This is a genomic window from Microbacterium sp. ZOR0019 (assembly GCF_000800925.1).
GTDB classification, from domain to species: Bacteria; Actinomycetota; Actinomycetes; order Actinomycetales; family Microbacteriaceae; genus Microbacterium; species Microbacterium aurugineum.
Genome location: NZ_JRKC01000011.1, coordinates 1 through 56,473, shown reverse-complemented (window position 1 = coordinate 56,473; position 56,473 = coordinate 1). Strand labels below are relative to the sequence as shown.

Genomic DNA, 56,473 nt, shown 5'->3' with positions numbered 1-56,473 from the left:
CCCGCGAGCTTCTGGCGAAGGTCGGCGAGTCGTGCGGAGATGCTGCCGTCGATGACGTCATCGGCGATCTGCACACGCAGACCTCCGACGACGGCAGGGACGATGACGACGTTGAGCGAGACCTGACCGTCATAGCGACGCGAGAGCGAGTCGCTGAGACGGGTGCGCTGCGCGTCGCTGAGAGGTGCCGCGGTGTGCACCGTGGCGACCACGCGACCGCGCTGACTCGAGACGATGCTCATCGCCCGGTTCAGCAGTCGCCGGATCCGGCGTCCGCGCGGCTCGCGCACGAACGAGGTGATGATCAGCGTCGAGGCGGCGCTCGTGGAGCCCTCGGCCAGGAGGCGCTCGATGAGCGCGCTCTTGGCATCTTCTCCGCCGACGCGGCTGCCCAGAGCGAGCTCGAGCTCAGGGTTGGCGGCGATCACCCGGGAGAAGCCGAACAGCTCCCCCTCGATGTCGACGCCCGGCTCCGCGATCGCTGCCGCGCGGATCGCGAGCTCCTCGATACCGTCGACGAGCTCACCCGCGTTCGACCAGCGCTCAGCGACGACGGTCTTCAGAACGTCCTGAGCACCTGCGGAGAACCCGCCGAACACCGCGGTGACGACGTTCTGTCGTGCCACGGCGGGAGCGGAAGGGTCAGCAAGCGCGCCGCTCAGCTGGGACGACTCGCTCACGGCACGCGCGGCAGCCAGCAGCTCCCGTGCGGTGTCGAGAGAGAGGTCCTTCGCTGCGGCAAGCGTCTTGATGGATGCCGCGAGTGCCTGAGTGGTCGCGCTGCCCATTACTGAGCCGCCTTCTCGGATGACTCGAGCTCGGCGAGGAAGCGGTCGACGACGGCCGTCGCACGTGCATCGTCGGAGAGCGTCTCACCGACCACGCCACCGGCGAGGTCGATGGCGAGCGTTCCGACCTCGCTGCGGAGCGAGACGAGAGCGGTCTGCCGCTCGGCCTCGATCTGCGTGTGCGCGGTGGCGGTGATGCGAGCGGCCTCGGAAGCCGCAGCTTCCTTCGCCTCGGCGACGATCTTCTTGCCGTCCTCACGGGCGGCCTCACGGATCTCGCCGGCCTCGGTGCGCGCCTCAGCGAGCTGACGCGTGTACTCCTCGAGCGCAGCTTCAGCCTGCTTCTGAGCCTCGTCGGCCTTCGCGATGTTTCCCTCGATCGCGGCGGACCGCTTGTCGAGCATCGCCGTCAGACGCGGAAGCGCGAACTTCCAGACGACGAAGAGGATGACGATGAACCAGAGGCCCGACCAGATGATGTCGTACCACGCAGGGATGAGAGGGTTGTTCGGCTCACCCTCTGCTGCGAGGTTCGTGACAAGAGCGTTCAGCATCCTGTCTCCTTCAGAAGTCGGTGAGGATTACGGGAAGGGGATGAATGCGACGGCGATGCCGACGAACGCAAGCGCCTCGGTGAAGGCGATACCGATCCACATGAGGACCTGGAGACGACCGGCCAGCTCGGGCTGACGGGCGACACCCTCGATGGTCTTGCCGACGACGATGCCGACGCCGATGGCCGGGCCGATGGCTGCGAGGCCGTAGCCGACCGCTCCGAGGTGACCGTTGATTTCAGCGAGAACCGTAGTAGCGTCCACGGGTTTTTCCTTTCGTTGGGTGGGAAGGCTGATGCCTGCCCGCTCAGTGCTCTTCTGCGACCGCGAGCTGGATGTAGACCGCGGTGAGGACGGTGAAGACGTATGCCTGGAGGACGGCGACCAGAATCTCGAAGAGAGTGAAGGCGCCGCCGAAGGCGAGGGTTCCGACACCGAGCGCGGCCCAGCCGCCGCCTGCGGTGAAGAAGAAGAACTGGGTCGCGGAGAACGCGAGGACCAGGATCATGTGCCCCACGACGAGGTTCATGAGAAGACGCAGGGTCAGCGTGACGGGGCGGAGGATGAACGTCGAGATGAGTTCGATGACCGCGACGATCGGCATGGCGGCGACCGGCACACCCTGCGGGAACAGGGAGTTCTTGAAGAACTTGAAGCCGTGGCGCTTGATGCCGGCGTAGATGAAGGTCACATAGCTGACCACCGCGAGCGTGAGCGGAACCGCGATGATCGCGGTGCCCGGCATGTTCAGGAACGGGATGATTCCCGTGATGTTCATGAACAGCACCATGAAGAAGATCGTGGTGAGGATCGGCAGGAACCGATCGCCGTCCTTGCGCCCGAGCATGTCGTGGGCGACGTTGGTGCGGACGAAGCCGAGCCCCATCTCCACCAGGCTCTGGAAGCGTCCGGGGACGACCTTCATGCGGCGGGTTCCGAGCCAGAGGATCAGCACCACGGCGATCACCGCGAGCAACTGGACCAGGTGGATCCGGTTCACGGGGACGGGGCCGACGTGGAAGAGGATCTCCGGGAAGAAATCGTCGATCGAAGGGCCGTGGAACTCACCGTCGGAGGCAAGTCGGGGGGTCAGGGTCGCAGCAAGATTAAACAGCGCGGGCTCCAGCTTCGGGGCACCGGTCTAAACCGGGGCGACGATGGTCGGTGTGCTACACAGCGCAAGCGCTCGCGGGCGAGCGGCGGGCACGGTTCAACAGTATCAGAATCTGAGGGGACCCTAAGACCGTGGGGCCTCGTCGACGGGCCCTTCTCCGATGTCGTTGGCCCTTCCGGGGGCACGGTCCTCCGGCACCTCCGTCGGAAGCGATATGTCGCTTACGTTCGGCAACCGCATGCGGGTGAGGACGATGACGTCGATCGCGAGCGACATCAGCACGCCGGCGACGATCGAGAGGAAGAACACCATCGGGTGCAGCCACGGCTGCCCCGCGAGAAGGATCATCGCCACCACGAACAGACCCAGCTTCAGCAGCCACCCCCCGAGGACGATGGCGAAGAAGAGCTGCACGTAGATCGGATCGCCGTACCAGCGGTTGGCGATGAGGATGCTGATCCCGGTGATGGCCAGGAAGAGTGCGGCGAGCAACACGCCCAACAGTCCGCTGACCAGCCCCTCCCCCTGGGCCACGAGGTAGCCGACGCCACCGGCGATGATCGCGAGCACGGCCGTGGCCACGCCCGATGCGATGAGTGTGCGCCGGAGGATCGGCGTGCTGGAAACGGGGCTCGGGCTCATCAGGACTCCACGGGTGTCGGGTCGGTTTCGGCGGCCGCGGGGTTCTTCCTGCGGCGGGTGGGGCTCAGGGTGACGACGAGGCAGGCGGCGATGCCCACGATGCCGAAGCCGACGCCCGGGAGGTACTGTCCCGGCCAGTCCTCCCGCGCACCGACGTACATCAGGAGGACGGCGATCGAGATGACGGCCGTCCACGCGTAGAAGATGAGGACCGCGTCGCGGTCACGGTGCCCGAGGTCGAGCATCCGGTGATGCAGATGCTTGCGATCGGGCGAGAACGGCGAACGCCCCGCACTCATGCGACGGAGCACCGCGAGCCCGAAATCGAGCAGCGGCAGCAGGACGACGAGCAGGGGCAGCAGGATCGGCAGGAAGGCACCGACGAGCTGCGAACGTCCGAGACGCTCGGGGTCCAAGGCGGACGGGTCCATCTGCCCGGTGATGGCGATCGCCGAGGTCGCCATCAGCAGCCCGATCACCAGAGCACCGGAGTCGCCCATGAAGAGCTTCGCCGGGCTCCAGTTCAGCGGGAGGAAGCCCAGGCAGGCACCGATCAGCACGGCGGCGAGGAAGGTCGACAGGTTGAAGTAGCTGGAGGCGCCGGAGTCACGCGTGAAGATGTACGAGTAGGCGAAGAAGACACCGTTGGAGATGAGGCACACGCCCGCGACGAGGCCGTCGAGCCCATCGATGAAGTTCACCGCGTTCATGACGATGACGATCGCGAACATCGTGATCGTGATGCTCAGCCAGCTCGAGACCACGATGAGATCGCCGAAGGGCAGGGACAGGATCTGCAGCCCCCCGCCGACCGTGATGAGGCCGGCGGCCAGGAACTGCGCACCGAGCTTGATCATCCAGTCGATGTCCCAGAGGTCGTCCACGACCCCGATGATCGCGATCAGCAGCGAAGCGCCGAGGATCGACCACATCGTCTGCGGCGGGATCCAGATGCTCTGGAAGAACGGGTTGATGGCGGAGAACCCGAAAGCGGCCGCGATGCCGAGGAAGATCGCCACACCGCCGAGTCGCGGCGTGGGCGTGGTGTGCACATCACGCTCACGGATGCCGGGATACAGCTTGAAGCGAAGGCTCAGTCGCCAGACCGCCCAGGTCAGCGCGAAGGTGATCGCTGCCGTGAGGATGACCGTGGCGAGATACTGCTTCACGAATCCGCGTCCTGCTGCTCCTCCGCGTGCTCGTGCCCCTCGTGCTGCTCCTCCGGCTCGAGGAGGTCGCCCAGCACGTCGTGCAGCTGTTCACGCGTCACCGCACCGTCGCGGAGGATGCGCACCGTTCCGGCATCTGCATCCCCACCCCGGCGCACAAGGGAGGTGGCATCGACGATCGTGGAGGCGATGCCGTCCTTGCTCAGTCCATCGGCGAGGTACACGGCGACACTGTCACCCAGCATCTTCTCCGCATCGAGCGCCGAGATCGCCGCCGCCCGTCCGGTGAGGTTCGCGCTGGACACCGCGAGCGGTCCGGTCTCGGCCAGGAGCTCCAACGCCACGCGGCCTTCCGGCATGCGGACGGCGACGGTCCCCTGGGTCTCGCCGAGGTCCCACACCAGCGAGGGCTGTGCGGGGAGCACGATCGTGAGCCCACCGGGCCAGAACGCCTCCACCAGCCGCTCGACCGGTTCCGGCACGGACTCGGCGAGGGCGGCGAGCGTCTCCTTCGTGCCGATGAGAACGGGCGGCGGCTGATCGCGACCCCTCCCCTTCGCATCGAGGAGCCGCTGCACGGCGGCCGGCGAGAAGGCGTCGGCAGCGACGCCGTAGACGGTATCGGTGGGCATCACGATGAGGTCGCCACGGCCGATCGCCTGGCGCGCATGGCGCATGCCGGCGAGCAGCTGCGATTCGTCGCGGCAGTCGAAGATGGTGGACATGACGGTTCGATTCTATGCGTCGCGGCTATGTCGGATGCTCGGAGGCTGCTGATCAGGGCCTGAGCGCCGTGGTGGTGCGGTCGCGCAGGGTGAGATCGCGATGCGTCGCCGTCGCTCGCCATCCGTCCGCAGCCAGGATGTCGCGGATCGACTCCCCCTGCAGCTCTCCGTGCTCGATGACCAGAAGTCCCCCGGGATGCAGCAGACGCAGCGCGCGGGAGCTGAGCGCCCGCACCACATCGAGGCCGTCCTGTCCCCCGTAGAGCGCCAGCGCGGGATCGAAGAGCCGCACCTCGGGGTCGCGCGGGATCGCCTCATCGGGGACGTACGGCGGATTCGAGATCACGACCGTCGCCGTGCCGTCCAACTCGAGGAAGGCCTCGCTCAGATCGGAGAGCACGAGCGTCAGATTCTCGACCCCCGCGACGTTGCGCCGCGCCCACTCCTGCGCATCCTCGGAGAGCTCCGCAGCGAAGATCCGCGCATGCGGCACCTCGGTCGCCATCGCCAGCGCGATCGCGCCGCTCCCGGTCCCGAGGTCGACGCCGATCGGTGCCGACTCCGGGGAGTTCAGCAGCGCATCGATCGCGTACTGCACGACGGTCTCCGTCTCCGGACGCGGCACGAAGACACCGGGGCCGACGGCCAGTTCGAGGTGGCGGAAGGGTGCCGAGCCCGTGATGTGCTGCAACGGCTCGCGTGCGGCACGGCGGGTCACCAGAGCATCCAGCGCCGCCGCCCGCTCGTCGTCGAGGCCGTCTCCGCGGACGATGCCGGCCTGCACCTCGCCACGTCGACGGCCGAGGACATGACCTGCGAGCAGTTCGGCGTCGACCAGAGGATCCGGGACGCCGGCGTCGGTCAGGCGCTGGGCTGCGGCACGGACGTGCGCCGCCAGAGAGGTGTCGGACATGCCTTCCAGCGTAGAGTGCACGCGCCTGTCACATAGGCGCCGTCGACTCCCCTCTCCCTTAGGCTGGTCCGGCAGCGATCCCGCACAGGAAGGCTCCTCATGCCCGGCATCCACTCCGACATCACGACCGCGTTCGGCAACACGCCGCTCGTTCGTCTGAACCGCGTGACCGAAGGCCTGGGAGCCACCGTGCTCGCCAAGCTCGAGTACTACAACCCCGCGTCCAGCGTGAAGGACCGCATCGGCATCGCGATGATCAACGCCGCCGAAGCCTCGGGCGAGCTGAAGCCGGGTGGCACGATCGTCGAGTCGACCAGTGGCAACACGGGCATCGCCCTCGCGATGGTCGGAGCAGCACGCGGATACCGCGTCATCCTCACGATGCCGGCCTCCATGTCGAAGGAGCGCCGGGTCCTGCTCAAGGCGTTCGGCGCCGAGATCGTGCTCACGGACCCCACCAAGGGCATGAGCGGTGCGATCGAAGAGACGAAGCGCATCGTGGCCGAGACGCCGGGCGCTATCTGGATCCGTCAGTTCGAGAACCCGGCCAACCCGCAGATCCACCGCGAGACCACGGCGCAGGAGATCCTCCGCGACACCGACGGCGCGATCGACATCTTCGTCGCCGGGGTCGGAACCGGCGGAACCGTCACCGGCACCGGCCAGGCCCTCAAGGCCGCGAAGCCCGGTGTGCAGGTCATCGCCGTCGAGCCCAAGGACTCCCCCGTCCTCAGCGAAGGACACCCCGGCCCGCACAAGATCCAGGGCATCGGTCCGAACTTCGTCCCGGACGTGCTCGACCGCGACGTGATCGACGAGATCATCACCGCCGAATTCGACGAGTCCCTCCGCGTCGCCCGTGATCTCGCCGCCACGGAGGGTCTGCTCGTGGGTATGTCCTCCGGGGCCGCCGTGTCCGCGGCGCTGAAGGTGGCGGCCCGCGCCGAGAACGCGGGCAAGACGATCGTCGTGGTGATCCCGGACACCGGTGAGCGCTACCTCTCCACCGCGCTGTTCGAGGACCTGCGCGAAGACTGAGATCTCCGATGGGCATCATCGGGCGAATGCGCGAAGACATCGCGGCAGCCCGTCTCCGTGATCCGGCCGCACGCAGCGCCGTCGAGGTGGCACTCCTGTACCCGGGACTCCACGCGATCTGGGCGCACCGCGTCTCGCACGCGCTCTGGCGACGGCGACTCCGACTGCTCGCGCGCGCCGGATCGCAGCTGTCACGCTGGATGACCGGGATAGAGATCCATCCGGGCGCGAAGATCGGGCGTCGCTTCTTCATCGACCACGGCATGGGCGTGGTCATCGGCGAGACCAGCGAGATCGGTGACGACGTGATGCTGTATCACGGCGTCACCCTCGGCGGACGGACGCGCACCGCAGGGAAACGCCATCCGACCCTCGAGGTCGGCGTGGCCGTGGGTGCCGGCGCGAAGATCCTCGGCCCCGTGACGATCGGGGCCGGCTCCGTGGTCGGCGCGAACGCCGTGGTCACGCGCGATGCGCCCGCCGACAGCGTGTTGGTCGGCGTTCCCGCGAAACCACGACAGCGCAGCGCCGGTGAGGACACCCGCGCGCTGCTCACCGCTCCGGACTACGCGATCTGAGCGTCGGGCGTCGCTGCACGACTCAGCGTCGTGCGTCCTTGACGGACTCGACCTTCTTGCGCAGGAAGATCAGCGGCAGCAGGACGCTGCCCAGCGCGGTGATCAACCACACGATCACCGATCCGAGAAGCCAGCCGGTGAGATCGGTGATGCGGAGTCCGCCGATGGGAAGCAGCACCACGATGATCAGCGAGATCAGGGTCGAGAAGATGCCGATGCCGCCCATGAGCACGGGCGCGTAGCGATTCGCCATCTTGCCGACCCACGGTGCCAGGACGCTCTGCAGGATCGCGAAGATCAGGATGCAGATGACGAAGCCCCACCACTTGTCCCATTCGATCTGGAACCCTTCGAGAGCGAGGTCGGCGACGATCAGGCCGAGGCCGGCCGATATCACGTACATCAGACCGCGGAACAGGAGTGTGATCACGGCCTGAGCCTAGCGCTCAGCGTGGCTTCGCGCCTCAGGATTCGGCGCCGAGTGCGGCGAGCCGCGCTTCCTCATCCGCGGTGATCGCGCTCTCGATCAGCGGGTCCAGCGCGCCGTCCATCACCTGATCGAGGTTGTAGGCCTTGAAGCCGGTGCGGTGGTCCGCGATCCGATTCTCCGGGAAGTTGTACGTGCGGATGCGCTCGGAGCGGTCCATCCCGCGGATCTGCGAACGGCGCGCGTCGGACGCCGCCGCGTCGAGCTCCTCCTGCTGCCTCGCGAGCAATCGGGCGCGAAGCACGCGCATTCCGGCCTCGCGGTTCTGCAACTGCGACTTCTCGTTCTGCATCGACACGACGATGCCCGTGGGGACGTGGGTGATGCGCACGGCAGAATCCGTCGTGTTCACCGACTGCCCGCCGGGGCCGGACGAGCGGAAGACATCGATCTTGAGATCGTTCTGATCGATGTGGATCTCCTCCGGCTCGTCCACCTCGGGGAAGACCAGCACACCCGTCGTGGAGGTGTGGATGCGTCCCTGCGACTCGGTGGCCGGCACACGCTGCACGCGATGCACGCCCCCCTCGTACTTGAGATGCGCCCAGACGCCCTGCGCGGGGTCGGACGAGGAGCCCTTGATCGCGACCTGCACGTCCTTGTAGCCGCCCAGGTCGGACTCGTTGCGCTCCAGGAGCTCCGTCTTCCAGCCCTTGGAGGCGGCGTACTGGATGTACATGCGCAGCAGGTCGGCTGCGAACAGTGCGGACTCCGCACCGCCCTCACCGGCCTTGATCTCCATGATCACGTCACGCGCATCGTCCGGGTCACGCGGGATGAGCAGACGACGCAGACGTTCCTGGGACTCCTGCAGCTCCTCCTCCATCGCGGGGATCTCCGCCGCGATGGACTCGTCTTCCCGGGCGAACTCGCGAGCCGTCTCCAGATCATCGGTCGCAGCGACCCATGCCTCGTAAGCGGCGACGATGCGCGACAACTCGGCATAGCGACGGTTGACGCGCTTCGCGCGGGCGGCGTCGGCGTGCACCGCCGGGTCGGAGAGTTCCTCCTGCACCCGGCGATGCTCGTCGATCAGAGTCTGGACGGACTCGAACACGGCTCAGCCGCTCAGCGGATGTTGTTGTCGTGCCCGTGCGCGCCCGAAGGGAGCGTGGGGATCGACTTCTGCATCTGCACGAGGAACTCGACGTTCGAGTTGGTCTCCTTGAGCTTGCCGAGGACGACCTCGAGGGCCTGCTGCTGGTCGAGGCCGGCGAGGGCGCGACGCAGCTTCCACGTGATCTTGACCTCGTCGGCCGACAGCAGCATCTCCTCGCGGCGGGTGCTCGACGCGTTCACGTCGACCGCCGGGAAGATGCGCTTGTCCGCGAGCGCACGCGACAGGCGCAGCTCGCTGTTGCCGGTGCCCTTGAACTCCTCGAAGATGACCTCGTCCATCTTCGACCCGGTCTCGACCAGGGCGGTGGCGAGGATCGTGAGGGATCCACCGTTCTCGATGTTGCGCGCGGCTCCGAAGAAGCGCTTGGGCGGGTAGAGCGCGGAGGCGTCGACACCACCGGTGAGCACACGACCCGAGGCCGGAGCCGCCAGGTTGTAGGCACGGCCGAGGCGCGTGATGGAGTCGAGCAGCACGACGACGTCGCGGCCGAGCTCGACCAGACGCTTCGCACGCTCGATCGCGAGCTCCGCCACGGTGGTGTGGTCTTCGGCGGGCCGGTCGAACGTGGAGGCGATGACCTCGCCCTTGACCGAGCGCTCCATGTCGGTGACCTCTTCGGGGCGCTCGTCGACGAGCACGACCATGAGGTGGACCTCAGGGTTGTTCTGCGCGATCGCGTTCGCGATCTGCTGCAGCACGATCGTCTTGCCGGCCTTGGGCGGAGCGACGATGAGGCCGCGCTGTCCCTTGCCGACCGGGGCGACCAGGTCGATGATGCGCTGGGTCAGCTTCTCGGGAGCCGTCTCCAGACGCAGGCGCTCCTGCGGGTAGAGCGGAGTGAGCTTGCCGAACTCCACACGCGTGGCTGCGTCGTCGATCGACAGACCGTTGATGGAGTCGACCTTGACCAGCGCGTTGTACTTCTGACGGCCCTGCTGCTCGCCTTCGCGCGGCTGCTTGATCGAGCCGACGACGGCGTCACCCTTGCGCAGGTTGTACTTCTTGACCTGTCCGAGCGAAACGTAGACGTCGCTCGGACCGGCGAGGTAACCGGTCGTGCGGACGAACGCGTAGTTGTCGAGGACGTCGAGGATGCCGGCGATCGGGATCAGGACATCGTCCTCGCCGATCTCCGTGTCGAACTCATCGGTCGGAGCACCGTTGCGGCGCTTGTTGCGCTGGCGATTGCGGTTGTTGCCGCCGGACGGCTCGTCATCCCCGGCCGGCTGAGCCTGCTGGTCCTGCCCGGAGCTGTTCTGCCCGCGTCCTCGGTTGCGGCTGCGGTTGCGGTTGCGACCACGCCCGCCCTGCTCCTCACCACCGTCGGAGTCGGAGCCGGAGTCGCCGTTCTGAGGCGCGTCGGCGGGAGCGGCGTCTGCTGCCGTGTCCTTCACCGGCGCGGGGGCGTCGGCGTCGGGCGTCGACTTCTGCGCACCGCGGCGACCGCGTCCCGTCGACTTCGGTGCGGATTCCGCAGCGGCTTCGGCCGGGGCGGCGTCTGCAGCCGGAGCGTCCGAGGAAGCGGCATCCGCGGCGGGAGCCTCGGCATCCGCCTTCTTCGCGCGGCTCCGACGCGGTGTCTTCGCCTTCGGCGCCGCCTCGGGCGACTCGGCGGACGCCTCCGCAGATGCGGGCTCGCTCGTCGTGGCGGCAGCCGCCTTCGTCGTCTTCGCCTTCGTCGTCTTCGGCTTCGCGGGCTTCTCGGCGCTCTCGACCTTTTCCGCGTTCTCGGCCTTCTCGGCCTTCTCCGCGGTCGTGGCGGTGCTCGCACGACGCGGTGCGCGCTTGCGCGCCGGCGCCGTCTCGGTGGTCGCTGCAGCAGCTTCCGCGGCCGGTGCCGAAGAATCGTTCTGGGTCTCGGAGAGGTTCTCCACGAGTACTCCCTTATATGTCATGGGGAATGAGCGTTGAACGCGCACAACGGGTGCTGCGCACGATCGCACGGGCCGGCGCTCAGCGCCAGCCAGCCTCGGCACTTGTGCCTCAAGGGTTTGCGTGCGGGTCTTGCAAGAGTTGCAATGGGGCCAGATTCACGTCGTTACGTGGAGCCCTCCGCTCGAGTCCCCACTGTACCACCACGAACGTCGACTGCGAGCAGGAGCGCCTCCCACGGGGTGTCGGTGACCTGGTCGGCCAGCTCCACCGCGTCTTGACGACTCCCCGGTCCGTCCGCGAGGACGAGAACGCTCGGCCCGGCACCGGAGACGACCGCCGCGAAGCCCGCCTTGCGCAGCGCCTGCACGAGTCGCTGGGTCTCCGGCATGGCCCCGGCCCGGTAGTCCTGATGGAGCCGATCGGCAGTCGCATCGAGGAGCAGTTCCGGGCTCTGCATGAGGGCGGCGATCAACAGCGCCGAGCGGGAGACGTTGAACACCGCATCCGCTGTGGACACATGGGGCGGCTGCAGCGATCGCGCCTGCGAGGTGGACATCGTGTAGGCCGGGACGAGGACGAGCGGCGAGACACCGCGGTGCACGAGCAGCTTCTTGTGCTGCGGGCCGTGCTCTCCCATCCATGCGATCGTCAATCCGCCGAAGAGCGCAGGAGCGACGTTGTCGGGGTGGCCCTCGATCTCGGTGGCCAGGCGCAACAGATCGGTGTCGCCGATCTCGACGTCGCCCGCGAGGAGCCCCTTCGCCGCGAGCACCCCCGCGGCGACGGCAGCCCCGGAGGATCCGAGACCGCGGCCGTGCGGCACGCCGTTCTCGGCGACGATGCGCAGTCCGGGCACCGGTCGGCCCGCGTCCGCGAAGACATAGGCGATCGTCCGGACGATGAGGTTCGAGGCGTCGCGCGGAATCTCGGCCGCACCCGAACCGGTGACCTCGATGTCGAGTTCACCGGCCGGCAGCGCGGTGACCTGGAGCGTGTCGTAGATGCTGAGGGCCAGGCCGAGCGTGTCGAATCCCGGACCGAGGTTCGCACTGGTCGCGGGGACCCGCACCTCGACGGTGCGCCGGTCGACGGATACCCCGTCGACCGGGGGCAGTGCTGTCGCCACCGTCACTCGCCTTCCACGCGGAGCACCGACACGACCCGTGCCACGACGGCGCTGTCGGCGAGGGCGTCGACGGTGGCGCTGAGTGCCTGCTCCGTCGCACGGTGGGTTCCGATGATCAACCGTGCGGTGGGCTCGTCCTCGCCTTCGACGGTCTGCACGACGGTCGCGACGGAGACTCCTCCGTCGCTGAGGATGCCCGCGACCGTGGCGAGCACACCGGGCGCATCCGAGACCTCGAGCGTGATCTGGTAGCGCGTGGTGACGTGTCCGATCGGGACGACCGGAAGATTCGCGCGGGTCGATTCGCCCACGCCGACGCCGCCGGCGATGTGGCGACGGGCCGCCGAGACCACGTCTCCGAGCACGGCGGACGCGGTCTGGACGCCACCGGCACCCGCACCGTAGAACATCAGGGATCCGGCGGCCTCCGCCTCGACGAACACGGCGTTGTTGGCACCGTGCACCGAAGCGAGGGGGTGGGAGTTCGGGACCAGCGCCGGGTATACGCGCACCGAGATCGACTCCGCACCGTTCGCCTCGATCCGCTCGCACACGGCGAGCAGCTTGATCACGAAGCCCGCTGCGCGCGCCTCCTCGATCATCGACGGGGTGATCGACGTGATCCCCTCGCGATACACGGCATCGAGCGGCACCGCGGTGTGGAAGGCGAGGCTCGCGAGGATCGCGGCCTTCTGCGCGGCGTCATAGCCCTCGACATCGGCGGTCGGGTCGGCCTCGGCGTACCCGAGGCGCTGCGCGTCGGCGAGCACATCGGCGAAGTCCGCGGCCTCGCTGTCCATCCGATCGAGGATGTAGTTCGTGGTGCCGTTCACGATACCCATGATGCGCACCACCCGGTCACCCGCCAGCGAGTCGCGCAGGGGGCGGATGATCGGGATCGCACCCGCAGCCGCGGCTTCGTAGTACACGGAGGCACCGACGCGGTCGGCCGCTTCGAACAGCTCGGGGCCGTGGGTCGCCAGCAGCGCCTTGTTGGCCGTGACCACATCCGCACCGGCGCCGATCGCCTGCAGGATGGTGCCGCGGGCCGGCTCGATGCCGCCGATGAGTTCGATCACGATGTCCGCGCCGAGGACCAGCGATTCCGCATCGGTGGTGAAGAGCTCTGCGGGGAGATCGACGTCGCGGGGCGCGTTCACATCGCGCACCGCGATGCCGGCGAGCTCCAGTTCGGCACCCGCCCGGTCGGCCAGCTCGTCACCGTGGCGCAGCAGGAGCGCCGCGACCTGGGAGCCGACCGCTCCCGCACCCAGCAGTGCCACACGAAGTCGTCGGTAGTCAGTCATGGTTACTCCTTCGGAGGTGGGTCATTTGTCTCGATCGGCGGCCGGAGCCCCGTCGATGCCCGTGTCACGGGCCAGCACATCGTCGAGGGTCTCGCCACGGACGATGACCGTCGACCGGCCTTCGCGCACGGCGACGACCGGCGGACGCGGAACGTGGTTGTAGTTGCTGGCCAACGACACGCAGTACGCGCCGGTCGCCGGTACCGCCAAGAGGTCTCCGGGCACGAGATCGTCGGGCAGATACTCGTGATCGACCACGATGTCGCCCGATTCGCAGTGCTTGCCCACGACGCGGCTGAGGCGGGGCTCGCCCGCACCGACGCGCGAAGCAAGGCGTGCAGAGAATTGCGCGCCGTACAGAGCGGGGCGCGCGTTGTCACTCATTCCGCCATCGACGCTGACGTAGCGGCGCACGGCACCCGACTCCACCGTCACGTCCTTGGTGGTGCCGACCTCGTAGATGGTGACGCCGGCGGTACCGACGATCGCGCGGCCGGGCTCGAACGACAGGGCAGGCATCGGGATTCCGCGCGCGGCGCACCCCTCCGCCACCGCGTCGACGATCTCACCGGCGAGGTCCTCGATCGGCGTCGGGTCGTCCACGCGCGTGTAGGCGATGCCGAAGCCGCCGCCGAGGTTGAGCTGCGGCACCGGGCCGTCCTGGAGCAGGGTGGCATGCAGGTCGAGCACGCGCGACGCCGACTCGCGGAATCCTGCGACGCCGAAGATCTGTGAGCCGATGTGACAGTGCAGGCCCGCGAACATCAGCCCGGGAATCTCACGGATCCGGGCGACGGCGTGCTCGGCGTCCGGCAGCGGGAAGCCGAACTTCTGATCCTCGTGGGCCGTGGCGAGGAAGTCGTGGGTCTCGGCGTGCACACCGCTGATCACACGCACCAGTACGCGCTGTGTGGTGCCGGTGCGGGCGGTGATGGCGGCGAGCCGCTCGATCTCGATCGCGCTGTCCACGATGATCGTGCCGACTCCGACCTCGACGGCACGCTCCAGCTCGGCGACCGACTTGTTGTTGCCGTGGAAGCCGAGGGACGCCGCGGCGACACCGGCAGCGAGCGCGACCGCGAGCTCCCCTCCGGTGCAGACGTCGATGCGGAGCCCCTCGTCGACCACCCAGCGCGCCACGGTCGTGCACAGGAACGCCTTGCCGGCGTAGTAGACCTGCGCCGTCGTCCCGTGCTCGGCCGCTGCACGATCGAACGCGACACGGAATCGTCGGGCACGCCCCCGCACCTCATCCTCGTCCAGGACCAGCAGCGGCGAGCCGTAGGTACGCGTGAGAGAGGGGGCGCTGACGCCGGCGATGAGGAGCGCGCCGCCGTCGTCGCGCACGGCGGACTCGGGCCAGACGCCGTCGGCGAGATCGTTCGCGTCGTCGGGGACGACGAGCCATTCCGGAGCGAGCGAATCGGCAGGGGGAAGCACTGATCACCAATCGTGGGAAGGATCTCGGGCGAGCGGGCGCACATCGAGGTTGTCCCGATTCTAGGGCACCGGCCCCGCCACCCTGGTCAGAGTGACGCTCGACGTCAAGCCCCCTGTGATGAGCAGTTCACGCCTCCTAGGGTGGGGACGTGGCGAACACCGAAACACCGACACACTCCCCCGCGCGCCCCGGACTGGTCGCGCGCATCACGGGCCCGCTCATCGCGTGGGCTCTGGCACGGCGCCCGGTGCGCGCGGCATTGCTGTACAGCGAGCGACGCGGGCCGATGCTCGCCGACAGCGTCACCTACCGCGCGTTGTTCAGCGTCTTCGCCGGCGTACTGCTCGGCTTCTCGATCGCCGCGCTCTGGCTCGCGGGGAATCCGGCAGCGTTGCAGGCGATCATCGATGCCGTCGAGGCGGCCGTGCCGGGACTGATCGGAGAGGAAGGGGTGATCGATCCGGACGCCCTCCGGGCGCCCGCATCCTTCTCCATCGCCGGCATCATCTCCCTGATCGCCCTGGTGGGCGCCGCGCTGAGTGCCATCGGCTCGTTGCGCACGGCGGTGCGGGTCCTCGCCGGCACCCTTCAGGACGACATCCTGTGGATCTGGGTCATCCTGCGCAATCTCGCTCTCGCGCTCGGCATCGGTCTGGCGTTCGTCGTCTCGGCAGGACTCACGTTCGTCGGTCAGCTCGGCGTGACGTGGATCGCCGACATCCTGGGCCTCCCGTCCGATTCCCCTGCGGTGACGTGGGGCGTGCGTCTGCTCTCACTCCTGGTCGTGTTCGCTCTCGACACCGCACTCATCATCGGCGTCTTCCGCGTGCTCTCGGGGGTGCGTCCGGCCGCACGCTCCCTGTGGCCCGGCGCGCTGCTCGGCGCCTTCGGCCTCCTGGTCCTGCAGGAGCTGTCCGGCCTGTTCGTGGGCGGCGCGACGAGCAACCCGCTCCTCGCCTCCTTCGCGACGCTGCTCGCGCTGCTCATCTGGTTGAACTTCTCCGCGCAGGTGATGCTGTTCGCCTGCGCGTACATCGTCACGGCCGAGGAAGAGGCTTCGGACCGCGTGCACGCACGTTATGCCGCGACCACCTTCCCTCAGCGGCGTCTGCAGCGGGCCGAGGTCGACGTGCGGATCGCGACGGCGGAGCTGCGGGCCGCGCAGGAGGCCGCAGCAGCGGACACGTCGTCCTAGCGTCGCCGCACCCCGCTACATCACCACGGCTCCGTTGTGACCGATACGCCTATACTGGTCACAACGAGAGGAAGCCATGGACGCTCGACGACGGCGGATCGACCTCCCCCACGCCACGGTCTCCGCTCTGGAGTGGCGGCCGTCGACGGAGTCCGCGCGGCCCGTGCTGCTGTTGCACGGTGGAGGCGCCGACAGTGCCGCTCTCTCCTGGGGCGAGGTCGGCCCCGCCCTCGCCGACGCCGGACACCGCGTCTTCGCCCCCGATCATCCCGGCTTCGGACAGAGCCCGAGCGCCGCGTGGACCCTCACGCAGGAGAACCTCGTCCGCCACGTCGGCGAGCTCGTCGACTCCCTCGAGCTGAGCGACTACGCGATCGCCGGCCTCTCCCTCGGCGGCGGGATGACGATCGGGCATCTGCTCGACCGCCCCGCCGGGGCGCGCACCGCTGTCCTCCTCGGATGCTACGGAGTGATGCCCCGCCTCGCCGACGGCCCGCTCGGTCGGGTGACCCATCTGGCCTCCTTCCTCCTCCTGCGCTCGGGCCTGCTGGCTGCGATGACCCGCTCGTACGCACGCAACGCCTCGGCGATGGAGCGCGGTCTGCGCGACCTGGTCCGCGATCCGCGTGCGCGCACACCGGAACTCGTGGACGCCGTGGCCGTCGAAGCGGCGCACGGAACGGGCTTGGCGACCTTCGGTCAGTGGCAGCGCGACCAAGTGCAGTGGAATCGGCTGCGCACGGTCTATACGGAACGGCTGCCGTCGATCCGCACACCGACGCTGTTCGTGCACGGGACCCGGGACTCCGGCGTTCCGCTCGCACGCATCGAGAAGGCCTCGGAGCTGCTGCCGGATGCAGCCCTGCTCACGGTCCCCGAAGCCGGACACTGGGTCCAGCGCGACCGGCCCGATCTCGTGATCCCCGCGATGATCGAACACCTGCGAAGGAGCGACGATGCCGCGACCGCGCGTCCCTGACCGGAGAGAACGCATCCTCGATGCCGCAGAAGAGCTCGTGCTCGCTCAGGGCTTCGACCATATGAGTGTCGCGTCCGTCGCCGCACGCGCAGGCATCGGCAAGGGCGCCGTGTATCTGGAGTTCGCCGGCAAACGCGACGTCCTCGATGCCCTGCTGATGCGAGGGAACACGCGCATGGCCGATCGCGTCCGCCGCGAGCTGGGAGACCACCCTCGTCTCGGCGATGCCTGCCGGGCGACTGCGCGAGCGCTGCTGGATGATCCGCTTATGACTGCGGCCTTCCTGGATGACCGGGGCGTGCTCGGCTCCCACGTGATGGAGGTGACCGACGATCGCTACCGGACACGCCATCACCGAGTGGTCGAGTGGTTCCGGGAACTGCAGGATCGCCACCTCATCATCGCCGACGTCGATCCCCGCTCGCTCGCCCTGGCCCTGTCGAGCACGACCATCGGGCTCCTCTCTGCGGCGCGCCTGCTCGGTCCGCTCGACCGGTCCCTGCTGGAGGACACGATCGACACCATCGGGCGGATGGCCGCGACCTTCGAAACGGAGCGATGATGCAACGGGAATCCTCTGCTTCGGCCCACGACGGCCCGGTGCTGCTCCTCCACGGCGGGGGCGTGGCCGGATGGATGTGGGATCCGCTGCGTTCCCACCTCACCGCGGAGCATCGCCTCCTCGTTCCGGATCTCCCGGGCCACGGCCGCAACGCCGCCGATCCGTATGTGTCGCACGCAGAGACCACCGCCGCACTCGCGCAACTCCTCGAGGAGGAAGGAGGTTCTGCGACGGTCGTCGGGTTCTCGCTCGGCGCACAACTGGCCGTCCGACTCGCCGCGGAACGGCCCGACCTCGTGGACCGCGTGGTCGTCATCAGCGCGCAGGCCACGCCGATGCGAGGCACCGCCGCGACGCTCGCGATGCTCGGCGCCCTGTCGTGGCTCGCGCGGCAGAGGTGGTTCGCGAAGCTGCAGGCGCGTCAGCTGTACATCCCCGATGAACTCCTCCCCGAGTACATCCGGACCTCCGCAGGCATATCCCGAGAGACCCTCCTGCGCTCCGTCGAAGAGAATCTCCGGTTCGTTCCCCCCACGGCGTGGGGAGCCTTTCCCGGCGACGCGTTGATCCTGGTCGGCGCCGCGGAGAAAGCACTCATGAAACGCTCTGCCGCCGCACTCGACGCGGCCCTCCCACAGAGCACGCTCCAGGTCGTGGACGGATGCGGCCACGGCATACCGCTGCAACGTCCGGCCTGGCTGGCACAGCGGATCGAGGACTGGCTCGCCGACACCGCTGAACGCCCCTAGCGACGCTCCCTCAGCTCGGGCAGACGCCCTTGTCCTGCAACGACGTGTCCGTGACGATCGCTCCGTCGACGTCGACGTCGATCACCGCCGCGCCATCGACGATCTCGAGCCCGGTGAGGGTGAGTCCGGCGGGGAGTTGATCGGCGATGCACACCCGCTGCGGTTTCGTGACCTCCTGACCGAGCGAGCCGAGCGTCGAACCGACCTGATCGAGGTCGATGTCGAGCCCGCCGATGCTGGCGGCCACCGGTGTGAGTTCGAGGTCGCCGTCGACGACTCCGGGGGTGACGGTCAAGGAGAGCGGCACGGACGCGCCGAACACGGTGATCGATCCGCTCACGGTGGCGTTCGGAGCCTCGAGCTCGACGGATTCGATGGGAAGGTCTGTGCCGGCGAGCAGGGAGGTGAACTGCCCCTGATCGATGCGGATCGTCCCGGAGGCGCCGCCGAGCTCACCGCCGCGCAGCGGGACGTCGGTCGCCGTGACCTCCGCCGCACCCGTGATGCCTTCGAGGGTGACCGAATCGGTCGACAGACGCAGGGACTCCAGGTTTCCGCCGATGAGTTGCGGAAGGACCAGGCCCCGCGTCTCGACATCGAGCTGCTGATCGGCGGGCAGATCGAGCTGCTCCACGACGATCGACCGCACGATGCCCGGCAGCACGGCGCGCGCCACGAACTCGGCGGCGACGACGAGCGCTGCCAGAACGATCACCACGACCAGCAGCACCCAGGGCCAGCGACGTCTCCGGGTCGCGCCCTCGGGTGACTGCTCAGGCGAAGAACCGGGGATCACGAGCGTCGGATGCTCGGCACCGGCCTCCGGATACGGGAGGGTGTGGTTGTCGTCGCTCATGACGCGACCATCACATGCGCTCGGGTGCGCTGACCCCGAGGAGGTCGAGGCCGTTGCGGAACACCTGACCGGCGGCATCGTTCAGCCACAGGCGGGTGCGGTGGACCGTCTCGATCGGGTCATCACCCTGAGGGATGACACGGCAGTTGTCGTACCAGCGGTGGTACAGCCCCGCGAGCTCCTCGAGGTACCGCGCGACACGGTGGGGCTCACGCACCTGGGCGGCGAACGCAACGATGCGCGGGAACTCCTGCAGAGCTCCGAGAAGGGCGGCCTCGGATTCGTGCGTGAGGGTCTCCGGGGCGAACTCGGAGCGGTCGACGCCGGAGTCGGCGGCGTTGCGAGCGACGTTGTGCGTCCGGGCATGGGCGTACTGCACGTAGAACACCGGGTTGTCGTTGGTGCGCTTCTGCAGCAGCTCGGGATCGAGATCGAGCGGGGAATCCGCCGGTGAGCGCTCCAGGGAATACCGGATGGCGTCGGTGCCGAGCCAGTCGAGCAGGTCGTCCATCTCGATGATATTGCCGGCGCGCTTGCTGAGGCGGGCGCCGTTGATCGACACCATCTGTCCGATCACGACCTCGACGTTCTTCTCCGGATCCTCACCCGCCGCACCCGCGATGGCCTTGAGCCGGTGCACGTAGCCGTGGTGGTCGGCGCCGAGCAGGTAGATCTTGTTCTGGAACCCGCGGTCTCCCTTGTTCAGGTAGTACGCGGCATCGGCGGCGAAGTAGGTGTACTCGCCGTTCGAACGGCGGATGACACGGTCCTTGTCGTCGCCGAAGTCGGTGGTGCGCACCCAGACCGCACCGTCCTCGTCGAAGACGTGGCCCTGCTCGCGCAGACGGTCGACGGCCTGATCGATCAGGCTCGACCCCGACGCGTCCTTCGCGTGCAGCGTGCGCTCGGAGAACCACACGTCGAAGGGCACGTTGAAGCGGCCGAGGGAGGACCGGATCTCGGCGAGCTGGAACTCGTAGGCGAGCTCGAGCGCCACCTCCGACTGCTCGTCGTCGGGCAGCTGGAGCAGATCCGGACGCGCTTCGAGAACACGACCGGCGAGCGTCGTGATGTACTCCCCCGGATAGCCGCCCTCGGGGGTGGGCTCGCCCTTCGCCGCAGCGAGAACCGAAAGGGCGAAGCGCTCCATCTGCGCGCCGGCATCGTTGATGTAGTACTCCCGGACGGCATTCGCGCCGCTCGCGAGGAGGAGGCGGACGATCGAGTCGCCGAGCGCGGCCCACCGCGTGTGCGCGATATGCAACGGTCCTGTCGGGTTCGCCGACACGAACTCCACGTTGACGCTGACGCCTTCCTGCGACGTGTTGGTGCCGTAGGCGGAGCCCGCGTCGACGATGACCTTCGCCAGGGCACCGGCGGCGGCCGCATCGAGCCGGATGTTGATGAAGCCCGGACCGGCGACCTCAGCGCTCGCGATCCCCTCGACCCCACCGAGACCGTCGGCGATCTGCTGGGCGAGCGCCCGCGGGTTCGTGCCGAAGGGCTTGGCCAGGCGCATGGCGATGTTCGACGCCCAGTCGCCGTGGTCGCGGTTGCGCGGACGCTCCAGCACGATGTCGGCGGCGGTGAGTTCCAGAGGCTCGCCGGGACGTCGTTCCTCGGCGATGGGAGCGAGGACGGCAAGGACGGCGGCGGCGAGCGATTCGGGGTTCATAGCCTTCCCAGTTTACGGGGCGCCACGACGGCATCCGACGGCGCGGGACGTGCGGAATTCGCAATCCGCTCACGGTGATCTACTCTCGTCCCATGAAGGCCACCGTCCCGCGCCGTCGACTGCACCGCGCAGGAGTGGCCATCGCCCTCCTCCTCGCGGTGACTGCGGGCGTTCTCGGAGTATGGCGACCGTGGATCCCCCTTCCCGCGGAGGCGCCGATGGGCGCCGCGATCGAGGGTGCCGACGCCGCGTCCGAGGCGATCGCCCCTGCTCCCCTCACCCTGCCCCAGCACCCGACCGTCCTGGTCTTCGGCGACTCCTGGACCTACGGCACTGCGGCGACGGTACCGACCCTCGGCTACGCCTACGTCCTGGCGAGCCTGATCGACGGCCGGACGATCGTGAACGGCGTCCGAGGGAGCGGATACCTCAAGCCGGGTCTCGACGGCCCGACCTTCGGCGAGCGCATCACCGCGCTCGACCCCGCCCTCTCCCCCGACCTCGTGATCATGCAGGGATCCATCAACGACCGGAAGCAGGGCGTCGCAGGCTACCGCGAGGCCGTCGCCGCAGCCTGGGACGCGATGGCTGCGAAGTATCCGGAGGCGGCGATCGTCGTGCTCGGCCCGGCACCGCACGAACTCCCCGTGGGCGCGACGACCGCTCGCATCGACACGGATCTGGGTGAGCTCGCCGCGGCACGGGGCTGGTGGTACATCTCCCCCATCGCCCAGGGCTGGATCACCGCGCAGAACTATCTCGATGTGATCGACGTCGATCGGGGACGCAAGCACCCTTCGACCGAAGGACACCGTTACCTGGCCGAAAAGGTCGCCGCCGCCCTCGACGAGATGCGCGCCGCGCCGGTCACCGAGGCGGGCGGGTCGGAGACGACCCCCGACGAGTGATATTGTCGATCGGTACGCCTCCGTAGCTCAGTGGATAGAGCGCCGGTTTCCGGTACCGTAGGTCGCAGGTTCGACTCCTGTCGGGGGCACATCGGGTGGTACGCGGATGGTATGTGAATACGTACGCGTAACCCCCAAGTACGAGAAAGGCCGCCTGGCTTCAGGCGGCTTCTCTCGTTGGAGATGCATCGGTGCGCGATGCCTGAACTCCGGCCTCGTCGTCGCCTGCGCGAGCAAGACGCAGTGGCGGAATCGGGTGCTCTCACTCCAGATCACGCCTCTCACCGGAAGCAGCCAATGAAGTTCATCGAGATCCCCATGCTCCCGATAGTCGTTCCGGTGGGGATCGTGACCTTCCTCGTGCTGATCCGCGTCCTTCGCTCTCGCGGTCGCGTCACGTTCGCCCGCGCATCGGTCGCCGGTGCTCTCGCGATCTACGCGGGAGGAGTGCTCGCCAACACGATTTTCCCGATCTTCCTGCGCATCGGGACGGGGTTCTATGACGGACCGCGTCCGTTACCGCTCTACCTCGTACCCTTCGTGGACTACGGGCTCGAGGACGCTCTCATCAACATCGTGGTGTTCATTCCGCTCGGAGGACTCATTCCCCTGTTGTCCCCGCGTCCGAGGTGGTGGAAGGTGCTGGCAATCGTTGCCGGCGCGAGCCTCGCGATCGAGCTGGCCCAGATGGCTACCGCTCGACTCGCCATGGGTGGTCACCTCGCAGACATCAACGACTGGCTGACGAATGTCCTGGGCGGCATGATCGGCTACGGCCTCTTCAGCCTCCTCACGCGCTCGAGCAGGATCGCCACATTCTTTGACCGCTTTCGATGGCCGCCACGGCAACGGCCCGCTCGCGTCGAGGCTGAGGCGAGAAGCGCTTCTCGGTCGACCGCGACCCCGTCACGATCCCATACGACGTGATGCCACCCTTGGACAACCCTCATCATCGTGCGAGGGTGGAGTGATGGGCACTTCACGCGGCAGCGAGCGACGGGCGACGGGCCTCGGGGTGTTCTGCGCCGCGTACTCGACGTTCGTCACCATCCTGATCCTCTCCGGAATCGCTGCTCCGACGCTGTGGTGGACGGTCGTTGGTGTCGGACTCACGGGCGCAGCATGTCTCGGAAACGCGTCTCGGCTCCGACGCGAACGGTTGCGCGCACAGGTGCCATCCGAGAAGAAGTCGGGCTCGTAGCAAGCGAGGTCGGGGCCGTCAGACCTTCTCTTCTTCCGGACGGCTGCGCGCTGTGGTCGATCCGAGAGATACGGTGGCGAGCAGCCCGAGGGCGAGGAAGCCCGCAGCCGTCCATGCCGCATATCGAGTCCCTTCGGAGAAGGCGACCTTGGCGTCCTCCGCGGCACTCGCGGTTGCGGGGTTCGCCTCGAGCCCACTGATCGCCGCCCCGGCGCTGTCGACCACGGCGGACACGATCTGGTCCCGCTGCGCGGCGGGGATCCCTCGCTCGTCGAGCGACAAGGCGAGGATGCCCGCGGTACTGCTGAAGAGCACGGTGCCGAGCACCGCCACACCGAGCGCGGCACCGATCTGCCGGGATGTGGACTGCGTGCCCGATGCGGCCCCGCTGTCCGCGACCGGCACGTCGGCGAGCACGACCCCGGTCAACTGGGCGGTGGCGAGCCCCACGCCGAGCCCGTAAACGAACAGGAACGGGACGAGCGGTCCCCACGTGGCGTCGGGTCCGATCACGAAACCCACCCCGGCCACCCCGACGATCTCCGCGAGGAGTCCGACGCGCACGACCCACACGGGCGCGATCCTCCCGCTCGACGCACCTGCCACGCCGCTGGCCAGGAACGATCCGCCCGCCAGCGCGAGCAGGAGCAGTCCGGTCTGCACGGCTTCGAACCCGAGGACGAATTGCAGCCAGAGCGGGAGCGCGAGGATGATGCCGAACTCACCCAAGGACACGACGGCGGCCGCGATGTTCCCGTTGCGGAAGGACGGGATGGAGAACAGCCGCAATGCCAGGAGCGTCGAGCGTCCCGTGCGTTCGCGGTATCGGCCCCACAGGATGAACGCGACCACGGCGAACACGGCCACGGCGAAGAACAACGGAATCGGCGACAGCTCCCACGGCCAGACCCATTCGCCCACCTGCGGACGGGTGTCGACGAGCCACCACCCGTAGGAGCGCCCCTCGATGAGGCCGAACACGAGGCTGCCCATCGCCACGATCGACAACAGTGCGCCGACGACGTCGATCTTGGCGACGCGATCACCGCGAGATTCCGCCACCGTCAGCAGCACGCCGATCACGATGATGATGCCGAGGGGGATGTTGATGCCGAACGCCCAACGCCACGAGTAGGCGGTCGTCAGCCATCCTCCCAGGAGAGGACCGACGGCTGCCATGCCTCCGATCGTCGACCCCCAGACGGCGAACGCGATGCCTCGTTCCTTCCCGCGGAAAGTCGCATTGATGACCGAGAGCGTGGTCGGCAGGATCATCGCCCCACCGACGCCCTGCACCAGACGGGAGAGAATCAGGATCCCCCCGCCCGGCGACAGGGCGGCGAACACCGACGCGGTCGCGAAGACCACGACCCCGATGATCATCATCCGACGCCGCCCGAAGCGATCGGCGAGGCTGCCGAACACGAGCAGCAGCGACGCGAACACGAGGGTGTACGACTCCTGCACCCACTGCACCTCGGTCGAGGTGATACCGAGATCCTCGACGATCGCGGGAATGGCCACGTTGACGATCGTCGAGTCGACGATGATCAGCGAGACCGCGATGCTGATGAAGACGAGTCCGAGCCAGCGCCATCGCGCGTACCGATCCATAATCGCTAGCTTAGTTAGCTAAATCCCTCGGCGCGACGCTGGCTTTCGCGGCCCGCGGCGGGCGTACTCTGATGACGTAGACCACGGAAGACTCCCGAGGACGGCCGGCATGAATCCCACCGACGCGCCGCGCGGAACCCTCCTGTATGTGGAGGACGACGCGGAGATCGCCGCCCTGACCGTGGAGATGCTGGATGACGTGTACGACGTGGACCATGCCTCCGATGGCGAGAGTGCACTCCGACTCGCGCTGAGCAGGCGTTACGACGCGATGGTCGTCGACCGTCGTCTGCCCGGCATGGACGGCGTCGCCTTCGTGCGTGCGGTACGGACGGCGCACATCACGACCCCCATCCTGATGCTGACAGCGCTCGGGACGGTCGATGACCGGGTGACAGGTCTCGACGGCGGCGCGAACGACTATCTGGTGAAGCCGTTCGACTACGACGAACTGCTCGCGCGCCTTCGCGCCCTGCGGAGAGCCTTCCGCGCAGAGAGCGCACGCAGAGCACTAGGCGAGTGGGTGTTCGTCCCCGATTCCCAGGCGATCTACGACCCCTCGGGATTCCGCGTGGCGTTGACCGCGACCGAGAACGCACTCCTGGAGCTGCTCACGGCGAGTCCGGAGCACGTCTTCAGCAGGGAGGAGATCCTTCGAGCGGTGTTCCACGCGGGCGACACCACGAGCTCGGTGGACACCTACGTGCACTATGTGCGGCGTAAGACGACCCCGGACGTGATCGAGACCATCCGTGCGCGCGGCTACCGGGCCGGGACGCCCTCATGAGCGACGACGAGGCACGCGTGCAGCGAATGGCGCTGTCGATCGGACTCTGGGTCGGCGTCGCCTCGGGCGTGATCGTGACCATCGGCATCGGGATCCTGATCGCGGTGGTCCTCTCGACCTCTCGCCGCGAGGGCGACGAACATGGCGGCGGATGGTTCGGCGGTCCTGCCGGTTTCGGCGACGACTTCATCGTCGACATCGATGTCGTCGTGCCGACCGTGATCGTCCTGGGCATCGTCGGCGTCGTACTGCTGGGCGGCGTCGCCGCCATCGCCGCCCGCCGGTCGGTCCGGCCGCTCGATGAAGCGCTGCGGCGGCAACGAAACTTCGTGGCCGATGCCAGCCACGAGTTGCGCACACCCCTGACGACGTTGACGAGCCGCCTCCAGGTGCTGCAGCGTCGACGTGAGCGAGGTGACGATATCGGGCCGGGTCTGGTCGAGCTGCGGCGTGACGCAGATTCCATGAGTGACGTTCTGAACGACCTGCTGATAGCCGCCGAGGGCGAATCCCACGCCGAGGGAGAGGCGCATGTGGCCCAGGCGGCGGCCACGGCGATCGCCGCGATGTCGACCATCGCGCAGGAGTCGGAGGTGAATCTCGCGGTGTCCGTCGACGCTGACTCCGAGGTTCGGATCCCGCCGGTGACGCTGGTCCGCATCCTCGTCGCCCTCCTCGACAACGCGGTGCAGCACTCTCCGACCGGGAGTACCGTGACGATCCGCGTCGGGCGTGAGGCAGGCGACGCCCGCGTGCGTGTCATCGATGAAGGCACCGGGATAGACGGGATCTCTCCGGATCACGTCTTCGAGCGGTTCTCCCGTCCCCCCGAGAGCGGACGCCCCCGCGGCTTCGGCCTCGGGCTCTCGCTCGTCCGCGATGTCGCGCGACGAGCCGGCGGTTCCATCGTGGTCGAGAGTTCGAACTCGGGTGGCACGACATTCCTCCTCACGCTGCCGGCGCGCCACTGACCTGGCGCACGTCGATCACCGTCGATCCGAGCCAACGCGTGATCGCCCCGTCGTCGCCCACCGTGACCCCGGTGCGAGACGCGGACGCCGTGATCCAGGAGTGATCCGTCGGCCCCGCGACCACGGCGGCAGTCGCCCACACATCCGCGTGAGCGAGCCCGTCCGCGACGATCGTGGCTGAGGCGACGCCGGTCGCAGGTTCGCCCGTTCGCGGATCCAGGATGTGGTGGCCGCGCTCGGACGTGCCCGACGTCGCGACGGCGCCGTCGGTGATATCGATAGTGGCGATCATCCGGCCCCGGTCATGCGGGTCCGCGATCCCTACGTGCCATTGCCAATCCGCACCTGCCGCGGTGAAGAGCTGCAGGTCTCCCCCCGCGTTGATCCCGACCGCGATCGCCGAGGAGAGAAGCGGCGCCAAGTGCCGCCGGCTCGCCTCCTCGACGGCCCATCCCTTCACCCAGCCCGTGGGATCGAACGACCCGTCCCAGCGGGCCGAGAACAAGCCCTCGGTCCGGTGCTCCGCCTCGTCGCACGCAGCCGCGACGAGATCCACTCGGGGGTCCGCGTCTGCCAGTGCCAGCTCGCCCCGGCGGATCCGACTGATGTCTGACTCCGGCCGATACGTCGAGAAGAGTCCGTCGATCTCGTGCAGGTCGTGGAAGCATGCCCGCACAGCGCGCTCGGTGGACGCCTCCGGCTCCCCGAACGAGATCAGATGAACGCTCATCGGGATGCCCATGATCTCTTCGACCCAGACCCGCTTCACCTCCTGCGCCGCGCGCATCAGCCCTGCGCCTGATCGATCGCGCTCTGCAACGACGACAGGTAGCCGTCGCTCGTGTATGTCGCGCCCGACACCATCTGGATCTGCGAGCTCTGCGACTGCAGCGTCTCCGATACGAGGCGGGGGATCGCGACGCCGTTGATCTGGCGGTCCCGTCCGTTGCTGTCCGGGTAGTCGAGCGCCTGCACGTCGCTGATCCGTCCCTGGGAGATGGTGACCTGCACTCGCACCGGCCCGTACCGGGTCTGGGAGGTCGTGCCGGTGTACGTCCCGTCGGTGAAACCGTTGCCTGCAGACGAACCGGAACTCGACGCACCCGGGGTGCTCACGGTCGCCCCCGATACGGGACTGCTGTCCGCCGGCATGACGGCATCGACCGACGTGCGGTAGCTGAACAGGAGCACGAGACCGCTGACGGTCGCGAGCACGGCGTAGAGGATCTTCTTCATGGTGAGCTCCCTGGTCAGATCGTGAACGACTCGGAATGGATTCGGTGGGTGGGGAAGCCGGCACCCTCGAGATCTCGCTTGAGGTCTCTCATCCACGCCTCGGCGCCGCAGACGAAGACGTCGTAGTTCTCGGGGTCGGGGATGAGATGGCGAAGAAGGTCGGGACCGCTCCAGGCGCCGTGGCTTGCCGCTATCCAGCTCGACGAACCCGCGGACCGAGGGCCGACGAACGGCAGATGACGCAGCCCTCGACGGACCACGAGGTCGGCGATCGCGCTCCGTCGAAGGGCATCCTCGGCGAGAGAGTCGCGGGTGAGGAGCGTCGCGTCTCCCGGCGCGTAGTCCTCCGCCTCCAGAAGGGCGAGCAGTGGGGCGACCCCCGCTCCTGCACCGATCATGAGCAGCTTCGTCCCGGTGCGACGCTCCCCCGTCATCTCCCCATACGGCCCTTCGACGATGACCCGGGTGCCCGGTGTGAGCGTCTCCAGTCGGCGTGTGCCATCGCCGACCACGCGGGCGGTCAGGGTGAGCTCTCTCCCCGGCACGGAGGATAGGGAGAAGGGATGCCCGCGCGTCCACCCTGGTCCGTCGAGGAAACGCCAGACGAAGAACTGCCCGGCACGGGCGCCCAGCGTCTCGACAGCGTGCCCCGCGACGCGGATGGTCACCCCGCGGGCTCCGTCGGCTTCGACGCTCGCCACGCGCAGCGCCAGACGTGTGGAACGAAACAGGGGCATGCCGATTCGGAACACGAGGATGGACGCCGCCGCGATTCCCCAGAGCGACCACCAGTACAGCGTCGCGAGCGGTGAGGAGAGGAAATCCGCCCCTGTCCACAGCTGGTGAGGAAGCGCCAGCCCGACCCCGAGGTAGGCGTAAAGGTGCAGAAGATGCCACGACTCGTAGCGCAGACGCCGGCGCGCACGACGGATCGAGGTGATCACGACGAGCAGGATCAGCAGTGTGCCTGCCGTTGCCAGCAGCATTCCCGGATAATCCCAGACGAAACTCCACAGCTGACTGAACGGGTCGACACCTGCGGTGATCGCGTATCCCACGGCGAGCAACGCGATATGGGCGGCCATCAACCAGAACGACCAGAATCCGACGAAGCGATGCATCCGTGTGATGCCGTCCCGACCGAATCCTCGCTCGAAGAGTGGCACCCGCGCCATGAGCAGAACTTGGTACAGCAGCAGATTCGCAGCGATCAGTCCGGTCAGTCGTCCCACCGTGGTGAGGGTCTCCCCGGTGAAGCCGAGGACCGCACCGATACCGCCGCCCCACACCCAGAGCGCCGCGACAAAGAGGCTCGTCGCCCAGATGACGGTGATCGCTCCCGCCCGCCAGGCCCGCGTGAGACGGCGGCCCGGGCGTGGAAGCGCTGCGGCCGCCACGGGGGCCGGACTGCGCGGTGTCGTCGTCGAGGTGGTCATGTGTACATGGTCGAGGGGCGACTCTGAGACAGGTCTAAGGAACGGGGAACCACTGCAGTCTCACAGCCGATCCATGGATTCGGGGCGCCTTCCCGTGTGCTGCTGGCACCGCGCAGCGATTCGCGGGAAGCTGAGGCATGAGGTTTCTCCCCCTGCTGTGGCGCTATCCGGCCATCACGATCACCGTCCTCGTGTTCGTCGGCGTGCTGGTCCTCCACGCGAGCGGAACCGCGGACCTCGGCCGATGGATCGCGACGGGCTATGTGGCGGTGTTCGTCGCCTGGACCCTGGTCGGGATGGTGCGCGACGTGCTCCGTGGTCACGTCGGGCTCGACATCCTGGCGGTGGTCGCGATGGTCGCCACGCTCGCGGTCGGCGAGTACATCGCCTCCCTCATCATCGTGCTGATGCTCTCGGGAGGAGAGGCTCTCGAGGACTTCGCCGGACGCCGCGCGAAACGCGACCTGTCCGCGCTGCTGGATCGCTCCCCGCGCATCGCCCACGTGCTCGTGCATCCGGAGACCACGGAATCGGATGATTTCCGGGATGTTCCCGTGGATCAGGTCTCCGTCGACGACGTCCTCCTGGTGCGACCGTCCGAGATCGTCCCGGTCGACGGCACCCTCCTGACCGCGACGGGAACCTTCGATGAGTCCTCGCTGACCGGCGAGAGCATGCCTGTGACCCGCGAGGCCGGCGGAGAGGTGCTCTCCGGGGCGATCAACGGAACCCGCGCTGTGCGCATTCAAGCCGTTCGCACGAGCGCGGACAGCCAGTACCAGCAGATCGTGGCACTCGTGCACGAAGCGGAGGCGTCCCATGCTCCGGTCGTGCGACTGGCCGACCGCTTCGCGATCCCGTTCACGGCGGTGTCGCTCGTGCTCGCCGGCACCGCGTGGGCGATCTCCGGCGAATCGACACGGTTCGCCGAGGTGCTCGTGCTCGCCACGCCGTGCCCCCTCCTGATCGCGGCTCCCGTCGCCTTCCTCGGCGGACTGTCGCGCGCAGCGAAGGCCGGAGTCATCATGAAGGGCGGCGCCGTCCTCGAACAGATCGCGCGCGTGCGGTCGGCCGCTTTCGACAAGACGGGCACGCTCACGCAGGGCAGACCGGAGCTCGTCGACGTGCGCCCGACGAACGGCTTCGATGCGGACGAACTCCTGCAGCTCGCCGCCGCGGCGGAGCAGTACTCGACGCATGTCCTCGCCGAGGGCATCCGACGGGCGGCCGAACAGCGCGGTCTCCCCCTCCATTCCGCCGAAGAAGCGCGCGAGGAGGCGACGAACGGTGTGGTCGCCCGCATCGGCGGGCGGGTGGTGGTGGTCGGCAAACCGGCCTACGTCTCCTCCCACGCGCCCGATACGGTGCGCGCGACGCTCGACGTGAGCCAGGCCGCCGCGTATGTGTGCGTCGACGGTCGCTTCGCCGGCGTCCTCGTGCTCGCCGACCATCCGCGACCGGAGGCGGGATCGGTCGTCTCCTGGCTGCGCCGGAACAGCGTCGACCGGATCGTGATGCTCACCGGGGACGTGGGTCCGACGGCGGAATCCGTCGCCCATCAGGTGGGGATATCCGAGGTCCACGCAGAACTGCTTCCTCCGGAGAAGGTGCGTCTGGCCGCCGAACTCCACCCGCGGCCGGTGATGATGGTCGGCGACGGGGTCAACGACGCGCCCGTGCTCGCCGCCGCCGATATCGGCATCGCCATGGGAGCGAAAGGAGCGACTGCTGCCGGCGACGCCGCCGATGTCGTGATCCTCGTCGATTCCCTGGCGAAGGTCGTGGACGCGCTCTCCATCGGCCGGCACACCCTGCGCGTCGCGCTCACGGCGATCTGGATCGGTATCGGGCTGAGCGTCGGGCTCATGCTCGTCGCGATGACGGGCGTGATTCCAGCGGTGGCCGGGGCTCTCGTCCAGGAACTCGTCGACCTCGCAACCATCCTGTACGCGCTCCGCGCGCTCAGCGGTCCGACCTCGTCCCTTCCGCCCACGACGGTGCGGCCGCTACGCGAGGGCGCACGCGAGTCCTCCGGGTGAACTTCTGACGAAAACGCTCGCGTGCGGGGACAACGTGGATAGTCTGGCGTCATCGTAGGAGCCGCCGTCGCCGATGACGCAGCTCACGGCCGAAAGGACCGTCGCATGACATCACCGATCCCCGGACGCCTCGTCGACATCGACCTCGATATCCCCGCGCGCTCGTCGCTTCCCCTGATCTTCGACGAGCTGGACTACCAGCTGGCATGCCAGACCTACCTCTGGGCTCTGCCCCTGGTCTCGTATGCGCAGTGGAAGACGCAGCATTACGACGTCTTCGGCGCGACGAGCAGCGATCTCGTGCGCTACCTGAGCTACCGCGACCGTCTCGGGCTGATCACCGCCAACGCGACGACCCCCTATATCCTCAACTTCTTCGACCTCACAGAGACGGGGCCCCTCGTCATCGAACTTCCCGCCGGCCCGACGGCCGGGGGCGTCTCCGATTTCTGGCAGCGCGAGGTCGGAGCGATGGGCGAGATGGGCCCGGACCGGGGCGAGGGCGGGAAGTACGTCATCCTCGCACCCGCTGTCGCCGAGCCGGACGACCTCGATGCGGGATACCGCGTCCTCCACTCCTCCGGCGTGAACATCATGTTCGGGTTCCGCACCCTCGATCCCGATCCGGCGCGAGCCGATGCACTCGTGAACGCGGTGCGCATCTATCCGTACGCCGACCGTGCGAACCCCGCGCCGACGCGGATCGTATCCCCCGACGGCCGCGCATGGACCGGCGACCAGCCCCGCGGCCTCGAGTACTGGAAGCGCCTCCACGCGATCTACCAGAGCGAGGTCGTCGACGAACGGGACCGTTTCTACCTCGCCATGCTCAAGCAGTTGGGAATCGAGAAGGGAAAGCCGTTCGCGCCCGACGAACGGCTCACGCGCATCCTCGAGCAAGGCGCGGCGGCCGGGGAGCTCATGGCTCAGGCGAACACCTTCGCGAAGCGCTTCGACGAGGTCAGGTACTGGCCGGACCGGGCGTGGGAACTGGCCATCGTGCTCGACAACCCCGCGCAGCGCGGCGACGGATACGACGAGCTGTTCGAGCGGGCGTCCTGGTTCTACGAGGCCGTGTCCTTCTCTCAGGCGATGAAGAGCACCACGCCGGGGGTCGGTCAGGCGTACCTCGGTTCCTATGTCGACGGCGCGGGCGAGTGGCTCGATGGAGGCCGCGACTACACCTTGCATGTCCCCGCGGATGTTCCTGCCAAGCTCTTCTGGTCGGCCACCGTGTACGACGTCACGACGCGCTGTCTGATCGACAATCCTCAGCAGCGTGGTGACCGTGGTTCCCGGGACACCGACCTCACGCTCAACGACGACGGGTCGGTCGACCTGTACTTCGGTCCGGAGGAGCCCGCGGAGGGACCGACGAACTGGGTGCAGACCATTCCCGGGCGGCATTGGTTCTCGTACTTCCGCTTCTACGGCCCCACCGAGCCGTACTTCGACCGGAGCTGGAAGCTCGGCGACATCACACCCCGCTGACACGGGACGAGCAGCCGCCCGCGCCGGCTGCACCGCCGAGTCTCACCCGAGAGGGGTGACCGGCGGTCTCTCCACGCTTTCGTGGGATGCCAGCATGGAGCCGTCGAACCGCCGATCGATCGAGACGTGAGGATCCGAGATGACCGAGAACGCCGCCCTGCCGTCGTGGCGCGACACCCGCACACGGCGCGAGATAGAGGAGTTCGTCGCCTCCGTCACCGACGGCCCGGGGGCGGTGCCGGTCGAGGAACGGGTCGCCGTATTCGACAACGACGGCACCCTGTGGTCCGAGAAGCCGATGATCACGCAACTGCACTACGTGGTGGAACAGTGGCGCGCCGCCGCGGAGCGCGATCCCGCGCTGGCCGAGAAGCAGCCGTACCTGGCTGCGGTGAGCGGCGACTTCGGTTGGCTGGGCACGGCGATCGACAAGCACTACGGCGGAGACGACTCCGACCTGAAGGTCATCATCCAGGCGCTCGTCGGACTCACCGATGGGATGAGCGTCGAGGACTACGCCCGCTCGGTCGCCGAGTTCTACGAGGTCGCGCAGCATCCGACACTGAAGCGCCCCTACGCCGAGACCGTCTATCAGCCGATGGTCGAACTGCTCCGCTACCTCGAGCTGCACGGCTTCACGTGCTACATCGTGTCGGGGGGTGAGCGAGACTTCATGCGCCCGATGACCCAGGCGAACTACGGCATCCCGCCGGAACACGTCGTCGGGTCGGCGTTCGGCCTCGCCTGGGACGACACGGACGCGACCGTTCGTTACTCGCCGTCCCTGGCCTTCTTCGACGACGGCCCGGAGAAACCCATCCGGATCTGGACCCGTATCGGTCGGCGGCCCCTGTTCGTCGGCGGCAACTCCAACGGCGACGCCGCGATGATGGACTTCGCGCGCCGCGGACCGCGGCCCGGATTCGCGCTCCTGGTCCACCACGACGACCCGGAACGCGGCGACACGCCCTACGACGCCGGTGCCGAGAAGGTGCTCGCAGACGCTGTGGACAAGGGCTACACCGTGGTCAGCGTGAAGGACGACTGGGAGACCGTGTTCCCCTCGTCGACGAGCGACCCGCAGGCATCCTGAGCCTCTGCGGGCCGAACGCTCGGTGGGGTTGTTCAGGGGGTCGTCGAGACGGTGGCTTCCGGTGCGGCCGCTTCCTCGTCGGCGTCCTCTTCCCCGAGAACGTCCGTCGCGGTGGAGGGACGACGCACGAGCTCGACCAGGATGAGGAAGACCACGAGACCGACCGATACTCCGACCACCGAACCGAACGAGACCGGTCTCGTCATGATCAGGATGAGCAGCGCGAGGGCCATGCCGGCGATGACGATCGGCCCGTGAAATCGGTCTATCGCAAGGCCGAAGCGTCCCGTGGACACGCCTCGCCGTTCCCAGGTGTTCCGTACCGCAGCGAACCCGCTCGCCGACGCGCCCCGAAGCGCGACGGCACTGCGGCTCGACCCGGCGATCCAGGCCCACACGGCTACCAGGACGCCGACCAAGGCCAGCGCAGCGATCGTCGAACTGAGCAAGGACGTCACCTGATCGAAGAGGGACTCGGCCGCGGCAGCCGTCATGATCGACGGACTGACCGCACCGATGAAGAACACTCGGCCGATCCCCATCCCCGCGGACAGGAGCAGGAATGCCACGGCGAGCGCCGCGCTGGTCCAGAACAACGCGCGCGGGCGGTTCCGGGCGATCAGGATCCCCCCTACCACCAGGCCGAGCACGACCCACGGCAGCCAGAAGCCCGCGGCGACCGCGATCTGGTAGACCGTCCGCACCAGCACCAGAGCATCGGCCTGCGCGATGGGGATCGAGCGATCGATCTGCGGGATCAGGTCCGCGAATCCGACGCCGCGTTCCGTCAGCACCGCCTTGACGCGCTCGACCACGAGACCGAGATCGATCGACAGCACGCCGTCGTCTGCGAGCTGAAGCGCGGTGTCCGGACTGTTCTGCATGATCGCCACAGCACGCTCATGGCTGAAACGCAGCGACTGCGCCCAGATATCGGCGAACTGGTCGGAGGCGACCACGTCATGGATCACGTTGTCGACGAGGGAGGTGAGCCCGCTGGCCGCCGGCGCCTCCAGGAGGCTGAGGGCGGAGGACGCGCGAGGGGGAAGATCCAGCTCCCGCAAGCCGTCGAAGACCTCGCCCACGACCGCGTCGAGGTCGACCTGCTCATGGATGGCGGCACTGACCTGGTCGGCGACGAAATCCTGAACGTCGGGATCCTCGGCCAGAGGCGCGAACGTCGCCACGAACCTGTCGGCATCGACGAGCTGGAGGCGCGCCCACGTGCCCATCGCCGCGATCGGTGCCATCAACACGGCGACGGCGAGCACGATCCCCGCGACGATGCTTCTCGCCACCGGGCGTCGGCGCTGCTTCTCCGCCGGCGTTTTCTTGAGCGCCTCGTTCTCCTGCTCGAGCAGAAGAACGCGGGCGCGCAGATCCTCCAGTTCGCTCATGCGGCGTCCTCCTCCGTATCGCCCCTTCGTGCGCCGGGTCCGGCGCACGCCCCGATCGTCAGCTCAGCAGCTTCTGCTTCGCCGCGACGAACTCCTCCGGCGAGAGGACACCCGAGTCCTTGAGCGCCGCCAACTGCTGCAGCTTCGCGACCATGTCGTCGGGCGCCGCTGCCGCCGGGGGTGCCACTGCTGCAGGTGCAGCGGCGTACTGTGCGGCGGCGTTCTGCGCAGCCGCATCGATCTGCGCCTGCTGCTGGGCGGCCTCGTACTGCTGCTGCTCGTACTGTCCCTGGGCCCGCTGCTGCTGGTTCCGAGACATGGCACCGCCCACAGCCGACGCCGTTCCTGCCACGACGGCTGTCCTGGCTGCCAGCCCGATCAGTCCGGGGCGGCCGAATCTTCTCATTGGCATGTCTTAACCTTCCTGATCGAGGATGTCCATCATGGCGTTCACGACCGGAGCGGGGACGCGCTCGCTCCGGAGCACCTGCCCGCCTGCGGCCGCGAGGCTCTGCGCCAGAGCGCGGGCGAACGTGAGTTCCAGGACGACGACGGCGGCGGACTGCCCCGGATCGAGGGCTGCAGCGAGCGCCTCCACGTCTTCCTCACCGGCGAGGCCTGCGGCGATCGGCTGGAAGTCGTCCAGCCCGAGATCGCCGTCATCGTCGTCGAGCTCGACGATCTCGACCTCACCGCTCGCCGACTTCGACAACACGACGAAGTCGAGCAACCGGACGACGCCGCTGTCGATGAGGTCGGCCAGTGCTCGGAACGTCGCCGGGTCGGGACGCTCTCCCTCGAACCCGACGAGGTAGAACTCAGCGGGGCCGAATCGGAAGTCATTCATGGATTGTCCTTTCTCACGGTGACGAACCGGACCGTGCGCTCATGCTCGCATCGCTGTCGAGGCGGAGGTCCGCATTCTCACCCCAACCGGGTGAGCGCTCAGCCGTCCGGCGGCTCGGTCTGACTGTTCTGGCGCGGGATCCACACCTTGCGGACGATGATCAGGATCGACGCGGTCAGCGGGATCGCCACGAGCGCGCCGAGCAGTCCGAGGAGGGTGGCGCCGATCATCGCGCCGATGATCACGAGCACCCCGGGCACCTCGGCCGCCTTGCCCATGACACGTGGGGTGACGACGTACGCCTCCACCTGGATGTAGACGAGGTACGCGATCGCGAAGATCAGCGCGGCCAGCGGGCTGACGAACAGCGTCGCGACGCTGCCGATGACCAGGAAGACCAGAGACCCGATCATCGGGACCAGCGTGACGAAGAACGCGACGATCGCCATCACCGCGGGGATGGACGAGCCGACCGCGAACTGGATCACGAGCACGACGAGCGCGTTGATCACCGAGAGCGTCACGCCGCCGGCGACCACTCCCCCGACCGACTGCGTGATCTCCTCCAGCACGTCGGCGAATCGAGCCCGCCGGTACAGCGGGACCAGGGAGACGACCGCGCCCTTGATGCTCTGCAACGAGGACACGAAGTACAGCGTGAGGACGACCACCATGATGAAGCTCGACACCGCTCCGATCACGCCGAAACCCGCTTTCAGCACCCCTCCGGAGATCGCGAGGAAGGAGGACAGCGTGGTGAGCGAGTGGATGCCCTCGGCGACGACGGCCGAGAGGTCGACACCGAGGTTCGCCTCCAGTGCCAGGTACCACTCGCTCTGCTGCATCGCCGCGATGGTTTCGGGTGCCGCCTCGATCGCGGCGGAGACCTGTCGGATCGTCATCGGAACGAGGACGAGGAGGATCACGGCGACGACGGCCAGGAACACGGCGGCGACCACCGCGACACCGGCCGCACGGCTCATCCTCCGGCGTTCGAGAGCGCGCACGGCCGGATCGAGTCCGAGCGCGAGGAACATCCCCAAGAAGATCGAGATGAGAACGGTGGAGATGCCGGCGATCGTCGCTGCCAGGGCGATCGCGAGCAGGACCCCCACGGCGACGGTGAACCCCGACAGCAACGGCTTCGCCGGAAGCATGAGCTGGAGGCGGGACAGGGGTCGACCGCTCTCCCGCTCCGTCTGCGTCACCGGCTTCGTCTCGTCCACACGGTGCACGTTACGCGCGAGGTTCCGACGGAGCCCCCACCGCCTCACCCGTTCCTGGTGACCGTGCGAGGGTCGCCCACTAGGGGTGAGCGAGCTCCCCGCCCTCCCCGTCGCGCTGTCACTATCGCGGTACGCAGTAACTCAACGAAAGGGGTCCGAAGTGTCGATTTGGACAAGCTTCTGGGACATCATCTGGTGGTTCTTCTGGGTCTTCGTGTTCATCTCCTACCTGATGGTGCTCTTCAACATCGTGGCGGACCTGTTCCGGGACCACGCCCTGAACGGCTGGTGGAAGGCCGTCTGGATCATCTTCCTCATCTTCGTCCCCTTCCTGACCGCCCTCGTCTACCTGATCGCGCGCGGCAGGGGCATGGGCGAACGCAGCGCTTCGGCGTACAAGGAGCAGCAGCAGGCCGCCGACTCCTACATCCGCAGCGTCGCCGGTTCCAGTCCCAGCGATGAGATCGACAAAGCGTCGAAGCTCCTCGCCGCCGGCACCATCACCCCCGACGAGTTCGCTGCCATCAAGGCACGCGCGCTGAGCTGAGATCGTGCCTGAGGCGGTCGGTGTGACCCTGGAGGCGCTCGGCGACGTCGAGTTCGTCGTCGTGCGCCTCGAGGACGGCCGCCTCAGCCCGAACATCCTGGAGGCTCTGCTTCGACAGGTGGAGAGCGGAGCCATCCGCCTTCTGGACTTCCTCATCCTCCATCGACTGCATGGAGACGATTGGCGGCTGATCGAGATCGACACCGACGAGTTCGCGCTCGCCGGACTCGGACTCGACACCCCCGGCCTGATCGGCGACGACGATGCGCGGCACTTCGCCTCGCGCCTTCCCGTCGGCACCGTCGCGGCGCTGATGCTCATCGAGCCGACGTGGAGCGAGCGCTTCTCCCGCGACGTCGATCGACGAGGGGACAGCATCCTGGCGATGCAACCGATTCCGGCCGCGATCGCGAACACGATTCTCGCCACGGCCCTGCAGCACCACTGAGCGTCCCGCGTCGCCGGGTGCGTGGGGCTCAGACCGTGGTGCGCACGGCCTCACGCCGCGAGGACACCCCGAGCTTGCGATAGATCGCCCTCTGGTGCGTCTTGACCGTGTTGATCGACACCGCCAGCTCTCGAGCGATCTCGTGCAGCGTCCGCGCGGTCTGCAGCTGTTGGAAGACATCCCGCTCCCGCTCCGAGAGCGTCTCCACCAGCGAACCGGCGGCATCGTTCGCGAGGCAGCGTCCGATGAAATCCTCGAACTGCGTGCCGAAGTGGACGTGTTCGCCCAGCAGCTTGCGCACCGCCGTCTCGCGAGGCCCGAAGGGAAGCCGGATGTTCTCGCCGGAAGCGACGGCGACCGCCGCCTCGCACAGATCATGCGCCTCGTCGTGATGACCACCCTGCCGGCGCAGCACCGCAGCCGTGATCAATGTCGCCGACTTCACGTAGGAGATCTCGCTGAACTGACGGAGCGAGCGCAGCATCTCCAGCGCCGCGGAGTATTCACCGGCCCGACGCAGGACCCCCGCGAGCGCGACGTTGACGACGGGGAGATCCGGGCACTGGATGTATTTCCTGGCGATCCGCATCGCCCGATCCTGACGCCCGACCGTCTCCTCGAGCAGAGCGACCGACGACTCCCGGAATGCCGGCCAGGAGATGCCGTGGATCACCTCGAGGGGAATGTCCTGGATGCCGATCGCCGCGCGACGGCACGCAGCGACGTCGCCCGTCTCCGCCGCCGCGTAGGCGGTCATCATGCGCGCGACGCTCGTGAAGGATCGGTCTGAGCCCCCGTTGGCGATCACCGTGCCGAACGCCCGGATCGCCTCGGCGAACTCGCCCGACCAGTACGCGACATAGCCCGAGGCCGTCGCTGCGCTCCCTCCGGCGTACGTGCTCCAGGGAAGGGTGGCGTCCTCGACGTCGTACGCGGCGGCGAGGGACACCCGTGCGTCGGTGAGACGACCGGCCCACGTCTGACCGAAGGCGAGATGCCCGAGCGAACGCTTCGCCAGTTCGCGGTCCCCGGAGGTCTGCGCCTCCCTGGCGGCGACCGAGAAGTACTCCAACGGAATCATCGGGCTGCCGCGATGACGAATCTCGGTCCAGCCGAGGAGATAGTTGAGCGCCGCGCGATCCCCGAGTTCGGTCGAATCCCCCTCGAGGAGCATCCGGCGCACTCTGGCGCTGGCCTCGGCGACCTCGGTGCGTTCATCCGCGATGAACAGCCGGGCGATGAGCAGGACCGGGGGTTCCGCTCCCTCGCACGTCCGGGCCACCGTCGCCTCGGCGCGGCGGAACAGCTCGCGCGCCACACGATGGTCGCCCAACACGTCACTCGCGCAGGCGCGGACGAGGAGGACCTGCGCGTCGTCGGGGGTTCGATGCAGCATCTCCATCGCCGTGCGCTCGACCTCGGCGGCACCCGTCCCCACGACGAGACCGAGCCAATGGCGCAGCAGCGTGTCTCTCGCGGTCACGGATTCCCCGGCACGGAGCGAATGCGCGATCGACGCGATGGGATCAGTCGCCTCGAGCGCGCTCGCCGCACGGCGATGGCAGGCGGCGGCGCGTACGGCATCGAGCCGCACGATCTCCGCGCACTGTCGTGCGAATGAGGCGTGCCAGCGGTACACGACCCCGTGCGAACCGTCGAACCGGTCGAGGAAGAGACCGAGCCGCACGCACGTCTCGAGGAGCTCGGCCGCGTCGGGACGCTCCGTGACCGCAGCGGCCAGCTCCGGGGTGAGCTCGCCGCAGACACTCGCGTCGAGCACGAAGTCGGCCACGTCCGGGGGCAATGCGCCGAGCACATGTTCGCGGACGTAGGCGCCGAGAAAGCCCGAAGCGCTCTGCGCCACGGAGTCCGGTCGAGCCCCACCGATCATCATCAGGCGGACCGCTATGGGCCAGCCCCTGGTCTCCTCGAAGATCGTGTCGGCGGCGAGACCGTTCGCCGCCGACGCCTGCAGACGCTCCACCTCCGGCGCCGTGAAGCTGAGGATCTCCACGCCCACGAAGGCGTCCGGATGCGTGATCCGATGCCGGGAGAGCGTGACCTCGAGCAGTGTCGTGCCGACGAGGACGATCCGCAGGTTGTCCGGAGCCTGCTCCGCAAGCATGCCGAGGAGACCCCGACGCCAGTCCTCCCCCGCGCGCTGCGCGTCGTCGATGATCAGGTGCACGCGGTCATCGACGCCCTCGAAGGCGCTGCAGATCTCCTGGTAGGCGGGGCTCGGGTCGTCCAGGTCCCGAGACAGGGCCAGCGACCGCCCGGCTCTCTCGGCCCCGACCAGGAGGGCGTGCACGACTCCCTGCGTCAGCCGCGACGGATCGCAGTCGAACGAGCTGAGGCCCAACCAGGCGACCTGCTCGAGCCCGGAAGCCCAGTCAGCGACGGCAGTGGTCTTGCCGAATCCGCTGGGGGCACTGACCACGACCAGCGAGTCCACCGCCGCTGCCGCCTCGAGCGCGGCGCTCACGCGTTCGCGACGGATGGCGCCTGGTTGCGGTGCCGGCGGCCGGAAGCGCACCGTCGGTCCCGGCGTGGTCGAGCGTACGGGGGGCGACATGGCACCAAGGTACTGGCGTATCGGTTAGCCCTTCAAGGTGACTTTCGTCGAGTGTCGCCGTCCGAAGTCTCTCGCTCCGCGTCGCGCTTGAGCGCATCGGCCGTACGGATGAAGAGGATGATCCAGCTGAAGACGACCGTCCCCGCCACCAGCTCGACCGCGGTGAGCGTGTAGTAGCCCACGGCGAAGAACACCGAGAGCAGCAGGATCAGCAGGATGAACACGTAGCCCAGGAGCACGAACGTGCGGGAGACACCGGGGATCCATCGCCGGATGGCGACCACGAGCACGGCGTACGCGACGACCATGCCCGAGGCCACGCCCGTGTGCAGCGCGAAGTGCTGATCGACGGGGAACACGCCGACGAGGCCGAGGAAGATTCCCACGATGACGAGGCACGTCCGCACGGCGACCACTCCGCGTGGGTGCGTGGTCGGGATGCCCCTCGTGGCGTAGCGGGCCAGCGTCGTCACGAGGATGCCGGCGACGATCAACGTCAGATTGAAGGCGCGCGCCGAAAGATCGTCGGTCATGCCGAGGGCACTCAGATTCTCCTTCCACCACTGCGGATCGCTCGCGGTGAGCATGCTCGCGAGGATTCCGAGCACGAGGAACACGGCGAGCACCGTCGCCAACAGCTGCAGATCGAGGTGGGTCGCGGAGTAGTAGGTCACGTACGCGGTGAGCGCCGCGGCGGCTCCGGCCAGCGTCAGCACGGGTATCGGATACACCACGGCTCCCAGGAGCCCCTGCTCCATGATCGTCGCCGCGAGCGTCCATCCGAGCAGCGAGATCATGGCGTGGGCGAACGCGAAAGCCGCGATGTCGATGATGTCAAGCACGCCGAGCCGCTTCTCCCGCGCGGGATCGGCGGCGATGATCCGCCCCAGCACGAAGACGACGATCGCCGTGACCGCCGACATCAGTGCGACGAACTGGCCGAGCGAGTCGGGGCCGGCGATGGCGGCTGCGCGCAGACCGAAGACAGGGAGGGCGACGAGTGCCGCGAGGACGAAGGCGAAGATCGAGATCTGGAGCCCGATGGCCTCCCGCGCACGCTCTCTCGTCGCTCCGCGCGAGCGTGCGGCCGTCAGCAGATCCGGCGTCGGCGGAGTCGTGGACATGGGCCCAGTGTCCTGGTGGTCACACGCCGCCGCACCGCCGGGCTCACCCGCGCGGGGTGACCGCGGCGCACGCGCTGCGACCGGGTCGGCGCATCCTTGTCGCATGAGGCGGACGACCCGGACGAGCCCGAAGGAGCCGCGATCGTGACCTGGGAGGACCTGTTCCCCGACGGCCTCTCGGCCCTGCAGATCGGGCTGGCGGTGCTGTCGGTGCTCGTCGGGTGGCTGCTGTCGCGGTTCGCGCGCAAAGGCGTTCTGAAGCTCACGACCCGGACACCCGGCATCTCGGACTCCGTGGCGCAGCTCGCCGCGCGATTCACCCAGTACGCACTGCTCCTGGTCGGCATCGGGGTCGGCCTGGCCTTCCTCGGCGCGAACGTGCAGCCGCTGCTGGCGATGACGGCCATCGCGGTCGTCGTCCTGATCCTGGTGCTGCGAGGTGTCGCGGACAACTTCGCGGCGGGCGTCCTGATCCAGTCCCGCCAGTCGGTGAAGTTCGGCGAGGAGATCGCGATCGACGGCCCGGACGGGGAGATCCGCGGCAAGGTGCAGGAGCTCAACGGACGCGCGGTGATCCTCACCACGGTGGACGGGCGCACGGTGCACGTGCCCAATGCCGCGCTGCTCACCGGCGTGCTCGTGAACAACTCCCGACACGGGGCGCGTCGAAGCGCGCTGGACGTCAGGATCGCGCGGTCCGACGACCTCGACCTGGACGAGGTGATCGGGATCATCACCGACGCGGCGGCCACCGTCGACGGTGTGCACACACGCGAGCGCCCGGGGGTGCGCATCAGCTCAGTCTCCCCGACCCGATGGATGCTGGAACTCCAGGTCTGGCATCACCCCCTGCACGGCGCCGCCGTCGTCTCCGACACCGTGCGCGCAGTCGCCGAGGCGCTGGAAGCGGCTGGCCTGCGCAGCGTGGTGACACCGGAGCAGGGCACGCCGCCCCTCGTCCCTCCCGAGCCGTACTGAGCGCCGGGTTCCGTCCGCGGTGCCATCCGCGAGGCGAGCGCGATCACCCGCGAGCGACGGCTACGCTGGCCGCGTGACCACCTCATCACCGCCCGGGGGCTCCGGCGATCGGATGCTCTCCCCCAGTCTTCGAGTGCTCCTGGTACTCGCAGCGAGCGTGGTCACGCTGGCGGGCGTGTACTTCGTGCGCGACATCTTCGGACCGCTGGCTCTCGCGATCGTGATCGTGATCATCTGCGAACCCCTCCGTCGCCCGCTCGACCGCCGCGGATGGCCACGGTGGGCGAGCACGACCGCCGTCATCGTCGTCGCCTACCTGATCCTCCTGGCGATGGGCGCCCTGCTCTGGCTCGCCGGTACGCAGTTCGCACGGCTGGTCGGCGATCTCGTCTCGGAGGGAGGCCTGGCGAACACCGCCGACGAGTTCATCGCCTGGCTGCAGGCCCTGGGCCTGGACGAGCAGGCCTCGGATGCGGCAGCCTCCGTGCTGGATCCCACCACTCTGCTGGGCCTCGTGCGCAGCATCGGCGGCACCGTGCTCAGCGTCGCGACCGCGCTGTTCTTCGTCTGCGCCTACATCATCTTCATGGCGGCCGACGCGGCTCGATACCAGCAGGCGCCCGCACTCTTCGGCGCTTCGAAGGGTGCGGTGATCGCGCGCATCACCCACCTCAGCTCCGGAATCCGTCGCTACTACATCGTCAACGCCACCTTCGGGGCCATCGTCGCGATCATCGATGGCCTGGCCCTGTGGTGGATGGGTGTTCCCGCACCCGTCGTCTGGGCGATCCTCGCGTTCGTGACGAACTTCATCCCGAACATCGGATTCGTCCTCGGACTCGTCCCCCCGGCGATCCTCGCGTACGCGGTCGGCGGCTGGCCGCTCCTCCTCGGTGTGGTCGTCGTGTACTGCGTCGTGAACGTGGTGCTCCAGGTTCTCGTGCAACCGAAGTTCGTCAGCGACGCGGTCGACCTCAGTCTCACGCTCAGCTTCTTCTCGGTGATCTTCTGGACGTTCATCATCGGGCCCCTCGGCGCGATCCTCTCGATCCCGCTCACCCTGCTGGCACGCGCACTGGTGCTCGAAGGCGATCCGGGGACCACCTGGGTGCGCTGGCTGTCCGGGGATCGCACGGCCGTGCCCGCGGTTTCCGAGCCGGAGCCGGCGCCCCAGCCCCGAGGCCGTCTGCGGCGACGGATTCGACGCAGCGTCTGACCTCCCGCGCCCCGATCCACTCCGGCGGAGTATCACCCGGGGGAGGTTAGGCCCTGGTGGCCGCCGTCTTCCCGGACTGGGATGGTGGACGCGAACGCGCCCGACCGGGTGCGACGGAGGGAGGCGACGTGCAACGACCACTCGCGGGGCTCACCGGGCGGAACTTCGTGACCGAGCTGACCGCGGGTGTGACGCTGCTCGCGATCGCCATCCCTCTGAACATCGGCTACGCGCAGATCGCCGGTCTCCCGCCGACCGCGGGTCTCTACGCCCTCGTGGTGCCGACGATCGTGTATGCCCTGGTCGTCTCCTCACGCCAGCTCGTCGCGTCTCCGGATGCCGCGGCCGCCGCGCTCGTCGCCTCGTCGATCGGTGGTCTGGCAGCCGCGGGCAGCGCCGACTACGCCACCCTGGCGCTCGCGCAGGCGATCATCTGCGGGGTGATGTTCGTGCTTCTGGCCGTGTTCAAGCTCGGCTTCCTGGCGAACTTCCTGTCGAAGCCGATCCTCGTCGGCTTCGTGGGCGGCCTCGCGCTCGACATCATGGTGAGCCAGGTGGCGAAGATGCTGGGCGTCAAGATCGACTCCGGGAAGGAGTTCACCGGCAAGATCGCCGATCTCGTGGGAGGCTTCACGACCCTCAACGGCTGGGCCGTCCTGATCTCCGTCTGCTCGGTGGCCGTCCTGCTGCTGGGGCGCCGCTTCCTGCGCGTGGTCCCGTGGGCGCTGATCGTGCTGGTCGTGACCACGCTCGTGGTCGTCCTGACCGGCCTCGATCAGCGAGGGGTGGATGTGCTCGGTGAAGTGCCCGCAGGGCCGCCGGTGCTGACCTGGCCCATGATCGACTGGTCGCTGTGGCTCGCGCTGGTGCCCTCCGCGATCGCGCTCACGCTGGTGACGACGGCGGAGGGTCTGCTCGTCTCCCGCTCCTATTCCGAGAAACACGGCTATCCGTTCCGCGCGAACCGTGACTTGTTCGCGTTCGGCATCTCCAACATCGCCGCGGGGGCGCAGGGCAGCTTCGCGGTGGGCTCCTCGACCTCCCGCACCGCGGCGATGGATCAGGCCGGATCCCGCACACAGTTCCCCGCTCTGATCCTCGCGGCGGGAACCCTGCTGCTCCTCCTGTTCGGCACGGCACTGTTGGCCGACATCCCCTCCCCCGCGATCGGCGCGATCGTGGGCGTGGCCATCATCCCGCTTCTCGGCGTGCGCGACTTCATCGATCTGTGGCGCAAGGATCGGTTCGAGTTCCTCATCGGGGCGACCTGCTTCCTCACCACGCTCTTCGTCGGTTCGATCGCGGGCATCCTGGTCGCCTTCGTGCTCGCGCTCATCAACCTCGCCAAGCGCGCCTCGCATCCGGCGATCGATGTCCTGGAATCCAGCGGCGACCCCGGCGAGTCCCTGCTCGAAGACGCCCCCGCGGGGAACGTCACCGCCCCGGGAGTGATCGTGATCCGTCTCGCGGCCCCCCTGTTCTTCGCGAACGGCGCCGTCTTCTCCACCGCGGTGAAGGAGGCGATCCGCTCGGCCGGAACGGACTCGGTCCACCACCTCGTCGTCGACATGGAGGCCGTGACCGATGTGGACGTCACCGGAGCGGAGTCCTTCACCGCGCTCAAGGAATGGCTCGCGTCGCAATCCATCTCGCTCGCGTACAGCCGAGTCCGCCCCAAGACGCTGCACCGTCTCACCAGCCTCGGGTTGCTCGACACGGAAGAGGTCTTCTCGACCAACCGCGCCGCGATCAGCCGACTTGCCCCGTCGTCGGCGGAGCCCACGTCCTCAAGGAAAGCAGGTCACTGATGGGCACGGTCATAGGAGAGATCCTCCCGCTCGCCCTCGGCGTGGCGATCAGCCCGATCCCGATCATCGCGGCGATCCTCATGCTGCTCTCGCCGAAGGCGCGCGTCACGAGTGTGGGCTTCCTGCTCGGGTGGGTGATCGGCATCGTCGTGGCGGTGACGGTCTTCACGCTGCTGTTCTCCATCCTCCCGGAGGAGGACCCGGACGCTTCCCGCCCGATCCGCGGCGTCGTGCAGCTCCTCCTCGGGGTGCTCCTCTTCGTGCTCGCCTTCGGACAGTGGCGCAAACGTCCGAAAGCGGGTGAAGAGGCGGCCTTGCCGAAATGGATGAAGGCGATCGACACGGTCACCTTCCCGGTCGCCTTCGGGCTCGGCTTCCTGCTTTCTGCGGTCAATCCGAAGAATCTCATCATGGCGGCCGGTTCCGGCACCGACATCGGCGCTGCGGCTCTTCCCGTCGGCTCGACCGTCCTCGTGGTGACCGTCTACACGCTCATCGCGGCCTCGACGGTGCTCGTCCCGGTGATCGGCTACCTCATCGCGGCAGACCGGCTTCGAGCGCCTCTGAACGCCCTGCGCGGCTGGCTCGCCACCGAGAACGCGGTCATCATGGCGGTGCTCCTCCTGGTGATCGGGATGTCGATGGTCGGAAAGGGCATCGGCAGTTTCTGACCGATGTCCCGCACCAGGCGACCGTGAGACCGATGGTCAGCGTGGTTCGTCGGGTTCGGCAGGAGGCACGGCGTCGAGCGCGGCATCCGTGTGCGTCGCGGCGATCGACGCGATCCCGTCTCGTACGGAGACATGCACCCGCCCAGCGGCGGAGAGCCGCAGGAACCAGGGGGTGTGCTCCGCGACCGCCGTCGCCGGTTCCGGAAGCGCAGCCAGGTGCAGGGAGACACCGCGCTGCGCCAACTCGCGATCAAGGTCTTCGAGGGCGTCGAGCACCGTGATCGTCATGACTTCCTGCTGTCGCAGCCCGAGCACGAGCGCGCGGATGGGCTCGCTCTCTCGATCGACGAGCTCGAGCACGCGGCGCTCGTTGACCAGCGCGTTGGCGGTGTAGAGCCCCCGTTCGAGGTCGACGCCGAGCACCCCGTCGTTCCTGCCCACCACGCGCACCTTCGGCACGTTCAACTCGCGCAGCACAAGGATCAGCGTGACGACGACTCCGACCGCGACGGCCGGGAGGAGCCCTGCCGTGAGCCCGAGGACAGCGACGGACAGGGCGACCCAGAAGTCCACCCGACTGATCCGTGCCCACCGCACCAGCTCGGGGATGTCGATGAGACCTGCGACCGCCACGAAGACCATCGCCGCCAGGGTCGCCTCCGGCAACAGACTCAGCACGGGGCCGAGGAACAACGACACGAGGAGGGCGAGCACGACCGTCACCACCGTCGCCAGCTGCGACGTGGCGCCCGCACTCCGATTGACGGCGCTCTGCGAGAACCCGCCCGCCGCCGGCATGGTGCCGAAGAACGCGCCGACCGTGTTCGCCGCCCCGGTCGCGAGAAGCTCCTGGTCGCTGTCGACCTGACGATCGGTCGCCGCGCGGAGACTCCGAGCCACCGCTGCGGACTCGAGGAAGGCCATGACCGCGATGGCGAGCGCCCCCGGGAGCAACGCGGGGATCCGTGCGAGGTCGGGGATGCCGGGAACGGGGAGCCCGCTCGGGACGGGCGCGATCAGGCGGACGCCGAGCTCATCGATGCCCCCGAGCCCGACGAGGAGGATGCCGCCGACAACGACGACGAGTGTTCCGGGGATCTTCGGGGCGACGAGGTTCAGGACGAGCAGCGCGGCGATCGAGCCGACCGACAGGGCCAGTGTCGGCCAGTTCACGCTGTCGAGAGCGTTCCCGACGGCCGCGAGCGACCGGAAGAAGCCATGTCCGGAGAAGTCCTCGCTCTGGCCCAGCAGCGTGGGCAGTTGCCCGACGGCGACCGTTGCGCCGACGCCGATCTTGAGCCCCAGCACCGTGGCACCGCTGATGTTCTCCACGAGCGACCCGAGTCGACACAACCGAGCGAGGAGAAGGGTCACTCCGACGAGAAGCGTCAGCGTCATGAGAGAACCGATCGCGTCATCGGCGCCGGCGGCCACGCCCGCGGTGACGAGAGTCGTCGCGGTGAGAGTCGCGATCGTCGACGTCGTCGAGACGCTCATCGCCCGGCTGCCGCCGAGGAACGCATAGACGAGCATCGGCAGGATGCACGTGTACAGACCCACTTGGACGGGGAGATCGGCGATCGTCGCGTAGGCCATCGCCTGCGGGATCACGACAGCCCCCGCCGACAGTCCAGCGATGACGTCGCGCGCGATCCAGCGGTGCCGGTAGCCGTCGAGCGTGCTGAAGAACCACGACGGTCTTCTCACTGCGCTCACCTGCTTCCGGCGGTCCGATGGCCCGAGCGTACTGCGACCGACCGTGGTCGACGCGAGGATCCTCACCCGCCGCGGGTGGGGTGACGCACGGCTCACGAGGCGGCCTGAGAGATTAAGTTGTGCACAACTGACTTGTGTGCAAGCATTACCTTATGGCCATGACCGATGAAATGGTGTGCTTCTCGCTGTACTCCGCTGCCCGCGCCACCACTCAGGCGTATCGGGCACTGCTCGCGCCCTGGGGACTCACCTACCCGCAGTACCTCGTGCTCGCGGCGCTGTGGCTCGACGGCGAGCAGACCATCGGATCGCTCGGCGAGGTGATGCGCCTCGACTCGGGCACGCTCTCGCCACTCGTGCGACGCCTCGAACAGGCCGGTCTCGTGGAGCGATCCCGCAGCCGGACCGATGAGCGTGTCGTGACGGTGCAGCTCACCGCGAGAGGGAACGAGCTTCGTGCGGAGGTGGCGCCCATTCATGCCGCCGTCGCCGAAGCCGCCGGTCTCCGCGACGACGATCACCGCCGCGCGCTCATCACCGAGCTGCGGGACATCACCGACCGACTCCAGCGGGTGACCGCCGGCCTCGCCACGTCCGTCGACACGGACGACCCTCGTTGAATTCACTCACACAGGAACGGAACCCCATGCGCGCACTCATCCACCAGACGTTCGGTGATCCCGAGCAGGTCCTCCGGATCGAAGACCGCCCCCTCCCGGAACCGGGCGCGGGCCAGGTCCGCCTCCGGACGGTGCTCTCCCCCATCCACAACCACGATCTGTGGACGGTCCGCGGCACCTACGGCTTCACGCCCGAGCTCCCCGCGGCGTCCGGCACCGAGGCGCTCGGCGTCGTCGACGCGATCGGGGACGGCGTCGACAACCTCGTCATCGGTCAGCGGGTCGCCACCGGCGGCACATTCGGCGCCTGGTCGGAGTACTTCCTCGCGAACGCGGCCGGCCTGATCGCGGTTCCCGATTCGCTCTCGGACGAGAGCGCCGCGCAGCTCGTCTCGATGCCGTTCAGCACGATCGCCCTGCTGCGGTTCCTCGACGTGGAGCCGGGCCAGTGGATCGTGCAGAACGCGGCGAACGGCGCCGTCGGTCGAATGCTCGCGCAGCTCGGAGCCGCACGAGGCGTCCGCGTCCTCGGCCTCGTCCGCCGTGGGGCAGGAGTCGAGGAGCTGCGGGCGCAGGGCATCGACGATGTGGTCGCCACCGATCAGGATGACTGGCGCGCGCAGGTCGCGCACATCACCGGTGGAGCACCCATCGTCGCCGGCGTGGACTCGGTCGGCGGTTCCTCCGCGGGAGACGTCCTCTCGCTTCTCGCCGAGGGAGGCACTCTCGTCGCCTTCGGGGCGATGAACTCTCCGACCATGGAGATCGCTTCCTCCGACGTGATCTTCAAGCAGGCGACGGTGAAGGGCTTCTGGGGCAGCAAGGTGATCCCGCAGCTCGACCCGAGCGTGCGCGGCGAGCTGTTCGGTGAGCTGATCCAGCGGGTCGGCGACGGCAGCCTGACGCTTCCCGTGGCGGGAACCTTCGACGCGGGAGACATCCGCGCGGCGGTGCAGGCGAGCAACACCCCGGGGCGCGTCGGCAAGGTGCTGTTGCGCTTCTGATCCCGCGATCCGAGGGCGGGGTCGGCGATGTCGGTTCCCCGAGGCAGAGTGTGGCCATGGAGATCACCCTCATGCAGCCCGAAGGGCTCGTCGCCAGCCCCGCCTTCAGTCACGTCGCCGTCGTGCCGCCAGGTGCGACCATGATCTACGTCGGTGGCCAGAACGGTGTGGATACGACCGGCGCGGTCGTATCCACGGATGCCGCGGAGCAGTCTCTCCGCGCCGTCGAGAACGCCCGCATCGCCCTCGAGTCGGCGGGCGCCGGACTCGCCGACGTCATCAGCTGGACCGTGCTGATCCGTCAGGATGCGGATCTCCGCGCGGCCTACGGCGCCGTCGCGTCGAGGCTCGCCAGAGACGGCGCCCCGCCCCTGGTCACCGCGGCCCTCGTCGCGGGCCTCGGTGTCCCCGGGGCTCTCATCGAGGTGAGCGCGGTCGCCGCAGTCATCCGCGACTGACCCGGAGATCCTCGATCGGAGCCGCCGTACCCGGAGGAGGAGTCAGATCCTCCCCCGGACCGGCGTGCGCCCGGTGTCGTCCGCGGCATCGGGCATCGTCATCTCCGCGCGCACACCGAGAAGACGGACCTCGCGCTCGACGTCGAGGGTCGCCGCCAGCGCGAGAGCCGCCGCCACGAACTCATCACGGTCCTCGGTCGCACCCGGCAGCTTCCGACCGAGCGTCTTCGTCTCGAAGGGCGCGTAACGAACCTTCAGATGCACACGCACGACCGGCCTGCCCTCGGCGGTGCAGTCATCGAAAGCCTGGACGGCGAGCTCGCGAACGGCCCGCTCGATCTGGTCCGGTGTCGTGAGGTTCTGCTGGTAGGTCGTCTCCCGGCTGTGGCTGCGAGCGACCCACGGCGTGTCATCGACGACGGCAGGCCCCTGACCGGATCCGAGTCCGTGATACCAGACCCCCATCCGCGGGCCGAACTCCTCGACGAGAATCGCCTCCTCGGCGTCCGCGAGTTCCCGGACGGTCGAGATGCCATGTGCAGCCAGACGCTTCTGCACCTTCGAGCCGACGCCCCAGAGATCACGTGTCGATCTGTCGCCCATGACGTCGAACCAGTTCGCTTCGGTGAGCCGGAAGACCCCTCGGGGTTTGCCGAACTCCGTCGCGATCTTGGCGCGCACCTTGTTGTCGCCGATGCCGACCGAGCAGTGCAGCTCCGTCGCCTCACGCACGGCCTCCTGTGCAGCCCGCGCCACGCTCTCGGGGTCGTCCGTGTTCACACCGAGGAAGCACTCGTCCCATCCGACGACCTCCACCACGACCTCCGGCAGCGCACGAAGCGCAGCCATCACGTCCGCGGAGGCGATCTCGTACGCCTGGTGATCGACCGGGAGGAACACGGCGTCCTCTGGGGCCTTGCGTGCCGCGATCTTCAGCGGCATCCCCGAGCCGATGCCGAAGGCGCGTGCTTCGTACGACGCGGTCGACACGACGGCTCGCTCGGTGGGATCCCCCCGTCCGCCCACGATCACCGGGCGTCCGGCGAGCTCGGGCCGCCGCAGCACCTCGACCGCGGCGATGAACTGATCCATGTCCACGTGCAGCACCCAGTCGGCCATGACACGAGTGTGCCGGGTGAGAGAGCGTCTGTCACCCCGTTCCCCGGGCGACCCCGGGCGCGCGCGTCAGGAGATCGAGACGCCGATCGCAGTCACGATCACGGCGAGCAGAGGTAGCGCCCCCTGCATCGTCGCGGCGCGAGCCTTCGTGCGGTCCGCGAGCACCAGGACGAGTGCGGCGGCGAGCATCATGGCCGTGCCCGCGAACACCAGGGTCAGACCGACCGTCTCGGCTCCCACGATCACGAGACCGATGCCGAGCAACGTCGTCAGCGCCAGGAAGAGGTTGTAGAACCCCTGGTTGAAGGCGAGCTGCTTCATCGTGACGGCGTCCGCCTCGCTGGCGACGCCGAAGATCTTCCTGGTCTCGGGTTCGGTCCACCTCAGCGACTCGAGCGCGAAGATGAACACATGGAACGCAGCGGCAGCTGCGGCGAGGACGAGACCGACGATGAGCATGGGCTGATTCTCTCGTCCGAGAGCTCACCCGGCAAGCCCGCGAGGTCTCCGCGCGTGCTCAGACCAGGAAGATCGGAAGCAGCCCCGGGTTGTGCGCGTGGACGAGCACCGCGAACACGACGGCGTCGAACAGCAGATGCACGGTGACCACGTACGCGAGCGAATGGGTGCGCAGGAAGATGTATCCCTGCAGGAGCGCGAACGGGATCGTGAGCAGCGGACCCCACTCCCGGTACCCCAGCTCCCACAGGAACGAGACGAACACGACGGCCTGGAGCAGGTTCGCGATCACGTTCGGGAAATGGCGACGGAGCAGGGCGAACACCGTGCAGATGAAGAACAGTTCGTCCCAGATGCCGACGGCACCCACTCCGACGAAGAGCCGCGCGATGAGGTCGGGAGTGTCGACCACGGGCCAGTTCTGGTAGACGCCGCTCGTGATGAAGTAGAAGGGGAGGATCAGCCAGCCGAGGACGAGCACCGCCACCAGCCATCCCCATTGGAGCCTCCCCCAGCGACGATGGGTCCGCCACGGGAAACTGATCGCACGATCGCGGTACACGAAACGCGAGATGACGTAGGGCACGGCCACCGCGCCGCCGAGAGCCAGCGTGAACCGCAGCATCGCGAAGTTGTCCAACTCGGCGGCCAACGGGATGATGCTGACGATCAGCAGACCGACCGCGATCAGGGAGAGATCGCGGACGAGCGACGGGGGGCGTTGCTCTCCCCCGCTGACGATCCGGCTCTCGGACGGCCGACGGCGTTCGATCACCCAGGCGGCACCGAGGCCCAGAGCGAGCAGCGCCCAGCCGAGCCACGGGATCTCCGCCACGAAGAAGGCAGGAGCTGCGGCGCAGACGAGCCCCGCGGGAACGATACCGGGCCACGTCGCCGCCGCGGTCCGCGCCTCGGTCATGGGCGGGTCCGGCGCCGGTAGACGAGATCGCGGATATCGCGCCCTTTGGCGATGCCTTTGCGCTCGAAGGCGGTCATGACGCGACCGTCGAAACGCTCGGCCCACTCGCCGTCGAACGCGCGCTCGAACAGGGGTTCGGCATCGAGCACCTCGCGCATCTGCAGCGCGTAGTCCTCCCAGTCGGTCGCAAGCCGCAGCAGGCCGCCATCACGCAGCGCTCTCGCCGCGGTGTCACCGAAGCCCGGCCGCACGAGCCGACGCTTGGTGTGCCGCTTCTTGTGCCAGGGGTCGGGGAAGAAGATCCACACCTCTCGTGCCGCACCCTCGGGCAGGTACGAGGACAGCACCTCGGGCGCGTTCGCCTCGACGACACGGAGATTGCGCGCGCCCTCACGGTCGGCATCGAGCATGGTCCGGGCGAGCCCCGCGCGGAACACCTCGACGGCGAGGAAGTCATCCTGCGGGCGCGACGACGCCGCTGCGACGATCGCGTGCCCTTGCCCTGAGCCGATCTCGACGTACAGGTCGGAGTCGCGACCGTACTCCGCCGCAGGATCGAGACGCGCCTCCGGGTGCACCGAGGTCCAGGCGACGTCGCGCGGGACGTCGAGCAGGTAGTGCGGGCCGAGCTCGGTGAAGGCGCGCTCCTGCGCCTCCGACATCCGACCGCTGCGGCGTACGAACGACACCGGTTCGTCTCGGAAGGTACGGGGTTCGGGCATGATTCCAGGGTAGTCGCCGTGCCCGGGTCCGCCGGCGCACGCGGACCGCACCTCTGTCACTCTGCGGGGGCGGTGACGAAGTCGATGAGTTCTTCCACACGACCGAGCAGCGCGGGCTCCAGATCCCGATACGTGGTGACCTTGGAGAGGATGTACTGCCACGCGCGTCCGGTGTCGCCCGGCGCCTCGTACGGCCAGCCGAGAGCACGGCAGATCCCCGTCTTCCAATCGGTGCCGCGCGGGATCTCGGGCCACTTCGCGATACCGAGGGCACGCGGTGTCACGCACTGCCAGACATCGATGAAGGGATGCCCGACGATCCGGAGGTGCCGCCCGTGCGGGCCGCGCGCGATCGCCTCGGCGACCCTGGTCTCCTTCGATCCCGGCACGAGGTGGTCGACCAGCACGCCATAGCGTCGCGTCGCCGTCGGCGGCTCGGCGGCGAGCAGATCGTCGAGGAGGTCGATTCCCTGGAGGAACTCGACGGCGACACCCTCGACGCGCAGGTCTGCGCCCCAGACCTTCTCGACCAGTTCGGCGTCATGCTTGCCTTCGACGAGGATGCGACTGGGCAAGGCGACACGCGCCCGCTGATCGGCGACGACGAAGGAGCCGGACGCCGTCCGACGGCGGCCCTGTGCGGGGGCGGACGGGCTGATGAGCCGCACGGGGGCACCGTCGATCAGGAATCCTCCGCCGAGCGGGAAGAGCCTGCGTCGTCCGCGTCGGTCCTCCAATTCGACGTTTCCCGCCTGCACGCGTGTCACGGCGCCGCAGAACCCGTCATCGGCGACCTCGACGACCAGATCGGCCTCCGCCGCGACCTGTGGCACCTGCTTCGCGCCGCGGTCGCGCCAGCCGGTCGCCAGCACATCCGAACCGTACATGTCGTCCATGCCTTCCAGCGTATGTGCCTCCGCTGACGGCGAACGGCGAACCGCTCTCCAGTGCTGTCGCGTGTCGTAGTCAGTGCATAGACTCGACGCATGGGGCTCGGCTGCCGGTCGGAGGGAACACGATGACGAAACGGTGGCTCATGCTGACCGGACTCGTGCTGGCGATCGTCGCAGGGGCACTCGCCCCGTCGGCTGCGTCCGCCACCGATCCGATCACGCTCGACGCCGGGTTCGTCACGGACCGGGCCGGCGTGTTCAGCGCCGACGAAGAGGCGACGGTCGAGGCCAGGCTCCAGGAACTGAGCGAGAACTCGAACGCCGACCTGTTCGTCGTGCTCGTCGACGAGTTCACCAACCCCACAGACGATGCGCAGTGGGCAGACACCGTCGCCGAGGCCAACAACCTCGGCACCGAGCAGTATCTCCTCGCCATCGCCGTCGACGGCCGCAGCCTCTACATCTCCGCGGCAGCCGACGGACCGCTGAGCTTCAGCCAGCTCGACAGCATCGAAGACAAGATGGTCCCGTTCGCCGCCGACGGCGACTGGATGGGTGCGATCACCCTCGCCGCCGATGAGATACAGGGAGACGGAGGTGCCGGAGCGCTCCGCATCGGCGTGATCGTCGCCGCCGTCGTCGTGGTGGCCCTGCTCGTCTGGCTCGTCGTCGCGCTGGTGCGCCGTGCGCGCCGCAAGGCCGAGATCCGCGAACGCGGTGCGATGCCGGAGACTCCCGATCCCGCCGACCCGTTCTCCACGCTCACCGATCAGCAGGTCGAGACGCAGGCCGCGCTCGCCCTCGTTCAGGCCGACGACGCCATCACCTCGAGCAGAGAAGAGCTCAGCTTCGCGATCGCGCAGTTCGGGGAGGGCGCCACGGAGGAGTTCACCCGGGTGGTCGACGCCGCCAAGGCCAAGATCGCCGAGGCATTCGACCTGAAGCAGAAGCTCGGCGACGAGATCGAGGACACGATCCACGATCGCCGCGCCTGGCACATCCGCATCATCCGGATCGCCGAGGAGATCGACGATGTGCTCGATGACAACACCGAAGCGTTCGACGCGCTCCGCAAGCTCGAGCAGAACGCCCCGCAGGAACTCGAGAGGGTCCGCGGCGAACGCGCGGCTCTGACCTCCGCACTCGCTGCCGCCGCACCCGCGCTCGCGGCGCTGGCAGAGACCTACGACGCGGAAGCGCTCCGCACGATCGCCGACAACCCGGCCCAGGCGCACGAGCGCGCCGAGCTGGCGGATCGATCGATCGACGCCGCCGCACAGGCGATCGCGGCGGGCAGATCCGGTGAAGCCGCCTTCGCGATCCGCACGGCCGAGCAATCCGTGGCGCAGGCGGCGCAGCTCACCCAGGCGGTGACGGCTCTCGGATCCGAACTGTCCGCACTCGAGACGAAGTCGCGTGCTCTGGTGGCCGAGCTGCAGGGGGACCTCGTCGCGGCCCGGCAGCTGCCCGACGCGGACGGAGCGATCGCCGCCGCGACCTCGGCGACCGCAGAGCAGTTGCAGCGCGCGCAGGTCGACCTCGCCGGGTCCGCCCGCAACCCGCAGCGAGTGCTGGAGGCGCTCACCGCCGCGAACGCCCAGATCGACGGCGCCATCGCTCACGGGCAGGAGAGCGTCGAACGCGCGCGCCGCGTGCAGCAGATGCTCGAGCAGACCCTCGCACAGGCGACCTCCGAGATCCGCGCGACTCGGGATTTCATCGAGACCCGTCGCGGCACCGTGGGCTCCACCGCCCGCACACGGCTCGCGAACGCGGAGGCGAGTCTGACGCACGCTCTGAGCCTGCGGGCCACCGAGCCGGATGCCGCACTGGCCGAGGCCAATCGTGCCCTCTCCCTCGCCCGGGAGGCGACGGCGGCCGCACAGTCGGATGTCCAGGCATACGCCCCTTCCTCCGACCAGGGCGGCTTCGGTGGCCTCTTCGGAGGCTCCGGATCGGCGGGCGGCGGCTCGGGCATCGGCGGCGACATCCTCGGCGGCATCATCGGCGGCCTGATCGCCGGCGGGGGCGGCGGCGGCAGATCCACGAGCCGCGGC

The 56,473-nt window shown here is 68.3% G+C and carries 56 protein-coding genes and 1 tRNA gene (1 of these 57 cut by a window edge); 25 read left to right on the top strand and 32 right to left on the bottom strand.

Translation table 11 applies throughout. The features are described from left to right. The 8 genes from L978_RS03860 to prmC all read right to left on the bottom strand — a co-directional run. Positions 1 to 788, bottom strand: partial view of a F0F1 ATP synthase subunit delta gene (locus L978_RS03860; protein ID WP_047520469.1) — the 5' portion only. Its footprint begins 4 nt before the window's first position; the window shows 788 of its 792 coding nt (coding positions 1–788); it begins with the start codon at positions 786 to 788; its stop codon lies off the left edge, out of view. Continuing rightward, on the bottom strand, positions 788 to 1,342 hold the full coding sequence (locus L978_RS03855; protein WP_047520467.1) for a F0F1 ATP synthase subunit B: 555 nt from the start codon (positions 1,340 to 1,342) through the stop codon (positions 788 to 790). Before L978_RS03855 ends, L978_RS03860 begins: the two co-directional genes overlap by 1 nt. A gap of 27 nt (positions 1,343 to 1,369) precedes the next feature. Further along, entirely contained in the window at positions 1,370 to 1,606 is a 237-nt protein-coding gene (gene atpE, locus L978_RS03850) for an ATP synthase F0 subunit C (RefSeq protein ID WP_017830994.1), read from the bottom strand. A 43-nt stretch (positions 1,607 to 1,649) separates the two neighbouring features. Continuing rightward, positions 1,650 to 2,342 carry a F0F1 ATP synthase subunit A gene (gene atpB / locus L978_RS03845; RefSeq protein WP_227991600.1) on the bottom strand — a complete coding sequence of 231 codons (693 nt, stop codon included), beginning with the start codon at positions 2,340 to 2,342 and terminating at the stop codon, positions 1,650 to 1,652. A gap of 237 nt (positions 2,343 to 2,579) precedes the next feature. Continuing rightward, positions 2,580 to 3,098: a hypothetical protein gene (locus L978_RS03840; protein ID WP_047520463.1), complete on the bottom strand. Its 519-nt coding sequence runs from the start codon at positions 3,096 to 3,098 to the stop codon at positions 2,580 to 2,582. Next, positions 3,098 to 4,267, bottom strand: coding sequence for an MraY family glycosyltransferase (locus L978_RS03835; RefSeq protein ID WP_047520461.1), 1,170 nt, complete (start codon positions 4,265 to 4,267; stop codon positions 3,098 to 3,100). Before L978_RS03835 ends, L978_RS03840 begins: the two co-directional genes overlap by 1 nt. Further along, positions 4,264 to 4,992, bottom strand: coding sequence for an L-threonylcarbamoyladenylate synthase (locus L978_RS03830; RefSeq protein ID WP_047520460.1), 729 nt, complete (start codon positions 4,990 to 4,992; stop codon positions 4,264 to 4,266). The genes L978_RS03835 and L978_RS03830 overlap by 4 nt, the downstream gene beginning before the upstream one ends. Positions 4,993 to 5,044: 52 nt before the next feature. Then, entirely contained in the window at positions 5,045 to 5,905 is an 861-nt protein-coding gene (gene prmC / locus L978_RS03825; RefSeq protein WP_047520458.1) for a peptide chain release factor N(5)-glutamine methyltransferase, read from the bottom strand. Between the two features lie 99 nt (positions 5,906 to 6,004). Here prmC and cysK point away from each other — a divergent pair, with 99 nt between their 5' ends. Both cysK and epsC read left to right on the top strand, forming a co-directional pair. Beyond that, positions 6,005 to 6,943, top strand: a complete 939-nt coding sequence (cysK, locus tag L978_RS03820) for a cysteine synthase A (RefSeq protein WP_047520456.1) — start codon at positions 6,005 to 6,007, stop codon at positions 6,941 to 6,943. An 8-nt stretch (positions 6,944 to 6,951) separates the two neighbouring features. Next, a complete protein-coding gene (gene epsC, locus L978_RS03815; protein WP_047520454.1) occupies positions 6,952 to 7,521 on the top strand; it encodes a serine O-acetyltransferase EpsC in 570 nt (189 codons plus the stop codon). Positions 7,522 to 7,543: 22 nt separating this feature from the next. Here the strand turns inward: epsC and L978_RS03810 are convergent, their stop codons facing one another. The 6 genes from L978_RS03810 to lysA all read right to left on the bottom strand — a co-directional run bounded on the left by L978_RS03810 (position 7,544) and on the right by lysA (position 14,876). Next, positions 7,544 to 7,951 carry a phage holin family protein gene (locus L978_RS03810; RefSeq protein WP_047520449.1) on the bottom strand — a complete coding sequence of 136 codons (408 nt, stop codon included), beginning with the start codon at positions 7,949 to 7,951 and terminating at the stop codon, positions 7,544 to 7,546. 34 nt (positions 7,952 to 7,985) lie between these two features. Further along, a complete protein-coding gene (gene prfA / locus L978_RS03805) occupies positions 7,986 to 9,065 on the bottom strand; it encodes a peptide chain release factor 1 (protein WP_047520447.1) in 1,080 nt (359 codons plus the stop codon). Positions 9,066 to 9,076: 11 nt separating this feature from the next. Continuing rightward, positions 9,077 to 11,002: a transcription termination factor Rho gene (gene rho, locus L978_RS03800; RefSeq protein ID WP_047520445.1), complete on the bottom strand. Its 1,926-nt coding sequence runs from the start codon at positions 11,000 to 11,002 to the stop codon at positions 9,077 to 9,079. A gap of 164 nt (positions 11,003 to 11,166) precedes the next feature. Beyond that, positions 11,167 to 12,129: a homoserine kinase gene (gene thrB, locus L978_RS03795; RefSeq protein ID WP_442921785.1), complete on the bottom strand. Its 963-nt coding sequence runs from the start codon at positions 12,127 to 12,129 to the stop codon at positions 11,167 to 11,169. A 2-nt stretch (positions 12,130 to 12,131) separates the two neighbouring features. After that, entirely contained in the window at positions 12,132 to 13,436 is a 1,305-nt protein-coding gene (locus L978_RS03790; RefSeq protein WP_047520443.1) for a homoserine dehydrogenase, read from the bottom strand. Positions 13,437 to 13,457: 21 nt separating this feature from the next. Then, positions 13,458 to 14,876 (bottom strand): diaminopimelate decarboxylase, encoded by a 1,419-nt coding sequence (gene lysA, locus L978_RS03785; protein WP_047520441.1) that lies wholly within the window; start codon positions 14,874 to 14,876, stop codon positions 13,458 to 13,460. Positions 14,877 to 15,025: 149 nt separating this feature from the next. On the opposite strand from lysA, the gene L978_RS03780 reads away from it, so the two are divergent. The 4 genes from L978_RS03780 to L978_RS03765 all read left to right on the top strand — a co-directional run bounded on the left by L978_RS03780 (position 15,026) and on the right by L978_RS03765 (position 18,362). Further along, on the top strand, positions 15,026 to 16,072 hold the full coding sequence (locus L978_RS03780) for a YihY/virulence factor BrkB family protein (protein WP_047520439.1): 1,047 nt from the start codon (positions 15,026 to 15,028) through the stop codon (positions 16,070 to 16,072). Positions 16,073 to 16,148: 76 nt separating this feature from the next. Beyond that, a complete protein-coding gene (locus L978_RS03775; protein WP_047520437.1) occupies positions 16,149 to 17,051 on the top strand; it encodes an alpha/beta fold hydrolase in 903 nt (300 codons plus the stop codon). Then, complete coding sequence (locus L978_RS03770; RefSeq protein WP_047520435.1) at positions 17,029 to 17,613, top strand: TetR/AcrR family transcriptional regulator; 585 nt, start codon at positions 17,029 to 17,031, stop codon at positions 17,611 to 17,613. The genes L978_RS03775 and L978_RS03770 overlap by 23 nt, the downstream gene beginning before the upstream one ends. Beyond that, positions 17,610 to 18,362: an alpha/beta fold hydrolase gene (locus L978_RS03765; protein ID WP_231554966.1), complete on the top strand. Its 753-nt coding sequence runs from the start codon at positions 17,610 to 17,612 to the stop codon at positions 18,360 to 18,362. Before L978_RS03770 ends, L978_RS03765 begins: the two co-directional genes overlap by 4 nt. 10 nt (positions 18,363 to 18,372) lie before the next feature. On the opposite strand, the gene L978_RS03760 is transcribed toward L978_RS03765, so the two are convergent. Then, entirely contained in the window at positions 18,373 to 19,218 is an 846-nt protein-coding gene (locus tag L978_RS03760) for an LmeA family phospholipid-binding protein (protein ID WP_047520433.1), read from the bottom strand. A 10-nt stretch (positions 19,219 to 19,228) separates the two neighbouring features. After that, positions 19,229 to 20,893, bottom strand: coding sequence for an arginine--tRNA ligase (gene argS, locus L978_RS03755; RefSeq protein WP_047520431.1), 1,665 nt, complete (start codon positions 20,891 to 20,893; stop codon positions 19,229 to 19,231). A 92-nt stretch (positions 20,894 to 20,985) separates the two neighbouring features. Here argS and L978_RS03750 point away from each other — a divergent pair, with 92 nt between their 5' ends. The 4 genes from L978_RS03750 (at position 20,986) to L978_RS03735 (ending at position 23,002) form a co-directional block, all read left to right on the top strand. Beyond that, a complete protein-coding gene (locus tag L978_RS03750; protein ID WP_231554965.1) occupies positions 20,986 to 21,801 on the top strand; it encodes an SGNH/GDSL hydrolase family protein in 816 nt (271 codons plus the stop codon). Positions 21,802 to 21,817: 16 nt separating this feature from the next. Next, positions 21,818 to 21,890 (top strand) — tRNA-Arg (locus L978_RS03745). 208 nt (positions 21,891 to 22,098) lie between these two features. Next, positions 22,099 to 22,728: a VanZ family protein gene (locus tag L978_RS03740; protein WP_081996909.1), complete on the top strand. Its 630-nt coding sequence runs from the start codon at positions 22,099 to 22,101 to the stop codon at positions 22,726 to 22,728. Between the two features lie 43 nt (positions 22,729 to 22,771). Then, entirely contained in the window at positions 22,772 to 23,002 is a 231-nt protein-coding gene (locus L978_RS03735; protein ID WP_047520427.1) for a hypothetical protein, read from the top strand. Positions 23,003 to 23,020: 18 nt separating this feature from the next. Here the strand turns inward: L978_RS03735 and L978_RS03730 are convergent, their stop codons facing one another. After that, a complete protein-coding gene (locus L978_RS03730) occupies positions 23,021 to 24,616 on the bottom strand; it encodes a DHA2 family efflux MFS transporter permease subunit (protein WP_047520425.1) in 1,596 nt (531 codons plus the stop codon). A gap of 109 nt (positions 24,617 to 24,725) precedes the next feature. Between L978_RS03730 and L978_RS03725 the strand changes: the two genes are divergently transcribed. Next, entirely contained in the window at positions 24,726 to 25,403 is a 678-nt protein-coding gene (locus L978_RS03725) for a response regulator transcription factor (protein ID WP_047520423.1), read from the top strand. Beyond that, entirely contained in the window at positions 25,400 to 26,374 is a 975-nt protein-coding gene (locus tag L978_RS03720; protein WP_047520421.1) for a sensor histidine kinase, read from the top strand. Before L978_RS03725 ends, L978_RS03720 begins: the two co-directional genes overlap by 4 nt. On the opposite strand, the gene L978_RS03715 is transcribed toward L978_RS03720, so the two are convergent. From L978_RS03715 to L978_RS03705, 3 genes are read right to left on the bottom strand one after another with little or no spacing between them, the layout of a single operon-like run. Continuing rightward, complete coding sequence (locus tag L978_RS03715; protein WP_047520420.1) at positions 26,352 to 27,161, bottom strand: FAD:protein FMN transferase; 810 nt, start codon at positions 27,159 to 27,161, stop codon at positions 26,352 to 26,354. The genes L978_RS03720 and L978_RS03715 overlap by 23 nt on opposite strands. Next, positions 27,161 to 27,610, bottom strand: a complete 450-nt coding sequence (locus L978_RS03710; protein ID WP_047520418.1) for an FMN-binding protein — start codon at positions 27,608 to 27,610, stop codon at positions 27,161 to 27,163. Before L978_RS03710 ends, L978_RS03715 begins: the two co-directional genes overlap by 1 nt. 14 nt (positions 27,611 to 27,624) lie before the next feature. Then, complete coding sequence (locus tag L978_RS03705; protein WP_052193305.1) at positions 27,625 to 29,046, bottom strand: ferredoxin reductase family protein; 1,422 nt, start codon at positions 29,044 to 29,046, stop codon at positions 27,625 to 27,627. A gap of 137 nt (positions 29,047 to 29,183) precedes the next feature. Here L978_RS03705 and L978_RS03700 point away from each other — a divergent pair, with 137 nt between their 5' ends. The 3 genes from L978_RS03700 to L978_RS03690 all read left to right on the top strand — a co-directional run bounded on the left by L978_RS03700 (position 29,184) and on the right by L978_RS03690 (position 33,669). Next, the gene (locus L978_RS03700) at positions 29,184 to 31,085 is read left to right on the top strand and encodes a heavy metal translocating P-type ATPase (RefSeq protein WP_047520416.1); all 1,902 of its coding nucleotides are present in this window, start codon (positions 29,184 to 29,186) and stop codon (positions 31,083 to 31,085) included. 105 nt (positions 31,086 to 31,190) lie between these two features. Then, on the top strand, positions 31,191 to 32,576 hold the full coding sequence (locus L978_RS03695) for a DUF1254 domain-containing protein (protein WP_047520414.1): 1,386 nt from the start codon (positions 31,191 to 31,193) through the stop codon (positions 32,574 to 32,576). Between the two features lie 139 nt (positions 32,577 to 32,715). Then, complete coding sequence (locus L978_RS03690; protein WP_047520412.1) at positions 32,716 to 33,669, top strand: HAD family hydrolase; 954 nt, start codon at positions 32,716 to 32,718, stop codon at positions 33,667 to 33,669. Positions 33,670 to 33,701: 32 nt separating this feature from the next. Here L978_RS03690 and L978_RS03685 read toward each other — a convergent pair whose 3' ends face one another. The 4 genes from L978_RS03685 to L978_RS03670 all read right to left on the bottom strand — a co-directional run bounded on the left by L978_RS03685 (position 33,702) and on the right by L978_RS03670 (position 37,139). Then, entirely contained in the window at positions 33,702 to 35,066 is a 1,365-nt protein-coding gene (locus L978_RS03685) for a hypothetical protein (RefSeq protein WP_231554964.1), read from the bottom strand. A gap of 58 nt (positions 35,067 to 35,124) precedes the next feature. After that, the gene (locus tag L978_RS03680; RefSeq protein WP_047520410.1) at positions 35,125 to 35,478 is read right to left on the bottom strand and encodes an SHOCT domain-containing protein; all 354 of its coding nucleotides are present in this window, start codon (positions 35,476 to 35,478) and stop codon (positions 35,125 to 35,127) included. A gap of 3 nt (positions 35,479 to 35,481) precedes the next feature. Further along, on the bottom strand, positions 35,482 to 35,913 hold the full coding sequence (locus tag L978_RS03675) for a DUF6325 family protein (protein WP_047520408.1): 432 nt from the start codon (positions 35,911 to 35,913) through the stop codon (positions 35,482 to 35,484). A 98-nt stretch (positions 35,914 to 36,011) separates the two neighbouring features. Beyond that, positions 36,012 to 37,139 carry an AI-2E family transporter gene (locus L978_RS03670; RefSeq protein ID WP_052193304.1) on the bottom strand — a complete coding sequence of 376 codons (1,128 nt, stop codon included), beginning with the start codon at positions 37,137 to 37,139 and terminating at the stop codon, positions 36,012 to 36,014. A gap of 160 nt (positions 37,140 to 37,299) precedes the next feature. Between L978_RS03670 and L978_RS03665 the strand changes: the two genes are divergently transcribed. After that, a complete protein-coding gene (locus L978_RS03665; RefSeq protein ID WP_047520406.1) occupies positions 37,300 to 37,686 on the top strand; it encodes an SHOCT domain-containing protein in 387 nt (128 codons plus the stop codon). Between the two features lie 4 nt (positions 37,687 to 37,690). Further along, complete coding sequence (locus tag L978_RS03660; RefSeq protein ID WP_047520405.1) at positions 37,691 to 38,134, top strand: DUF6325 family protein; 444 nt, start codon at positions 37,691 to 37,693, stop codon at positions 38,132 to 38,134. A gap of 28 nt (positions 38,135 to 38,162) precedes the next feature. Here L978_RS03660 and L978_RS03655 read toward each other — a convergent pair whose 3' ends face one another. Further along, complete coding sequence (locus tag L978_RS03655; RefSeq protein ID WP_156118215.1) at positions 38,163 to 40,709, bottom strand: LuxR C-terminal-related transcriptional regulator; 2,547 nt, start codon at positions 40,707 to 40,709, stop codon at positions 38,163 to 38,165. Between the two features lie 32 nt (positions 40,710 to 40,741). Next, the gene (locus L978_RS03650) at positions 40,742 to 41,833 is read right to left on the bottom strand and encodes a DUF998 domain-containing protein (RefSeq protein ID WP_052193303.1); all 1,092 of its coding nucleotides are present in this window, start codon (positions 41,831 to 41,833) and stop codon (positions 40,742 to 40,744) included. Positions 41,834 to 41,977: 144 nt separating this feature from the next. Between L978_RS03650 and L978_RS03645 the strand changes: the two genes are divergently transcribed. From L978_RS03645 to L978_RS03630, 4 genes are all read left to right on the top strand, one after another. After that, positions 41,978 to 42,811, top strand: a complete 834-nt coding sequence (locus tag L978_RS03645) for a mechanosensitive ion channel family protein (RefSeq protein ID WP_197055612.1) — start codon at positions 41,978 to 41,980, stop codon at positions 42,809 to 42,811. Positions 42,812 to 42,884: 73 nt separating this feature from the next. Next, on the top strand, positions 42,885 to 44,027 hold the full coding sequence (locus L978_RS03640; protein ID WP_231554963.1) for an AI-2E family transporter: 1,143 nt from the start codon (positions 42,885 to 42,887) through the stop codon (positions 44,025 to 44,027). Positions 44,028 to 44,083: 56 nt separating this feature from the next. Next, positions 44,084 to 45,835, top strand: a complete 1,752-nt coding sequence (locus L978_RS03635; RefSeq protein WP_231554962.1) for a SulP family inorganic anion transporter — start codon at positions 44,084 to 44,086, stop codon at positions 45,833 to 45,835. After that, complete coding sequence (locus L978_RS03630; RefSeq protein WP_047520399.1) at positions 45,835 to 46,506, top strand: GAP family protein; 672 nt, start codon at positions 45,835 to 45,837, stop codon at positions 46,504 to 46,506. The genes L978_RS03635 and L978_RS03630 overlap by 1 nt, the downstream gene beginning before the upstream one ends. A gap of 36 nt (positions 46,507 to 46,542) precedes the next feature. Here the strand turns inward: L978_RS03630 and L978_RS03625 are convergent, their stop codons facing one another. Next, positions 46,543 to 48,213, bottom strand: coding sequence for a SulP family inorganic anion transporter (locus L978_RS03625; RefSeq protein WP_231554961.1), 1,671 nt, complete (start codon positions 48,211 to 48,213; stop codon positions 46,543 to 46,545). A gap of 167 nt (positions 48,214 to 48,380) precedes the next feature. On the opposite strand from L978_RS03625, the gene L978_RS03620 reads away from it, so the two are divergent. The 3 genes from L978_RS03620 to L978_RS03610 are packed head-to-tail and all read left to right on the top strand — an operon-like array spanning position 48,381 to position 50,304. Further along, positions 48,381 to 48,842, top strand: coding sequence for a MarR family winged helix-turn-helix transcriptional regulator (locus L978_RS03620; protein WP_372492641.1), 462 nt, complete (start codon positions 48,381 to 48,383; stop codon positions 48,840 to 48,842). A gap of 26 nt (positions 48,843 to 48,868) precedes the next feature. After that, entirely contained in the window at positions 48,869 to 49,846 is a 978-nt protein-coding gene (locus tag L978_RS03615) for a zinc-binding dehydrogenase (protein WP_047520395.1), read from the top strand. 56 nt (positions 49,847 to 49,902) lie between these two features. Next, complete coding sequence (locus L978_RS03610; RefSeq protein ID WP_047520393.1) at positions 49,903 to 50,304, top strand: RidA family protein; 402 nt, start codon at positions 49,903 to 49,905, stop codon at positions 50,302 to 50,304. 42 nt (positions 50,305 to 50,346) lie between these two features. Here L978_RS03610 and L978_RS03605 read toward each other — a convergent pair whose 3' ends face one another. The 5 genes from L978_RS03605 to L978_RS03585 form a co-directional block, all read right to left on the bottom strand. Further along, positions 50,347 to 51,423 carry a DNA polymerase IV gene (locus tag L978_RS03605; protein ID WP_197055611.1) on the bottom strand — a complete coding sequence of 359 codons (1,077 nt, stop codon included), beginning with the start codon at positions 51,421 to 51,423 and terminating at the stop codon, positions 50,347 to 50,349. Between the two features lie 66 nt (positions 51,424 to 51,489). Continuing rightward, positions 51,490 to 51,882, bottom strand: coding sequence for a DUF1304 domain-containing protein (locus L978_RS03600; RefSeq protein ID WP_047520392.1), 393 nt, complete (start codon positions 51,880 to 51,882; stop codon positions 51,490 to 51,492). Between the two features lie 58 nt (positions 51,883 to 51,940). After that, the gene (locus L978_RS03595; RefSeq protein WP_047520390.1) at positions 51,941 to 52,801 is read right to left on the bottom strand and encodes a CPBP family intramembrane glutamic endopeptidase; all 861 of its coding nucleotides are present in this window, start codon (positions 52,799 to 52,801) and stop codon (positions 51,941 to 51,943) included. Continuing rightward, a complete protein-coding gene (gene trmB / locus L978_RS03590) occupies positions 52,798 to 53,523 on the bottom strand; it encodes a tRNA (guanosine(46)-N7)-methyltransferase TrmB (RefSeq protein WP_047520389.1) in 726 nt (241 codons plus the stop codon). Before trmB ends, L978_RS03595 begins: the two co-directional genes overlap by 4 nt. Before the next feature lie 56 nt (positions 53,524 to 53,579). After that, a complete protein-coding gene (locus L978_RS03585) occupies positions 53,580 to 54,419 on the bottom strand; it encodes a DUF3097 domain-containing protein (RefSeq protein WP_047520387.1) in 840 nt (279 codons plus the stop codon). A 122-nt stretch (positions 54,420 to 54,541) separates the two neighbouring features. On the opposite strand from L978_RS03585, the gene L978_RS03580 reads away from it, so the two are divergent. Continuing rightward, positions 54,542 to 56,473 (top strand): TPM domain-containing protein (locus L978_RS03580; RefSeq protein WP_047520385.1); only part of this gene is annotated, 1,932 nt, incomplete at its 3' end.

Excerpts from the sequence above, each read along its gene's own strand:
- L978_RS03775 (WP_047520437.1), top strand. The coding sequence starts at position 16,149 with ATGGACGCTCGACGACGGCGGATCGACCTCCCCCACGCCACGGTCTCC.
- L978_RS03710 (WP_047520418.1), bottom strand. The coding sequence starts at position 27,610 with ATGAAGAAGATCCTCTACGCCGTGCTCGCGACCGTCAGCGGTCTCGTG.
- L978_RS03735 (WP_047520427.1), top strand. The coding sequence starts at position 22,772 with ATGGGCACTTCACGCGGCAGCGAGCGACGGGCGACGGGCCTCGGGGTG.
- epsC (WP_047520454.1), top strand. The coding sequence starts at position 6,952 with ATGGGCATCATCGGGCGAATGCGCGAAGACATCGCGGCAGCCCGTCTC.
- L978_RS03770 (WP_047520435.1), top strand. The coding sequence starts at position 17,029 with ATGCCGCGACCGCGCGTCCCTGACCGGAGAGAACGCATCCTCGATGCC.
- L978_RS03705 (WP_052193305.1), bottom strand. The coding sequence starts at position 29,046 with ATGACCACCTCGACGACGACACCGCGCAGTCCGGCCCCCGTGGCGGCC.
- L978_RS03695 (WP_047520414.1), top strand. The coding sequence starts at position 31,191 with ATGACATCACCGATCCCCGGACGCCTCGTCGACATCGACCTCGATATC.
- L978_RS03725 (WP_047520423.1), top strand. The coding sequence starts at position 24,726 with ATGAATCCCACCGACGCGCCGCGCGGAACCCTCCTGTATGTGGAGGAC.
- L978_RS03620 (WP_372492641.1), top strand. The coding sequence starts at position 48,381 with ATGACCGATGAAATGGTGTGCTTCTCGCTGTACTCCGCTGCCCGCGCC.
- L978_RS03720 (WP_047520421.1), top strand. The coding sequence starts at position 25,400 with ATGAGCGACGACGAGGCACGCGTGCAGCGAATGGCGCTGTCGATCGGA.
- L978_RS03650 (WP_052193303.1), bottom strand. The coding sequence starts at position 41,833 with ATGTCCACGACTCCGCCGACGCCGGATCTGCTGACGGCCGCACGCTCG.
- L978_RS03610 (WP_047520393.1), top strand. The coding sequence starts at position 49,903 with ATGGAGATCACCCTCATGCAGCCCGAAGGGCTCGTCGCCAGCCCCGCC.
- L978_RS03690 (WP_047520412.1), top strand. The coding sequence starts at position 32,716 with ATGACCGAGAACGCCGCCCTGCCGTCGTGGCGCGACACCCGCACACGG.
- L978_RS03605 (WP_197055611.1), bottom strand. The coding sequence starts at position 51,423 with ATGGCCGACTGGGTGCTGCACGTGGACATGGATCAGTTCATCGCCGCG.
- L978_RS03855 (WP_047520467.1), bottom strand. The coding sequence starts at position 1,342 with ATGCTGAACGCTCTTGTCACGAACCTCGCAGCAGAGGGTGAGCCGAAC.
- L978_RS03675 (WP_047520408.1), bottom strand. The coding sequence starts at position 35,913 with ATGAATGACTTCCGATTCGGCCCCGCTGAGTTCTACCTCGTCGGGTTC.
- prmC (WP_047520458.1), bottom strand. The coding sequence starts at position 5,905 with ATGTCCGACACCTCTCTGGCGGCGCACGTCCGTGCCGCAGCCCAGCGC.
- L978_RS03730 (WP_047520425.1), bottom strand. The coding sequence starts at position 24,616 with ATGGATCGGTACGCGCGATGGCGCTGGCTCGGACTCGTCTTCATCAGC.
- L978_RS03750 (WP_231554965.1), top strand. The coding sequence starts at position 20,986 with ATGAAGGCCACCGTCCCGCGCCGTCGACTGCACCGCGCAGGAGTGGCC.
- L978_RS03765 (WP_231554966.1), top strand. The coding sequence starts at position 17,610 with ATGATGCAACGGGAATCCTCTGCTTCGGCCCACGACGGCCCGGTGCTG.
- L978_RS03760 (WP_047520433.1), bottom strand. The coding sequence starts at position 19,218 with ATGAGCGACGACAACCACACCCTCCCGTATCCGGAGGCCGGTGCCGAG.
- L978_RS03700 (WP_047520416.1), top strand. The coding sequence starts at position 29,184 with ATGAGGTTTCTCCCCCTGCTGTGGCGCTATCCGGCCATCACGATCACC.
- L978_RS03615 (WP_047520395.1), top strand. The coding sequence starts at position 48,869 with ATGCGCGCACTCATCCACCAGACGTTCGGTGATCCCGAGCAGGTCCTC.
- trmB (WP_047520389.1), bottom strand. The coding sequence starts at position 53,523 with ATGCCCGAACCCCGTACCTTCCGAGACGAACCGGTGTCGTTCGTACGC.
- L978_RS03715 (WP_047520420.1), bottom strand. The coding sequence starts at position 27,161 with ATGCGCGCGGCGCAGGAGGTGAAGCGGGTCTGGGTCGAAGAGATCATG.
- L978_RS03600 (WP_047520392.1), bottom strand. The coding sequence starts at position 51,882 with ATGCTCATCGTCGGTCTCGTCCTCGCCGCAGCTGCCGCTGCGTTCCAT.
- cysK (WP_047520456.1), top strand. The coding sequence starts at position 6,005 with ATGCCCGGCATCCACTCCGACATCACGACCGCGTTCGGCAACACGCCG.
- argS (WP_047520431.1), bottom strand. The coding sequence starts at position 20,893 with ATGAACCCCGAATCGCTCGCCGCCGCCGTCCTTGCCGTCCTCGCTCCC.
- L978_RS03840 (WP_047520463.1), bottom strand. The coding sequence starts at position 3,098 with ATGAGCCCGAGCCCCGTTTCCAGCACGCCGATCCTCCGGCGCACACTC.
- L978_RS03830 (WP_047520460.1), bottom strand. The coding sequence starts at position 4,992 with ATGTCCACCATCTTCGACTGCCGCGACGAATCGCAGCTGCTCGCCGGC.
- L978_RS03790 (WP_047520443.1), bottom strand. The coding sequence starts at position 13,436 with ATGACTGACTACCGACGACTTCGTGTGGCACTGCTGGGTGCGGGAGCG.
- L978_RS03680 (WP_047520410.1), bottom strand. The coding sequence starts at position 35,478 with ATGCCAATGAGAAGATTCGGCCGCCCCGGACTGATCGGGCTGGCAGCC.
- L978_RS03685 (WP_231554964.1), bottom strand. The coding sequence starts at position 35,066 with ATGAGCGAACTGGAGGATCTGCGCGCCCGCGTTCTTCTGCTCGAGCAG.
- L978_RS03595 (WP_047520390.1), bottom strand. The coding sequence starts at position 52,801 with ATGACCGAGGCGCGGACCGCGGCGGCGACGTGGCCCGGTATCGTTCCC.
- L978_RS03630 (WP_047520399.1), top strand. The coding sequence starts at position 45,835 with ATGGGCACGGTCATAGGAGAGATCCTCCCGCTCGCCCTCGGCGTGGCG.
- L978_RS03655 (WP_156118215.1), bottom strand. The coding sequence starts at position 40,709 with ATGTCGCCCCCCGTACGCTCGACCACGCCGGGACCGACGGTGCGCTTC.
- L978_RS03740 (WP_081996909.1), top strand. The coding sequence starts at position 22,099 with ATGAAGTTCATCGAGATCCCCATGCTCCCGATAGTCGTTCCGGTGGGG.
- L978_RS03585 (WP_047520387.1), bottom strand. The coding sequence starts at position 54,419 with ATGGACGACATGTACGGTTCGGATGTGCTGGCGACCGGCTGGCGCGAC.